The sequence below is a fragment of the Mesorhizobium sp. B2-5-7 genome (assembly GCF_006440875.1).
GTDB lineage: Bacteria > Pseudomonadota > Alphaproteobacteria > Rhizobiales > Rhizobiaceae > Mesorhizobium > Mesorhizobium australicum.
Genome location: NZ_VFUO01000001.1, coordinates 958795 through 1014146 on the forward strand (window position 1 = coordinate 958795; position 55352 = coordinate 1014146).

The following is a 55352-nucleotide window of genomic DNA, read 5'->3' on the forward strand; positions in this document are numbered from 1 at the left end:
ACGGCCGGCACTTCGATCAGCTCGGCGCCGAGTAGCCTGATCGTGTCCTTCTTTTCCTGACTCTGCGTATCCGGAATGACGATGACAGTGCGATAGCCCAGCGCCTTGGCGACGAGCGTCAGCCCGATGCCGGTGTTGCCGGCGGTTCCCTCGACGATGACACCGCCCGGCTGCAACAGGCCGCGTTGTTCGGCATCACGGATGATGAACAGGCCGGCGCGATCCTTAACCGACTGCCCCGGATTCATGAACTCGGCCTTGCCCAGGATCTCGCAGCCGGTTTCTTCGGAAGCCTTGTTGAGGCGGATCAGGGGCGTGTTGCCGATCGCGTCGATCACTGAACGGGGCATTCGGGATTCCTTGTATGCGTGCGCCGAAACCCTAGAAACCCAACGCTTCGGTTTCAAGGCAAGAATTCGTCTGGTCCAGTCGCATTTCCGGCGCTGCGGTGTATGGATGTCGCCGGGGACCGGTGGACACCGGACAGTTCATTTGCACCCGGCGTCGAGAAGCACTCTTTTCATTCGATTTCTCCACCGCTAGAGCAAGACATAACAACTCGGCAGGGCGCAGCATGACACTCTATCGGGCCGATCCGAAACACGGCGTAGCCTGGGTCACCGGCGGCAGCAGCGGCATTGGCCGCTCGCTGGCCAGGGATCTGGCGTCACAAGGCTATGCGGTGGCTGTGACAGCGCTGGACGACGATCCGATCGACACGCTCATCGTCGAGACCGCGCAGATGCCGGGCAAAGTCGTGTCCTTTCCCTGCGACGTCACCGACGAGCCGCGCATGGCAAGAACGGTGGCGGCGATCGAGAACGACCTCGGGCCGATCGTGCTCGCCATCTTCAATGCCGGAAATTACATCTCGACACCCGGAGAGTCCCTCGTCGTCAAGGATTTCCGCCGCTCCTTCGAAGTCAACTATTTCGGCATCATCAATGGGCTGGTGCCTGTCGTCGAGCATATGCGGGTGCGCGCGCGTGGGCATGTCGTTCTGGTCGGCTCGGTGACCGCCTATTTCGGCTGGCCGACCACGGCGGCCTATGGCGGTACCAAGGCGGCTATCAACATTCTGGCCGAGTCGCTGAAATATGATTTCGACAAGATGAACATCCGCGTCCAGGTGATTAACCCCGGTTTTGTCGACACGCCATTGACCGAAAAGAACATGCTGCCGATGCCTGGCCTGATGCCGGTCGGCCGCGCGACGCGCCGCATGGTGCGGGGAATCAAATCCGGCGGCTTCGAAGTGACGTTCCCGTACAGAACGAGCTGGCCGTTGAAAATTCTCGGCATGCTGCCAAGGCCGCTATGCCGATGGGTGATCAGCCTGACGACCAGCTGGAAAGCGCGCCCGCTGCATTATGAGCGCAAACCGCCCAACAAATAATGCCCACAGGATTGGTGGCTTGGCCGCCTGAACGGCCGTTGCCTGTTCATGGCCACCACCATAGTTTGAATGTTGTTGCGTGGAGTCTGCGATGGGGCGACGGATCGTGCTTGCTGTGCTGGGCCTGATCGCCGTCCTTGCACTGACCTTCCTACTGGGTCCACGCGTACCCTTCGACACCACGATCCATTTCGATCCTTCCGCCATCGGCGACGACCCACAGGCCTATGTGGCAAAAGTGGAGGCTGCCGTACCCGGTATCCGCGACGGGCTGGAGAAGGAGATCGTCTGGGCCAACCCAATGGTGCACGCAAAGACACCGCTGTCGATCGTCTACATCCACGGCTTTTCCGCATCGAAGGGCGAGATCCGACCCTTGCCCGACGACGTGGCCGACCAGCTCGACGCCAACCTGTTCTACACCCGCCTCACCGGCCACGGGCAGGACGGCGCGGCGATGACGCAAGGCAGCGTCAACGCCTGGATCAACGACTATGAGGAGGCGCTCGCCATCGGCCGGGCAATCGGCGACAAGGTGATCGTCATCTCAACGTCGACCGGCGGCGCGCTGGCGGCCTGGGCAGCGACGCAGCCCGGGGCATCCGAGGGTGTGGCGGCCATTGCATTCATCTCGCCCAATTTCGGCGTGAAAGCATCCGGCGCCGAGATCCTGACCATGCCCTGGGGCAAGCAGATCGCCGAACTCGTCGCCGGCAAGGAACGCAGCTTCGCGCCGCGCAACGCGCTGCATGAGAAATTCTGGACCACCAGATATCCGATCGCCGCGACGATGCCGATGCAGGCGCTGACCGACCTTGCCTATGGCGCGCCGGTGGAGAAGGCGACCATTCCCGCCCTGTTCATCTTCTCGGATATAGACAAGGTCGTGCGACCCGACCGCACGCGTGAGATCGCCGCGCGCTGGGGTGCCGCGCATGAGCTGGTGCCCATCGAAAGCACTGGCGATCCAGACAACCATGTCATTGCCGGCGACGCGCTATCGCCATCCACCACCGCATTCCTGGCGCAACGGATTGCCGTCTGGATCGAAGCGGTGGCGAAGTGAGGTTCGAAGACAAAACGGCGGCTGAAGCAATGTTCAGCCGCCGTTTCATTCGTAGTCGGCACCAGGCAACCGTTAGGAACTGGCCGGTTGCCGCGAGGTTTCGTTAGGCAGCCCGTGCGGCCGGACGCTTGCCGCCGAAGCGGCGCTTGTTGTTGCCCTTGAAGGGTTTTGCACCTTCCGGCTTGCGCTCACCGGCAAAGGCCGGCTTGTCGCCGAAACGCTTCTTGCCGAAGCCGTTGTTCGGCTTCTTCTCACCGCCCGGCCGCCTGCCGTCGCGACGGCCATTGCGGTCGCGATCGTTGGCGGGTTCGAAGCGCTCGTTCTTTTCCGCAGGATTGCGTGCGGGATCGGGGCTGCCGAGATGGTCGGCAACGATTGGCAGCTTCGTGCGGATGATGCGCTCGACCTGACGCAGCTTGCTGTTCTCCGAAGGATCGCAGAGCGTGATCGCGATGCCATCCATACCGTTGCGGCCGGTGCGGCCGATACGGTGGACATAGCTTTCGGCTTCGTCCGGCAGGTCGAAATTCACGACATGGCTGATGCCGGGCACGTCGATGCCGCGCGCGGCGATGTCGGTCGCGACCAGAATGCGCACCGATCCATCACGGAAATCATTCAGTGCCTTCTGACGGGCATTCTGCGACTTGTTGCCATGAATGACGGCGGCCTTGAAGCCGTCGCGTTCCAGGTCCTTGGTCACCCGGTCCGCGCCATGCTTGGTGCGCGAGAAGATGATGACGGACTTCATCGCTTCGTCGGCGAGCATCGTCGACAGCACCTGGCGCTTCTGCTTGGTGCGGGCGAAGACGACGCCCTGGACGATCTCTGCCGCCGCGGTGCTTTGCGGCGAGACCTCGATGCGGACCGGGTTCTTCAGGAGGCCCTTGGCGAGTTCGGCGATCTCGTCCGGCATGGTGGCCGAGAACAGCGCCGTCTGACGATCGGGCGCGGTCGCCTTGGCGATGCGCTTGACATCGTTGATGAAGCCCATGTCGAGCATGCGGTCGCCCTCGTCCAGCACCAGCCATTTGGTGTCGGAGAGGATGAGGTCGCCCTCGCGCACCAGGTCGGTCAACCGGCCGGGCGTGGCGATGAGGATATCGACGCCGGGAGCAACCTTCTTCACCTGGCTGAAGCGCGAGACACCGCCCAGCACGAGTGCCGTCGAGACATGCGCGCCCTTGGCGAGGATCTTGATGGTGTCCTCGATCTGCACCGCGAGTTCGCGGGTCGGCGCCAGGATGAGCGCGCGGGTCGTCTTGGCGCGCCGCTTGGTGCCGAGTGCGATGATCTTCGACAGGATCGGCAGCGCGAAGGCAGCGGTCTTGCCGGAGCCGGTCTGGGCGATGCCGAAAATATCACGGCCTTCCAGCTGCGGCGGGATCGCCTGCATCTGGATCGGCTTCGGTTCGGCGAAGCCGGCATTGTGGGTGGCCTTGAGCAGCGCACCGGTAATTCCCAGCGCCGCGAAACCGGAGAGTTCCGCGGTGTCGTTGCCGGGCAATGTGTTTTCGTTGGTCAAAATAATCTTCTTTCACGCGGCCTCTGGCCGCAAACGTCAATGGCGGCAGGGCGCAACCTGCCGTCGAAAATTTTATATGAAACGACAAGGCGGGCGGACGCGTGCGTCCACTCGGCTGCGCTGCCGTGCCCGCAGGCATCATGCCACGGGGCTTTTTCGCCACTTTGTGATGTATCGGAAGAGGGCCGATATACCGGAAAGAGGGAAAACAGACGCAACCAGTCTCATTTGTCGAGAAGGCCGGAATCTCCCGGCCCAAGCGCCTATGGGCTGCATATGGCTGAGTTCGCCCCGGAATGCAAGGGGCGCGATATTGCGGTGCAGCAAAAACCAGCCAAAAGCCGACGCTTGCACTCCCCGACTGGCATCATTACCACAAACGAAGCTTCCGATTTTGGGGACCAAGCGATGAAGGACGTGCTGAAGGAACTCGAGCGGCGGCGCGACATCGCCCGCATGGGTGGGGGCCAGGCCCGCATCGATGCGCAGCACAAGAAGGGCAAGCTCACCGCGCGCGAACGCATCGAAGTGTTTCTCGACGAAGGCTCATTCGAGGAATTCGACATGTATGTCGAGCACCGCTCGACCGATTTCGGCATGGAGAAGACAAAGATCGCCGGCGATGGCGTCGTCACCGGCTGGGGCACGGTCAATGGCCGTCCCGTTTACCTCTTCGCCAAGGATTTCACCGTCTTCGGCGGTTCGCTGTCGGAAGCCCATGCCGAGAAGGTCATCAAGGTGCAGGAGATGGCGCTGCGCAACCATGCGCCAATCATCGGCCTCTACGACGCCGGCGGGGCGCGTATCCAGGAGGGCGTGGCAGCCCTCGGCGGCTATGCCGAGATCTTTCAGCGCAACGTGCTTGCGTCCGGCGTCATTCCGCAGATTTCGGTCATCATGGGCCCATGCGCCGGCGGTGACGTCTATTCGCCCGCCATGACCGACTTCATCTTCATGGTGCGCGACACCTCCTACATGTTCGTCACCGGACCGGACGTGGTGAAGACCGTAACCAATGAGACGGTGACCGCCGAGAGCCTCGGCGGCGCGTCGGTGCACACGACGAAGTCCTCGATCGCCGACGGCGCCTATGACAATGACGTCGAGGCGCTCTTGCAGATGCGGCGGCTGATCGACCTGTTGCCAGCTTCCAACACGTCGGAGATCCCCGAGATCGAATGCTACCAGTCGGTCACCGACCATGACATGTCGCTCGACCGGCTGATCCCCGACAACGCCAACAAGCCTTACGACATCAAGGAATTGATCCTGAAGGTCGCCGACGAAGGTGACTTCTTCGAAATCCAGCAGAGTTTTGCCAAGAACATCGTCACCGGTTTCGGCCGGGTCGAAGGCCGTACCGTTGGCTTTGTCGCCAACCAGCCGATGGTGCTGGCCGGCGTGCTCGATTCCGACGCCAGCCGCAAGGCGGCGCGCTTCGTGCGCTTCTGCGACTGTTTTTCTATTCCCATCGTCACCTTTGTCGATGTTCCAGGCTTTTTGCCGGGCACGGCGCAGGAATATGGCGGGCTGATCAAGCACGGCGCCAAGCTGCTTTTCGCCTATGCCGAGGCGACCGTGCCGAAGATCACCGTCATCACCCGCAAGGCCTATGGCGGCGCCTATGATGTGATGGCGTCAAAACATCTGCGCGGCGACATGAACTATGCCTGGCCGACGGCGCAGATCGCCGTCATGGGGGCGAGAGGCGCGGTCGAGATCATCTACCGCAAGGACATCGGCGATGCCGAAAAGATCGCGGCCCATACAAAGGCATACGAAGACCGCTTCCTGTCGCCTTTCGTGGCCGCCGAGCGCGGCTATGTCGATGAGGTGATCATGCCGCATTCGACCCGCCGCCGCGTAGCGCGCGCGCTACGCATGCTGCGCAACAAGGATATGCAGAACCCCTGGAAGAAGCACGACAACATCCCACTGTGAACGGCATCGAGGTCATCGCTCAAGTGCGGTTGATCAGCGCCCTCCTCTGGCAGCCACCAGTTCGCGCAGCACCGGCACCATCGCCAGCGGCAAATCCTCGGCGATCAACCCCGGCCCGAACCGACTGCCGGCCTCGGCATGGATCCAGACCGCCGCGCAGGCCGCTTCGAAAGCCGGCATGCCTTGGGCAAGCAGGCCGGCCGTGATGCCGGACAACACATCGCCCGATCCTGCGGTGGCAAGCCAGGCCGCGCCATTGGAATTGATCGCCGCTCTGCCATCGGGAGCGGCGATCACCGTGTCGGCGCCCTTGTAGACGATGACGGCATTGGCGCGCGCGGCCGCCACGCGTGCCTTGTCCAGCTTGGACGAGACATTGTCATCGGCGATGTCCGCGAACAGCCTGGCGAACTCGCCTTCGTGCGGCGTCATCACCAGCGCGGGCGCGTCCGGCCTGCGGGCGGCTTCGAACAAGACATCCGGCGCCTCACGAAACGAGGTGATCGCGTCGGCGTCGAAGACCAGGCCGTCAATTCCGGTGGACGCGGCCGGCTTGCCCGACGCGAGTAGCGCAAGTGCGAACGCCCGGGTTTTTTCGCCAATGCCAAAGCCGGGCCCGAGAACAAAGGCCGATGGCCGGCGCTCCCCGACGAATGCTTCAATGTCGGCAGCTTCGTCGGCCTTGCGCAGCATGATCGAGGTCAGGTGCGCGGCATTGACCTGCATGGCGTTGCCCGGCGACAGCACCGTCACCGCCCCTGCCCCGCTTCGGGCAGCGGCAAGGGCTGAGAGCCGCGCGGCGCCGGTGGCGCTCGGCCCGCCGGAAAAGACGCCGACATGACCGCGCTTGTATTTGTGGGCATCGATGGCCGGCACCGGTAAATCGCGCAACCAAAGCGCTGGTCCGTTCTCGAACGTGCGGGGCTGCAGCGTTGCGATGATCTCCGCCCCGATGCCGATATCGGCAAGCACGATCTCGCCGCATCTTTCCCGGCCCGGCAGCAGCAGATGGCCGGGCTTCTTGCGCGCGAAGGTCACGGTGAGCTCTGCTGAAAACGATGTGCCGAGCACTTTGCCGCTGTCACCGGAAATGCCGGAAGGCAGGTCGACCGCGACAACCCGCAAGTTCAGCTTGGCCGCCAGATCGACCGCCCTGGCGGCTTCGCCGGACAGCGGCTTGGACAGCCCTGCCCCATAAAGCGCATCGACCACGATCGAGCAGGGACCGGCATCAAAGTCCGATAGCGGCCAGGGCTTGATGGGGCATTCCGCAGCGGCGAGTGCCGCGTCGCTACCCAGCCTCGGCGGGCCAGACGTCCAGACCGTGGTGGCGACACCGCTGCCGGCCAGAATGCGAGCGACGACATAACCGTCGCCGCCATTGTTGCCCGGGCCGCATAACACATGGACATGCGCTGCCGAGGGATAGCGGCTGAGCACTTCGGTCGCGACGGCCCGCCCGGCACGGCGCATCAATCCAACGCCGTCGGTTGGACCTGCTGCAATTGTCAGCCGATCCGCCTCGCCCATCTCGGCGGAGGTAAGAAGTTCGTGGCTCATGGATTGCCGATCCGCATTCGATCAAGCATTGTCCAGTTTTCGGCTCGACGCAAACGGGGAGGAGTTGGCGCTGTCATGAGCACGTCGATCGGCGCGAGGATTGCAGGCACCGATCTGCCCGCAGGATGAGCAATTTGCCCGAATATTGGGCAGACATGCACAGTCGTGCCGGGTAGGCTGCAGCCATCTATGCCGCTTCCGATGCAGCGAATGACGCGGATTTGCATATGGGCGTGACATGACTTTGAAATCGTATGACACCGCTTCTGTTCCCTCCGACTGGCACAGTTCGTGCTTGATTGAGGCGCAAGCGGGGGCTCACAACCCGTTTTTTTGGCAGTGGAGGCCACTTTTTACATGAAAAAGATCGAAGCGATCATCAAGCCATTCAAGCTGGACGAAGTGAAGGAAGCGCTTCAGGAGGCCGGACTGCAAGGCATTACGGTGACCGAGGCCAAAGGCTTCGGCCGCCAGAAGGGTCATACCGAACTCTACCGCGGCGCTGAATATGTCGTCGATTTCCTGCCCAAGGTGAAAATCGAGGTCGTCCTTGGCGACGATGCCGTGGAAGGCGCGATCGAGGCAATCCGCAAGGCGGCCCAGACCGGCCGCATCGGCGACGGCAAGATCTTCGTCTCCAACATCGAGGAAGTGGTGCGCATCCGCACCGGCGAAACCGGAATGGACGCGGTTTGATCCGAGCCGGCCATCCTCTAAGAAACGTCATCTATCAAAAAACGTCAGCACACAGGGATTACATGACATGACGACAGCCAAAGACATCATGAAGCAGATCAAGGACAACGACGTGAAATTCGTCGACCTGCGCTTCACCGACCCGAAGGGCAAGCTGCAGCACGTCACCATGGATGTCGTCGAGGTCGAGGAAGACATGTTCGCCGACGGTGTCATGTTCGACGGCTCCTCGATCGCCGGCTGGAAGGCCATCAACGAATCCGACATGGTGCTGATGCCCGATCCGGACACCGTCCACATGGATCCGTTCTTCGCGCAGTCGACCATGGTCATCCTGTGCGACATTCTCGATCCGGTCTCGGGCGAATCCTACAACCGCGACCCGCGCGGCACCGCCAAGAAGGCCGAGGCCTACATGAAGTCGGAAGGCATCGGCGACACCATCTATGTCGGCCCGGAAGCCGAGTTCTTCGTGTTCGACGACGTGAAATACAAGGCCGATCCGTATAACACCGGCTTCAAGCTCGATTCGACGGAACTGCCGTCGAACGACGACACCGATTACGAGACCGGCAACCTCGGCCACCGCCCGCGCATCAAGGGCGGCTATTTCCCGGTGCCGCCGATCGATTCGGCGCAGGACATGCGCTCCGAAATGCTGACCGTACTCGCCGAAATGGGCGTGCGCGTCGAAAAGCACCACCACGAGGTGGCAGCCGCCCAGCACGAGCTCGGCATCAAGTTCGACACGCTTGTCCGCAACGCCGACAAGATGCTGATCTACAAGTACGTCGTGCACCAGGTCGCCAATGCCTATGGTAAGACGGCCACCTTCATGCCGAAGCCGATCTTCGGCGATAACGGCTCGGGCATGCACGTTCACCAGTCGATCTGGAAAGGCGGCAAGCCGACTTTCGCCGGCAATGAATATGCCGGTCTTTCGGAGAGCTGCCTGTTCTACATCGGCGGCATCATCAAGCATGCCAAGGCGATCAACGCCTTCACCAACCCGCTGACCAACTCCTACAAGCGCCTGGTGCCGGGCTACGAGGCGCCGGTGCTGCTCGCCTATTCGGCGCGCAACCGTTCGGCTTCCTGCCGCATCCCGTTCGGCAGCTCACCAAAGGCCAAGCGCGTCGAAGTCCGCTTCCCCGATCCGGGCGCGAACCCCTACCTCGCTTTCGCCGCCATGCTGATGGCAGGTCTCGACGGCATCAAGAACAAGATCCATCCGGGACAGCCGATGGACAAGGATCTCTACGACCTGCCGCCGAAGGAACTGAAGAAGATCCCGACCGTCTGCGGTTCGCTGCGCGAAGCGCTCCAGAGCCTCGACAAGGACCGCGGCTTCCTGAAGGCCGGCGGCGTCTTCGACGACGACCAGATCGATAGCTATATCGAGCTCAAGATGGCCGAAGTGATGCGCTTCGAAATGACCCCGCATCCGGTCGAGTACGACATGTACTATTCGGTCTAGGATTCCGCTCGAATAATGTTTCAAGGCCCTTGAAGGTTTTCCCCCTTCAAGGGCTTTTTGCTGATCCAAAAGGCTCATCGATGGATTGCGTGCGGCCAGCCACGCAACGATGGTCAACTTGCTTTTTTGGGGGACGCAATCAATCGCCAGGAGCGAGCGGCACACTGCCTCAGGCTGCAATGCCCGCTCGTCCGGCGCCCCCGCCAATGCCGTCGTTCACGAAACCCCCGCCCCGTTCGAACAGCATCGCTTGGCGTAACCCCAAGGCCACGAATACGCATGCCGCGGCGTAGCCTGTCAACGCCGCCACACGGAGGCATAAATCGCCGATTTCAATGTATGAACAGTGGCTTATATTAAGGACCGCCGCGTACGAACCGAGCTGAAACAGGCTGTTTTCCGGGCTTTTTCAATGAAAACTTGGAACCGCACGAGACGAGTAGCGGCAAGGAGCGTCAGCCAAAGCCGCTCGTTTTGATGAAACCGCTCGTTGTTTTTCAACCTGACTTTTTTTGGGGGAATTCGCCGCTCCGGGGCAGTCGGTGACGACGCTGACCGCGCGTGGCGTCATGTCGGGTCGGTAAAAAGAAAGGCCCGGGCGCTTCCGCCCAGGCCTGTATTGCAAGAATATCCATCTGCCGCGCATTGAAGCGCGCCATAAAACGGATCAGGCGGCGGCCGAAATCTCTGCGCTCGCCGGCACCGAAGCGATCGTCTTCAGGATCTGCGAGGCGATCTGGTAGGGGTCGCCCTGCGAGTTCGGACGGCGGTCTTCCAGATAGCCCTTGTAATCGTTCTTGACGAACGAATGCGGGACGCGGATCGAGGCGCCGCGATCGGCGATGCCATAGCTGAACCTGTTCCACGGCGCGGTCTCGTGCTTGCCGGTCAGACGTTTGTCGTTGTCCGGGCCGTAGACGGCGATGTGGTCCATCAGGTTCTTGTCGAAAGCCGCCATCAGCGCTTCGAAATAGGCCTTGCCGCCGACTTCACGCATATAGGTGGTCGAGAAATTGGCATGCATGCCCGAGCCGTTCCAGTCGGTGTCGCCGAGGGGCTTGCAGTGGTATTCGATGTCGATGCCGTACTTTTCGGTCAAGCGCTGCATCAGATAGCGGGCCATCCACATCTGGTCGGCGGCCTTTTTGGAACCCTTGCCGAATATCTGGAATTCCCACTGCCCCTTCGCCACTTCGGCGTTGATGCCTTCATGGTTGATGCCGGCCGCGAGGCAGAGATCAAGATGTTCCTCGACGATCTGGCGCGCAACGGAGCCGACATTCGAGTAGCCGACTCCGGTATAGTACGGCCCCTGCGGTGCGGGATAGCCGCTCTCGGGGAAGCCGAGCGGACGGCCGTCCTTGTAGAAGAAATACTCCTGCTCGAAGCCGAACCAGGCGCCTTCGTCGTCGAGGATAGTGGCGCGCTTGTTGGATGCATGCGGCGTAACACCGTCGGGCATCATGACTTCGCACATGACGAGCACGCCGTTGGTGCGGGCCGGATCGGGATAGACCGCGACCGGCTTCAGCACGCAATCGGAGCTGTGGCCCTCGGCCTGCTGCGTCGAGGATCCGTCGAAACCCCACAGCGGCAACTGCTCGAGCGTCGGGAACTCAGCGAATTCCTTGATCTGCGTCTTGCCGCGAAGATTCGGGACCGGGGTGTATCCATCGAGCCAGATATACTCGAGCTTGTATTTGGTCATTCTAGAGCCTCTCGTTGCTTGGACACCGCAAGCAGGCGGATGTCGATGCATGGCCGAAACAGGCCGGCCTGCCGATGGATAAAAAGCAATTCGTGTGCCACTCGGCTCTCGCAGGGTGCGGCAAAATGATCGTGCCCAGGCGATTATTTTAATGAGCCGCCTCAGCAATGCTTGCGGATGATCCAGGCAGCAATATTGCTTAAATCATAGGCAAATCATGATCTTTTCATAGGCATATTGCCTAAATGAATCGCAGGACCTATTTTGGTGAAAGCTGAATCAACGAGCGCCTGAAAAAGCGGGGAGACCGGCAATGCAAGTCACGCAATCGCGTCCGTCGGCGAAAATCCTGATGTTCCCGCTGGCAGCGCGCAGGTCTGCCTTAAATTTAGGCGCCAAGGCCAAATTCGCGGCAGAGCTTGCCGCGCTTCGCGGCGAGCACGCCGATTTCGATGGCTGGTACCACGAGGCCGCCGTCGAGGATGAAGACCCGCAGCGGAAGAGCTGAGCCCTTCCACGTCGATCTTGAATAAAAGAGTCCGGCGCGATCGCTCGCGCCGGACTTTTCGTTCTGGCCTACCGGCTATTCCTTGGCATGCAGGTCGGTGCCGAGCGTGTCCTTGACGAAGATCATGCCGATGATCAGCGTCATCGCCGCGATGACCACCGGATACCAAAGACCGTAGTAGATGTCGCCCTTGTAGGCGCTGAGCGCGAACACCGTCGCCGGCAGCAGGCCGCCGAACCAGCCGTTGCCGATGTGGTAGGGCAATGACATGCCCGTGTACCGAATGCGAGTCGGGAACATCTCGACAAGGATCGCCGCGATCGGCCCATAGACCATGGTCACGAACAGGACCAGGATGAACAGGATGCCGATCGTCATCGGCCAGTTAACCGCCGCCGGATCGGCGAACATGGCAAAGGCACCGCCGCCCGGTATGTTGTAGACGGTGACCTCGGGGGCGCCCGCTGCCTCATCGGCGGTCAAGAGCTTGTCCTTAACCGCCTGGTCGGTCGGCACCGCTGCCTTTTCACCGCCGCGGATGGCGGCCGCGTCGAGCTTAAGTTCAGGATTGGCTGCGATGAAGGCATCGAGTTTCTGGTCCGCGACCTTGATCGGCGCTCGCTTCAGCGGATAGCCGCCGTCCTGCAAGGACATGTTGACTGCCTTGACGAAGGCGGCGTCCTTAGCCTTGGCCTGATCGCCGGCGGCGACCGCATCGTAGGACGCCACTGTCTCTGTACCGATCTTGACTGACGCAGGCGTCCCGGCCGCAGCCGTCGACACCACTTCATAGGGAACCGAGTTCTTGGTCAGGAACGAAGTCGCGATGTCGCAGGACGTCGTGAACTTCGCCGTGCCGACCGGATTGAACTGGAACTTGCAGTCGCCGGGAGCTGCCGTCACCGTTGCCCGAGTGCTCTGCTGAGCCTTGGCGAGCGCCGGATTAGCGGCCCAGGTCAACGCCTTGAACAGCGGGAAGGTACAGACAATGGCCAGCGCAAGGCCAGCCATGATGATCGGCTTGCGGCCGATCTTGTCGGAGAGCCAGCCGAAGACGACGAAGAAGATCGAGCCGATAGCCAGCGCGATGGCGATCATGATGTTGACCGACTGCGCGTCGACCTTCAGCACATTCTGCAGGAAGAACAGCGCGTAGAACTGGCCGTTGTACCAAACCACGGCCTGACCGGCTGTGAGGCCGAGCAGCGCCAGGAGCGCGATCTTGGCGTTCTTCCACTGACCAAAGGCTTCCGAGAGCGGCGCCTTTGAGCCCTTGCCTTCGTCCTTCATCTTCTGGAAGGTCGGAGACTCCGAGAGTGACAACCGGATCCAGATCGAAACGGCGAGCAGCAGGAAAGAGACGATGAACGGAATGCGCCAGCCCCAGGCGGCGTAGGTCTCCTTGCTCAGCGATCCCTGTACGATCAGGATGACGATCAGCGACAGGAACAGGCCGAGCGTCGCTGTTGTCTGGATCCATGAGGTGTAGAAGCCACGGCGGTCATCGGGTGCATGTTCGGCGACATAGGTCGCAGCGCCGCCATATTCGCCGCCCAGCGCCAAACCCTGCAGCATGCGCAGGACGATAAGGATCACCGGAGCCGCGATGCCCAAGGTTGCATAGCCGGGCAGCAGACCGACCAGGAAGGTCGACAGGCCCATGATCGTCATTGTGACCAGGAACGTGTATTTGCGGCCGACGAGGTCGCCGATGCGACCGAACAGCAGCGCGCCGAACGGGCGAACCAGGAAGCCTGCGGCAAAGGCCAGCAGCGCGAAGATGTTGCGCGTTGCCTCGGGAATGGTCGGACTGAAAAAGGTCGAGCCGATGAAAGCCGCCAGTGAGCCGTAGAGATAGAAATCGTACCATTCGAAAACAGTGCCGAGCGAGGAAGCGAAGATGACTTTCTTCTCCTCCCGCGTCATGCCGCGGCTCGTTCCGCCGGCGGTCGATGCCATTGCCATAGAGCTATCCTCCCGTGAGACTTCGATGCTGTGCGCCGACGTCCGCGTTCTCCTCCGAACGCGGACTCAAAGACGCAGCCAACACAGGAAAAATGGCAGAAAGGGCGGGGAAAGGGCACCGCGACGATGGGATTATGACTTTCGTATTAGGTGCGGTGCGAAGGCGGAGCGAAGCCCTCAGGCCCGCAGCGCTTCGAGCAAGCTGACGGCGGCCATCATGTCCCGTTTGCGAGCGGCGCGGCGCGCGACGGCTTCGGCGTCCTGTCCCCACTGTGCGATCTGCCAGTCCTCATCGACATGGCCGGCGGCCCAGGCCTCCTCGCCGTCGAGCTCGCCGAAATCGACCGCCAACGCCAGCAATGCCGAGCCGGTCAACGATGTCATGACATGGATGGCGGCAAGGCGCAGCGGTTCGGCGCGTTGCGCCAGATGGCTGCCCAGCACGGCAATGGTTTCGCGTGGCTGCTCGATATGGATGATGCCCTCGGCAAGGTTGAAACGGGCCCCAAGTGCTGCGCGGGCCCAGTCGATGACGGGATCCCACCGCTCGTTCTGGCGCTCGACCAGCTCTTGCGGTGCATCGGCGCGATAACAGAGCAGATCCGACGACGCAAAACGCAGAATGTCTTCCAGCACCGCCTGCGGATCGCTGGCCACGCCATCGATTGCGGTGTTGACCAGCCGCATCACCGGCATCGTCATCGGATTGATCGTCTCGCCCTGTTCCGCGAACTCGCCGGCAACCAGCGTCGCGGCCGCCTCGGTCGGCAGCGCCAGCATTGCCTTGCCCGGCGTGCGCACCGGCTTGCCGTCGAGATGGACGGCAAAGCCATCTTCCGCCGACGCGACCGAGACCTCCTTATAGAAGCGCTTGGGCAGCGGCGTCTTCATCTGGATCTGGGCGCGACGCACCGGATCCGGATCGGAAAGATACTTGCCCGCTTCGAGGTCGTTGAGCATATCACGCATGAAGTGCCTTTCTTACACCGGTATCAGCTTGCGTGCCGGCCGGTTGACGATGATCAGGCCGGCCGCAATCAAGCCAAGTGCGAGAAAAATGCGAATGGTCAGCGGCTCGTTCAAGATGATCGCACCGCACAGGACACCGAAGACCGGCGACAGGAAGGTGAAGCTGGACAAGCCTGAAGCCGGATAGCGGCGCAGCAGCCAGAACCAGAGCACATAGGTGAAAGCGACGATATAGACCGCCTGGAAAAGCAGCGCCAATGTCGGCAACAGGGACGGATCGCGCACCGGTGGGCCGGCAAGAGGCAGCACCATCATGCCAACGATCGCCGCGCCGGCGAGTTGATAGAGCAGCAGTTTTTCCGCACTCGCCTCGACCAATTTCGATCGTTTGATAAGGATATTGGTCAGGGCCCAGAAAAACCCCGAACCGAGGCTCAGGAGATCACCGAACAGCATGTCTCCGCTACCGCCGAGCTTGTCGGAAAAGACCGTGGCAAGACCGGCGAAGGCCAACAGCAGGCCGAGAAACTTGCGCATGGTGATCTGTTCGCCGAGCAGGAAATGGCCGCCGATCAGCATCCAGAACGGCATTGAGTTGACCAGCAGCGTATTGCGCGCCACGGTCGTATGCTCCAGGCCAACGTAGAGACAAAGGAACTCGACGCCGAAAAGCACGCCGACCGCAATGCCCGCCGGCAATGTCCCATCTCTGCTGAACAGCGCAATGCCGCGCCAGCGGCACCAGAGAAAGACGCAGAAACCACCGATGACCGAACGCGCGATCGATAGGAAGACGGGATCATAGCCTGCATAGGAGATCTTGGCGGCGACGTAGTTCAGCCCCCAGGAAAAGGTCAGGCCGACCATGATGGCGGCTGCGGCCATGTCGACCGCGTCGCGCCGATCGAGCGCATCGGTGGCGCCGCTCACGGTTAGTCCTCCGCGCTGGCGTCGTCGAAGCCGATCAGGTTCCAGCTCTGGCGCATATGCGGCGGCATCGGAGCGGTGACGTCGATGACGCCCTTGTCCGGGTGCGGGATAATGATGCGGCGCGCGTGCAGATGCAGGCGGTTTTGAATGCCGCCAGGAAAATCCCAGTTGGTGTCGGCCTCGAAGTATTTCGGGTCGCCGATGATCGGGCAGCCGATATGGGCGGCATGGACGCGAAGCTGGTGTGTGCGGCCGGTATAAGGTTCCATCTCCAGCCAGGTCATGGTCTGCGCCGCCTGCTCGATAATGCGATAATAGGACACGGCATGGTCGGCGCCTTTTTCGCCATGCGCGGCAATGCGCACGCGGTCGCCGTCCGGCGTAGCCTCCTTGATCAGCCAGGTCGAGATCTTGTCCTCGCGCTTGGGCGGCACGCCCTTGACCAGCGCCCAGTAGGTCTTCTTGGTTTCCCGCGCCCGGAACGCCTCTGAAAGCTTCATCGCGGCCAGCCTGGTGCGGGCCACCACCAGCACGCCCGACGTGTCGCGGTCGAGCCGGTGCACCAGCCGCGGCTTCTCGCCTTTCTGGCTGCGCCAGGCTTCCAGCATGTCGTCGACATTGCGGGTAACGCCGGAGCCGCCCTGAACGGCGAGGCCCGCCGGCTTGTTGAAGACGAAGACCTTTGGGTCCTCGTGGATCAGCATCTTGGCGAGCACATCGGCGTCGCCCTGGTTGCGGATCGAGTGGCCGGTGAGCGCGCTCTCGCCCTTCTTGTCCACCTCGAGCGGCGGAACGCGGACCATCTGCCCCGGCTCGACGCGGGTGTCGGCCTTGACCCGGCCGCCATCGACGCGGATCTGGCCGGAGCGCAGCAGCTTCTGTAGATGGCCGAAGCCAAGGCCCGGGAAATGCGTCTTGAACCAGCGATCGAGCCGCATGCCCGCCTCGCCGGCCTCCACAGTGATCTGTTCAACGCCTGCCATGTCTTCTTCGCTTATCCGTTTCCCGAGCAGGGCTCTTGGCCTGCGCTTGGCGCGGCAATAACATTATGAAACGGTTCTTGCGAGCCAAAGTCCCAGAAACAGGGCAATGATCGCGCCAACGACGCTGGCAAGCGCATATCCGAATGCCGGCAGTGTCGAGCCTCGTTCCCACAGGGCGGCGAAGTCGAGCGAAAAGGCGGAGAAGGTGGTGAAGCCTCCGAGAATGCCGGTAGCAACGAACAGCCTGACCTCATCGGACCCGCCGCGACGCGCAAGGATGGCGATGAACAGCCCCATCGCAAACGAGCCGACGATGTTGATCGCCATCGTGCCCCAGGGATAGTTGGGACCGACGAGGCGCAGCGCGCCCATGCTGGTCAGATGGCGGATGCCGGCGCCGATGCCGCCGCCGACGGCTACGAGAAGCAGATTGAACATAGAACGTTACTGCCCCCGCGAGGACGCCGGCGTCAATCCCTTGAGCGAGGTCACGCAGCTTCGGGGATGGCAGAGATAGTCGACCTATCAAGAACCGGGCTTCCAACTCACGTAGCGCAATCACTGCCATGACGCATTCAGGATACTGCCGGCTCCGCCGGCAGTATCGACAGATCTTCAACTTAGGTGGTTTCGACCTTCTTTGGCTTTGTGGAGCCGATCATCTTCCAGTTCTTGTAGAACATCGAGTTGATGCGCTCGACGCTCACCGAGACGACCGCAAGCATGCCGGCGATAAGCCTGGGCACCGGGGACGGCCTGATAATATCCATGAACACGCAGTAGCGGCGGCCATCATACTCGTTGACCGAGCGATGCAGCAGCGTGTCGTCGAAAATGAACTGCGGATTGTCGTACCAGTAGTTCTTGACGTTGCCGCATTCGACGAAAATCTCCGCTTTCACCGGGATCAGATTGTAGAGGATACGCAGGCTGAGCCGCAGCGGTCCGAAATGCCAGGAGGTCGATTCGCGCTTGCTGAAGACGGAAACGGCAATCGTCTTGATGTATTTGAAATCCTTGTTGAATTCCTCGACGTTGTCGATCCTGTGCTTGCCGTACCACTGGTAGACATACATGCCGCGCCGGCCGGCGCCGAAATTGGCGTCGATGTCGGCGATGATCTCATCCTTGCGCGCCTTGAAGACATCAAGGACCTCATTGACCTCGCGCTGATAGTCGGCGGGAAACTGCTCCAGCTTCCACACGCCCGGATTTCTGTAGCACAGGAGATCGACCAGCAGGTTGAAGGGCGACAGCAACCAGGTGAAGAGCCCGTTGCCAAGGAAGTAGCCGCTGAACAGCGCCAAATCCTTCCTGTCGTTGCGCAACACGTCGATCAGACCACAGACGATGAAGATCGTCGTCAGGATCGGGATGAAATAGAAGCCAAGGGCGAGAAGCGGGATGGCAATGGCGAATTTGCGAAGGGATTTGCGAAGGGTTTTTGTCATTTTTCCACGCGCGAAGCGCGATCCTGTTGCGAATGAGGTGCCCAATCATGGCAACGGCCACCGCCCGACCGTGCGCCTTGATAAGGTTTTTTGGGTCACCGCACAACGGCCATGGTATCTGGCCGAGCTGGTTGCCTGGTAGAGTTTGCCGGGCCGTCAATGCACTGCCGGCAAGCCAAGCTCGTCCCATTTATCTTTGGCCACGGGATCGCCGACCTGGAATTCAAAGCCAATGACGCTTTCGCCGTCCTTGGCGAGCTGGCATTTGAACTTCAGACTGTACCAGTTTTTACGGCTGCGAAAGGCCGCACCATTAGCGGCGATCGTCGTGCCGGTGATCTTCTCCTCCGCGGTCGCGTAGGGCACCACCCGCTCCGGCTGGAAATCCGCATGCCATTGGCGGATTTGGTCCATGGCCTCCAGATTGCAAAGCTGCACCATGCGCTCATCGGATGCGAAGGTCTTGAGATCGGCGCGGGCCTGCTTGCTGCGCGGATCGGCGAGGGTCTTGGCCGACAGCATCCGCGTTGGGCGGATCATGGCGGGCGTGGCGGGAAATCGAGGAGCGCTTGGAGCAGGCGCCGGTGCCTCGGGCATGGGTGCGCGGGGTGCCTCCTCGATGGGAGGTGCGGGCGGCCTTGTCGAAACCTCGAATTGCTGTGGCGTCAGGATGGCGACCGACACGCGCTCCTCCTCTGGCCGGCTCGGGCGTTTCGGCGATGGTATCAACATGACGCTGGCGGCGAGCAGCCCATGCAGGAGAACCGAAGTGGAAATCCCCCAGGGCGAGGCCTCGTTTCGCACCGACAAGACCACCGCGCTCCGCAAGTCGGCTATTCCCGCTCTTTGCGCAGCTTTGCCCAGTAGTCGAGCCGCTTCCTGATGTCGCGCTCGAAACCACGCTCGGGCGGATCGTAGAAGGTCTGGCGGCCCATCTTTTCCGGAAAATAATCCTGGCCTGAAAAGGCATCTGGCTCATCATGGTCGTAGCGGTAGCCGGCGCCGTAATCCTCTTCCTTCATCAGCTTGGTCGGCGCGTTGAGAATGTGCTTCGGCGGCAGCAGCGAGCCATGTTCCTTGGCGGCCCGCGTGGCAGCCTTGAAGGCAGTGTAAACGGCATTGGATTTGGGCGCGGTGGCGAGATAGACGGTGGCCTCGGCAAAGGCGAGTTCGCCCTCCGGAGAGCCGAGATAGTCATAGGCATCCTTGGCCGCGTTGGCGACGACCAGGGCCTGCGGATCGGCCAGACCAATGTCCTCCATCGCCATGCGAACCAGCCGGCGGCCGAGATAGAGCGGATCCTCCCCGGCATCGAACATGCGCGCGAGATAGTAAAGGGCGGCATCGGGATCCGAGCCGCGCACCGACTTGTGCAGGGCCGAGATCAGGTTGTAATGGCCGTCCTGGCCCTTGTCGTAGATCGGCGCACGGCGCTGGACGATGCGCTGAAGCCCTTCGGGATCGAATATCTCGCCAGCCTTGGCCGCGCGCCAGACCTCTTCCGCCAGGGTCAGCGATGCGCGTCCGTCGCCATCGCTCATACGAATGAGCATCGTGCGTGCTTCATCATCAAGCGGCAGCGCCCTGCCCTCCGCCTCCTCCGCCCGCGTCATCAGCTTGGCGATGCTGTCCTCACCCAGCGAATGAAAGACCATGACCCGCGCGCGCGACAACAAGGCCGCGTTGAGTTCGAAGGACGGGTTTTCGGTGGTGGCACCCACCAGCACGACCGTCCCATCCTCCATGACGGGGAGGAATGAATCCTGCTGGGCGCGGTTGAAACGATGAATCTCGTCGACGAAGAGCAAAGTCTGGCGGCCGTTGGCACGGCGCAGCTTGGCCGCCTCGAACACTTTCTTCAGGTCGGCGACGCCGGAAAAGACCGCCGATATCTGCTCGAAGGCAAGGCTGGTCTCTCCGGCAAGCAGCCTCGCCACCGTGGTCTTGCCGGTGCCTGGCGGCCCCCAGAAGATCATCGATCCCAGCGAACCGGAGCCGATCAACCGGGTCAGCGCGCCATCGGGTCCCGTCAGATGTTCCTGGCCAACGACCTCCCCAAGATTCTTCGGACGCAGCCTGTCGGCCAGCGGCCGTCCGGGCGGCACCTTTTCCGGTTCGTCAACGCTGAACAGATCGGCCATGCACTTCCTCAGAGCAATTCCAGGAAAAGTGTGAAGCGGTTTTCCGTCCGGGATTGCGTCAAAACAAGGATATAGGGCAGGTCGGCGTTTTGGTGAAACGCCGACCTGCTCCAAGTTTGGAGCGCGATCCCTTCAGGGTCGAACTCAGTAACGCAAAACCTGGCGCAGTATCTGCCCGCCGCGCTCGACGGTAAAGCGCCACCAGCGCGTATCCTGCTGGGCTACCTGCGCCAGCACTGCGGCGGTGTCGATGGTGGTGCCGTTGACCTCGCGCACGATGTCGCCTGGCTGAAAGCCGAAATCGGCGGCCGGCGAATCGCGATTGATATCGATCACCGTCACACCCTTGAGGTCGGTACGCAAGCCAAGCTTCTGGGCAAGCCGCGGCGACAGTTCCGAGACCTTCGCGCCCGAGAACGGGCTGCGGCCATGCAGCGTCACTTCCGAGGCTTTTGCCCCCTCCGGCGCGCGCTCCAGCGCAATGTCCATCGCCGCTTGCTGACCCTTGGTCAGGATCGCGAAATTCGCCTTGGTGCCGATCGACAGTGTCGCCATGCGGTAGTCGAGCGCCTCGATGCTCTCGACCGGCTTGCCATTGATCTGCAGCACGACATCGCCCGGCTTCAGCCCTGCCTTGCCGGCGGGACCGGTCGCGTCGACCGAGGAGACCAGCGCCCCGGTCGGCTTTTCCATGCCCAGCGATTCAGCGATCTGCGGCGTCACCGCTTCGAATTCGGCGCCGATATAGGGCCGTTCGAAGAAATCGAGACCGGCCTTGGCGGCATCGGCGAAAGCCCGCACCATGTTGGCGGGGATGGCGAACCCGATGCCGATCGAGCCGCCGCTGCGGCTGTAGATGGCGGTGTTGATGCCGACCAGCTGGCCGCCCATGTTGATCAGCGCGCCGCCGGAATTGCCGGGATTGATGGCGGCGTCTGTCTGGATGAAATAACCCGAATCCGAAACGCCGATATGGCTGCGGGCAAGCGCGGAAACGATGCCGCTGGTGGTGGTCTGGCCAACACCGAACGGGTTGCCGATGGCCAGCACCAGGTCGCCGACCTCGAGCGCGTCGGAATCCCCGATCGCGATGACCGGGAACGGCTTGTCGGACTCGATCTTGAGCACGGCGAGATCTAGCGTCTCGTCCTTCAGCATCACCTTGCTGGTGAATTCGCGGCCGTCGGCGGTCGCCACCTTGACCTCGTCGGCATCCTTGATGACGTGGAAATTGGTGACGATGACACCGCTCGGATCGACGAGCACACCCGAGCCGAGCGAAGACTGCGCACGCGGCTGGGCACGGCCGAAGAATTCCTCGAAGAACGGATCGCCTTCGAAAGGCGATGTCACCTTGGCGGTCTGCGAGGCATAGACATTGACCACCGCGGGTGCCGTCTGCTTGACCAGCGGCGCGAACGAAAGCTGGACCTCCTCGCGGCCGAAAGGCACGCGCTTGTCCGGACCTGAAGTGGCATTCTCGCCTTCGACGCCATGCAGCAAGTCCGTCAACACATCGGAGAGGCCTGGATCGGCGGGCTTGGCGGCGTCTTCGGCCTGCGCCTGCCGAACTGCCGGTGCGGCTGCGAACACCATGAAGGCGCAGAGCAGAACAAGGGACAGTCTTTTGGCGCGCATTGCGAATCCTCCAAGCGAGTTCGGGCGCATTCTCCCGACGAATGTGCAAAATGAAAGGCTAAGCCGCTGAAATCCGATTATTTTCGCGGCAGTCAATCGTTTTTGGCACGCCTTGGGCGCACGCAGTTATGAAAAAGGGGCCCGCAGGCCCCTCTAATTCACTCCGAAAAGGCGAAGCCTTATGCGGCCGCGGCTTCGTCCGCGCCTTCGGCTTCGATGCGGGCGCGATCGCCGGCGCCCTTGGCCGAGGTGTCGCGATCGACGAACTCGATGACCGCCATCGCGGCATTGTCGCCGTGACGGAAGCCGGCCTTCATGATGCGCAGATAGCCGCCGTTGCGGGTGGCATAGCGCGGGGCGATGGTGTCGAACAGGCGCTTGACGACGCCCTCATTGCCGATCTGCGCGATCACCTGGCGGCGCGCGTGCAGGTCGCCGCGCTTGCCGAGCGTCACCAGCTTCTCGACGATCGGACGCAGGTCCTTCGCCTTCGGCAAGGTGGTGACGATCTGCTCGTGCTCGAGCAGCGACACCGCCAGGTTGGCGAACATCGACTTGCGGTGGCTTATGCTGCGGGCGAAGCGGCGGCCTTTGAAACCGTGGCGCATGGCTCTTTTCCTTCTTCAGTTGTTCAAGAGGCCACGGCCTCCGAGGGTTTTCCGCATGACCGTCGGATCGAGCGGCTCACGCCGCCAATCCTTGGAATTCATGCTCAATATTGGTCTTCGTAACGCTTGGCGAGGTCTTCGATGTTTTCCGGCGGCCAGTCCGGCACTTCCATGCCGAGGTGCAGGCCCATCGCCGCCAGCACTTCCTTGATCTCGTTCAGCGACTTGCGGCCGAAGTTCGGGGTGCGCAGCATCTCGGCTTCGGTCTTCTGGATGAGATCGCCGATATAGACGATGTTGTCGTTCTTCAGGCAGTTGGCCGAACGCACCGAAAGCTCGAGTTCGTCGACTTTCTTGAGCAGCGCCGGGTTGAAGGCGAGCTCGGTGACGGCTTCGGCGGCGACTTCCTTCTGCGGCTCGTCGAAGTTGACGAACAGGCCAAGCTGGTCCTGCAGGATGCGGGCGGCGAAAGCCACCGCGTCCTCGCCCGAGATCGAACCGTCGGTCTCGATGGTCATGGTCAGCTTGTCATAGTCGAGAACCTGGCCCTCGCGGGTGTTCTCGACCTTGTAGGAGACCTTCTTCACCGGCGAATAGAGGCTGTCGACCGGGATCAGGCCGATCGGCGCGTCCTCGGCGCGGTTGCGCTCGGCAGGCACGTAGCCCTTGCCGGTGTCGACGGTGAATTCCATGCGGATTTCCGCGCCTTCGTCCAGCGTGCAGATGACGTGGTCGGGGTTGAGGATCTCGACGTCGCCAACCGTCTGGATGTCGCCGGCAAGAACCGCACCCGGGCCCTGCTTGCGAACGACCATGCGCTTGGGGCCATCGCCTTCCATGCGGATTGCGATTTCCTTGATGTTCAGGACGATGTCGGTCACGTCCTCGCGCACGCCGGCGATGGACGAGAATTCATGCAGAACACCGTCGATCTGCACGGCGGTGACGGCCGCCCCGCGCAGCGAAGACAGAAGCACGCGGCGCAGCGCGTTGCCAAGCGTCAGGCCAAAGCCACGCTCGAGCGGCTCGGCGACCAGCGTGGTCAGCGTCTTCTTCTTCGACGAGAACTCGATCTTGTTCGGCTTGATCAGTTCCTGCCAATTTTTCTGGATCATGATGCTTTCCTTCCGTTGACCCGCCACCATCCAATCGTGGCGGGCGACCTGGAATACCGTGGAGGAACGCCCTTGGGCGCTCACGCGGCGTTCGATAAATTGCTTAGACGCGGCGCTTCTTGCGCGGGCGGCAGCCATTGTGCGGGATTGGCGTCACATCACGGATCGAGGTGATGGTGAAGCCGGCCGCCTGCAGGGCGCGCAGCGCCGATTCACGACCGGAGCCCGGTCCGCAGACCTCGACTTCGAGCATGCGCATGCCGTGTTCCTGGGCCTTCTTGGCAACGTCCTCGGCAGCCATCTGGGCGGCGAACGGGGTCGACTTGCGCGAACCCTTGAAGCCCTGGGCACCGGCCGACGACCAGGCAATCGAATTGCCCTGCGCGTCGGTGATGGTGATCATCGTGTTGTTGAAGGTCGAATTGACGTGGGCAACGCCCGACGAAATGTTCTTGCGTTCGCGACGGCGAACACGAGCGGCTTCCTTGGCCATGATAGTCCTTTCAGTTGATCTCTACACCGCCGTAATGCCAGCGGCTCCACCTGGAAAAGTGAATAGTGAATTAGTGAGTAGCGATGACGTCCTCACCACCCACTACCAACCACTCACTCTTATTACTTCTTCTTGCCGGCGATCGACTTGGCCGGGCCCTTGCGGGTACGTGCATTGGTGTGCGTGCGCTGGCCGCGAACCGGCAGCGAGCGGCGGTGACGCAGGCCGCGGTAGCAGCCAAGGTCCATGAGCCGCTTGATGTTCATCGACACTTCGCGGCGCAGGTCGCCTTCGACCTGATAGTCGCGGTCGATGGTCTCGCGGATCTGCAGCACCTCCGCATCGGTCAGCTGGTTGACGCGGCGCTCGGCCGGGATGCCGACCTTGTCGACGATCTCCTGGGCGAACTTCTTGCCAATGCCGTGAATGTACTGAAGCGCGATGACGACGCGCTTGTTGGTCGGAATGTTGACGCCGGCTATACGAGCCATGTTCTTCTCTTCTCCATGTGGGCCGGACAAGCCGGCATTATTCAGATTGCCCCGCGTCCGGTGGAGGCCGGCCCTTGCGGGAGTTTCCAGTTCAAAGCGACTGCCCTGCCCTTGCGGACAGGCAAAGCGCGCATCTGATAGGAAGACGGGCCGCCATACCGCAGCAAGCCGTCTCCGTCAAGCTTAATCTTTAAATTCCCTTACCGCGCCTTATCCGCCGCGGCGAGCACGGCTTCAATCTCGGCCGTTACGGCGTCGATGCTGGCCATGCCGTCCACAGTCTTGAGCTTGCCTTTGGCGTAATAGTAGCCGGTCAGCGGAGCGGTCTTCTTGTAGTACTCCCGCAGCCGCTCTTCGAACACGGCGGGATTGTCGTCCTTGCGCACCGGCTGGCCGGCGGCCTTTGCATCATCGGCGCGCTTGACGATTCGACCAACCAGGGCCCTGTCGTCGACAACCAGTTCGATGACGGTGTCGAGACCAATGCCACGCTCTGAAAGCATCGATTCAACCGCATCCGCCTGCACCAGGGTGCGCGGATAGCCGTCGAGGATAAAACCCTTGGCGCAGTCAGCCTGATCGATACGCTCGGCGACGATGGCGTTGACGATGGCGTCGGACACCAGCTCGCCGGCATCCATCACCGCCTTGGCACGCTTGCCGACCTCGGTACCGGCCTGAACGGCGGCACGCAGCATATCACCCGTCGAGAGCTGGGGTATGCCGTGTTTTTCTACCAGTCTTTGTGCTTGTGTCCCCTTGCCCGCTCCTGGCGGCCCAAGCAAAATCAACCTCATCTGGCTTTCTTCCCCCCGCGCAGCTTCGACTTCTTGATCAGGCCTTCATACTGGTGCGCGATCAGGTGACCCTGAATCTGCGCAACCGTATCGAGCGTGACACTGACCACGATCAGAAGCGATGTGCCACCGAGGTAGAATGGTACGCCAGTCGCCGAGATCAGGAACTCCGGCAGCAGGCACACCAGCACCAGATAGATGGCGCCGACGACGGTGATGCGGGTAAGGACGTAATCGATATAGTCGGCGGTGCGCTCGCCCGGACGATAGCCAGGGATGAAGCCCGAATGCTTCTTGAGCTGGTCGGCGGTGTCCTTCGGGTTGAACACGATCGCTGTGTAGAAGAAGGCGAAGAACACGATCATCGCCGCATAGAATGCCATGTAGAGCGGCTGGCCGTGGCCAAGCGAGGCCAGGATGGTGCTGGCCCAGGCCGGCATGTTGGTCGTCTGCGAGAAGCCGGCGACGGTGGCCGGCAGCAGAAGCAGCGACGACGCGAAGATCGGCGGGATGACGCCCGAGGTGTTGAGCTTAAGCGGCAGATGCGAGGTATCGCCCTGGAACATGCGGTTGCCGACCTGGCGCTTCGGATACTGGATCAGCAGGCGGCGCTGGGCGCGCTCGAAGAACACGATAAGCGCTATGACGACGATGGCCAGCACGATGATCGCCAGGATCAGGCCGGTCGACAGGGCGCCGGTACGGCCGAGTTCCAGCGTGCCGGAAATGGCATGCGGCAAGCCGGCGACGATGCCGGAGAAGATGATCAGCGAAATGCCGTTGCCGATGCCGCGCGCTGTGATCTGCTCGCCCAGCCACATCAGGAACATGGTGCCGCCGACCAGCGTGACGACGGTGGAGATGCGGAAGAACATGCCGGGATCGCTGACGATGCCGTTGCCGTTCTCCAGTCCCACCGAAATGCCATAGGCCTGTACCAGCGCCAGGAGCACGGTGCCGTAGCGCGTGTACTGGTTGATGACCTTGCGGCCCTGCTCGCCTTCCTTCTTCAGCGCTTCCAGCGAGGGAATGACCGAGGTCATCAGCTGCATGATGATGGAAGCGGAGATGTAGGGCATGATGCCGAGTGCAAAGATCGCCATGCGCTGCACGGCACCGCCGGCGAACATGTTGAACATGCCGAGCACGCCCTTGCTCTGCGAGGAGAAGGCCTGGGCGAAAGCGTCGGGATTGATGCCGGGAAGCGGGATGTAGGTGCCGAGACGATAGACGAGCAACGCGCCGATGGTGAACCAGATGCGTTTCTTAAGGTCCTCCGCCTTGGCGAAGGCCGAGAAATTCAGATTCGAGGCTAGTTGTTCAGCAGCCGAAGCCATGCCTGATTCTCCGCTTGGTAACGCTTGATGGCCCGTGAGGTCAGGCGGTGCGTTTCACCGAAGCTCACGAGATAAGCTCCGGGCTGTAAACATGCAAGCGGCCGCGTCGACGCGGCCGCTAAATTGAGCAGGTCAAAGCGCGATCTCAAGCAAAAACGGATACCACTCTTGCCGACCGCTCTTCAAATTGCCGTTACTCGGCGGCTGCCTTTTCCGGCAGCTTGACCGAACCGCCGGCCTTTTCGATCTTCTCGATCGCGGCCTTGGAGGCGCCGGCGACGTCGAAGGCGAGCTTGGCCTTGAGTTCGCCATCGGACAGCACGCGCACGCCATCCTTGACGCGACGGATGACGCCGGCGGCGACAAGCGCCTCGGCCGTCACGGTCGCCTTGACGTCAAGCTTCTTGGCATCAACGGCTTCCTGGATACGGGCCAGCGAGACGACGGTGAAGCTCTTGGCGAAGATGTTGTTGAAGCCACGCTTCGGCAGACGCCTGTAGAGCGGCATCTGGCCACCCTCGAAGCCGTTGACGGCGACGCCGGAGCGCGCCTTCTGGCCCTTGACGCCGCGACCGGCGGTCTTGCCCGAGCCGGAGCCGATACCGCGGCCGAGACGCTTCTTGGAGTGCGTCGCGCCGTCCTTGTCACGCAGATCATTGAGTTTCATCTGGGTTCTCCTGCGCTCTTGCTCAGCCCTCGTCCACGACGCGGACGAGATGCTGGACGGCAGCGATCATGCCGCGCACGGAAGGCGTATCTTCCAGCGTGCGCTGCTTGTGCATCTTGTTGAGGCCGAGGCCGACCAGCGTTGCGCGCTGTTCCTTCGGGCGGCGGATCGGCGAACCGATCTGCTCAACGGTGATGGTCTTGGTTGCTTTCTTGGCCATGGTCAAAATCCCTGGTCAGATCGACTATTCTTCAGCCGCAACGGCGGTGCCGCGGCGGGCCTGAAGGGTCGAATACTTGATGCCACGCGCGGCAGCCACATCCTTGGGATGCATCTGGCTCTTCAGCGCGTCGAAGGTGGCGCGAACCATGTTGTACGGGTTCGACGAACCCATCGACTTGGCAACCACGTCGTGCATGCCGAGCGTCTCGAAGACGGCGCGCATCGGGCCGCCGGCGATGATGCCAGTACCCTGCTTGGCAGCGCGCAGCAGAACACGGCCAGCGCCCCAACGTCCCTCGACGTCATGGTGCAGCGTGCGGCCCGAGCGCAACGGCACGAAGATCATGTCGCGCTTTGCGGATTCGGTTGCCTTGCGGATAGCTTCCGGCACTTCGCGCGCCTTGCCGTGACCAAAGCCAACGCGGCCCTTCTGGTCGCCGACGACGACGAGCGCGGCAAAGCCAAAGCGACGGCCGCCCTTGACGACCTTGGCGACGCGGTTGATGTGGACAAGCTTGTCCACCATGCCGTCATCGCGTTCTTCACGATCGCGGCCGCGGCCGCCATCCCTACGTTCCTGTGCCATATCCTGTTCCTTGTTCTTTTCCGGAAGCACGGGTTGCTGATTGCCGGCGCCGCTTTGGGTCGCCGACGGTGAAAACTATTTCTTCCTTTGCATGATCTTATCCGAAAAGTCTGCAACTTTTCGGGGTCATGCTTAGAAGCTGAGACCGCCTTCGCGGGCCGCTTCAGCCAGCGCCTTGACGCGGCCGTGATAGATGTAGGCGCCGCGATCGAAGACGACTTCCTTGACGCCAGCCTTGGTGGCGCGCTCGGCGATCAGCTTGCCGATCGCAGCGGCGGCAGCAGTGTCAGCGCCGGTCTTGAGCGAACCCTTGAGATCCTTCTCGAGCGTCGAGGCGGCGGCAATGGTGTGGCCCTTGGCGTCGTCGATGACCTGAACGTAGATGTTCTTAGACGTGCGATGAACCGACAGACGCGGACGCTCGCCGGCGACTTTCTTGATCTGACGGCGCACGCGCTGCGCGCGGCGCTGGATGGATTCCTTGATAGCCATGATAGTTCCTTGCCTTCAAAAAACGGGGGCCGCCATATGCGGTAGGCGAAGCGCCTCCCGCGACCGCTCCCCGCGGCGTTAACTTCCGTGGCTTGGTCCCTGTCCGAAAAGTCTGCAACTTTTCAGGGCCAAGCCGATTACTTCTTCTTGCCTTCCTTGCGGACGATCTTCTCGCCAGCGTAGCGGACGCCCTTGCCCTTGTAGGGCTCGGGACCGCGGTATTCGCGGATCTCCGCCGCGACCTGGCCGACCTGCTGCTTGTCGATGCCGGCCACGGTGATTTCGGTCGGCTTCGGCACGGTGATCGTGATGCCGGCCGGCGTCTCGTAGACGACATCATGGCTGAAGCCAAGGGCCAGTTGCAGGTTCTTGCCCTGCAAGGCGGCGCGATAGCCGACGCCGGTGATCTCGAGCTTCTTCTCGAAACCGTCCTTCACCCCCTGCAGGATGTTGACGATCTGCGTGCGCGACATGCCCCACTTGGAGCGGGCGGTCTTGGTCTGGTCGCGCGGCTGGACAGCGATTTCGCTGCCTTCCATCTTGACCAGGACTTCGTCGTTCACCACGAACTTCAGCTCGCCCTTGGGGCCCTTCGCCGTCACGGTCTGGCCATTGACGGTCGCGGTCACGCCCTGCGGCAGCGAAACGGGTTTCTTTCCAATACGAGACATCAGGTTGTCCTCGTCACTTCTCTTGTTTCAGGTCTCTGTCTTCGGGAACGATCCGAAGACCGAATTCCACGTGCGGTAAGCTGCCGGATCAGAAGATCTGGCAGAGGATCTCGCCGCCGACGTTCTGTTCGCGTGCTTCATGGTCGGCCATCACGCCCTTCGGTGTCGAAAGGATGGCAATGCCGAGGCCGTTGGCAACGTGCGGGATCGACTTGGCCGAGACGTAAACGCGGCGGCCGGGCTTCGAAACGCGGGCGATTTCGCGCACGACCGGGGCACCGTCGAAATACTTCAGCTCGATTTCGATCTCGGACTTGCCGTTGTCGAAATCGGTCTGGCTGTAGTCGCGGATATAGCCTTCAGCCTTCAGCACGTCGAGGACGCGGGTGCGCAGACGCGAGGCCGGCGTCGAGACACTCGACTTCTTGCGGCCATAGGCGTTGCGGATGCGGGTCAGCATATCGCCGAGAGGATCGCTCAATGACATGTTATGTCCTCCTTACCAGCTCGACTTGACCAGGCCCGGGATCTGGCCGTTATTGCCGAGGTCCCGAAGCGCGATGCGCGATACTTTGAGCTTGCGATAGTAGGCACGCGGGCGGCCGGTGACTTCGCAGCGGTTGCGGATGCGGATTTTGGCCGAGTTGCGCGGCATGGCGGCAAGCTTGAGCTGAGCGCGGAAGCGCTCTTCCATCGGCTTGGATTGATCCATGATGATCGCCTTGAGCGCAGCGCGCTTGGGACCGTACTGGTCGGCAAGCTTGCGGCGCCTGTTGTTCTTCTCGACTGAGCTGGTCTTTGCCATTTCAGATTTTTCCTTTTCTCGCTGCCGTTACTGGCGGAAGGGGAAGTTGAAAGCCTTGAGCAAAGCCCTGGCTTCGTCGTCCGTCTTCGCAGTCGTACAAACGATGACGTCCATGCCCCAGATCTGATCAACCTTGTCGTAGTTGATCTCCGGGAACACGATGTGCTCCTTGATGCCCATGGCGTAGTTGCCACGGCCATCGAAGCTCTTGGGGTTCAGTCCGCGGAAGTCGCGGACGCGCGGCAGCGCGATGTTCACGAGGCGGTCGAGGAACTCGTACATGCGTTCCTTGCGCAGCGTGACCTTGGCGCCGATCGGCATCTTCTCGCGAACCTTGAAGCCCGCGATCGAATTGCGGGCGCGGGTGACGACGGCCTTCTGGCCGGCGATCATCGCCAGGTCCTCGGCCGCGACCGAAGGCTTCTTCGAATCGGCGGTCGCTTCGCCCACACCCATGTTCAGCACGATCTTGTCGAGGCGCGGAACCTGCATCTCGTTGTCGTAGCCGAACTGCTCCTGCAGCGCCTTGCGGATGGTCTCGTTGTAGACCTGCTTGAGACGCGGCGTGTTGTTGGCAGTCGCCTGCTTGGTTTGAGCCTTAGCCATTGATGACTTCTCCCGAGCGCTTGGCGACGCGCACCTTCTTGCCGTCCTTCTGGAAGACGAAACCGACGCGGGTCGGCTTGCCATCCTTCGGGTCGGCCAGCGCGATGTTCGACAGCTGGATCGGCGCTTCCTTGGTGATGATCCCGCCCTCTTGGGACTGGGACTGCTTCTGGTGACGACGGATCATGTTGACGCCGCGCACCAGCGCGGTGTCATCCTTCGGCTGAACCGAGAGGACTTCGCCCGAACGGCCCTTGTCCTTGCCAGCCAGCACGACGACCTTGTCGCCTTTTCTAATCTTTTGCATTGGTCCGGCTCCTTACAGCACTTCAGGCGCGAGCGAGATGATCTTCATGTGGTTCTTGGCGCGAAGTTCGCGCGGAACCGGTCCGAAGATACGCGTGCCGATCGGCTCTTTCTTGTTGTCGACGAGAACGGCCGCGTTCTTGTCGAAACGGATCACGCTGCCGTCCGGGCGGCGGATGTCCTTGGCCGTGCGAACCACGACCGCCTTCATCACATCGCCCTTCTTAACGCGGCCGCGCGGAATGGCTTCCTTGATCGACACCACGATGATGTCGCCCACGGAAGCGTATTTCCGCTTCGAGCCGCCCAGCACCTTGATGCACATGACACGACGCGCGCCGGAATTATCCGCCACGTCGAGGTTTGTTTGCATCTGAATCATGACTGGCCGCCTTCTTCTTTTCTAACGGGATGGGCTCGAAGCCCCTCCCCGGTCTGTCCAAAATTCGTTTGTTTACGCCTGATCCGAGGATACGACGATCCAGCGCTTATCCTTGGAAATCGGCTTCGATTCCTGGATGAACACCTGATCGCCGACCTTGTGGGCGTTGTTCTCGTCGTGCGCCTTGTACTTCTTGGTCATGCGCACGGTCTTCTTCATCACGGGATGCGTGAAGCGCCGTTCGACCTTGACGACAACCGTCTTCTCGTTCTTGTCGCTGACGACGGTGCCCTGCAGAATGCGCTTTGGCATGGTTTTCGTCCTTAAGCCTTCTTGGCCGCGGACTTTTCCGCAGCGATGGTCTTGATACGCGCAATGTCCTTGCGAACCTGCCTCACGCGCGCGGTCTTCTCGAGCTGGCCGATGGCCTTCTGGAAGCGCAGGTTGAACTGCTCCTTCTTCAGGCTGGCCAGGTCGTCGGTCAGCTGGTCCTGGGTCTTGGTCCGGATGTCTTCGGCTTTCATGATCAGCCCGTCCTTATTCTGCGATGCGCTGTACGAAGCGCGTCCTGACCGAGAGCTTGGCCGCGCCGAGACGCAGCGCCTCACGGGCGGTTTCTTCATTGACGCCGTCGATCTCGAACATGATGCGGCCCGGCTTGACGCGCGCCGCCCAGTAATCGACCGCGCCCTTGCCCTTGCCCATGCGGACTTCGGTCGGCTTCGAAGTGACCGGCACGTCCGGGAAAATGCGGATCCAGACGCGGCCGGCACGCTTCATTTCGCGAGTGATCGCGCGGCGGGCCGCCTCGATCTCACGCGCGGTGACGCGGTTCGGCTCAAGCGCCTTCAGCCCGAAACCACCGAAATCCAGGTTGGTGCCGCCCTTTGCGGTACCATGGATACGGCCCTTGAACTGCTTGCGGAACTTTGTGCGCTTTGGCTGCAGCATCGTTCTAACTCCAAATTCCTAAATGTCTCAGGCGTTTTCGCGACGACGACCGCGTTCGCGATCACCACCACCGCCATGCGCGGCATCACCCTCGGTCGCGCGGCGTTCCGAAGCCATCGGATCGTGCTCGAGGATCTCGCCCTTGAATACCCAGACCTTGACGCCGCAGATGCCATACGCCGTGTTCGCCTCGGCCGTGCCGTAGTCGACATCGGCGCGCAGCGTATGCAGCGGCACGCGACCTTCACGGTACCATTCCATGCGCGCGATCTCGGCGCCGCCAAGACGGCCGGCGCAGTTGATGCGGATGCCTTCGGCACCGAGGCGCATGGCCGACTGCACGGCACGCTTCATGGCGCGGCGGAACGCGATACGGCGCTCGAGCTGCTGGGCAATCGACTGGGCGACCAGGGTCGCGTCGATTTCCGGCTTGCGCACTTCAACGATGTTGAGGTGCGTCTCGGACTTCGTCATCTCCATCAGCTTCTTGCGAAGCTTCTCGATGTCGGCGCCCTTCTTGCCGATGATCAGACCCGGGCGCGCGGCATGGATGGTGACGCGGCACTTCTTGTGCGGACGCTCGATCACGACCTTCGAGATCGCGGCCTGCTTGAGTTCCTTCTCAAGATACTTGCGGATCTTGATGTCCTCATGCAGCAGCTTGCCGTACTCGCCGGTGTTCGCGAACCAGCGCGAATCCCAGGTGCGGTTGATGCCGAGGCGAAGACCGATCGGATTGACTTTCTGGCCCATTATGCGGCCTCCCCTTTTTCTTCGACTTCACGAACGACGATCGTGAGGTGCGAGAACGGCTTCTCGATACGGCTGGCGCGACCACGGCCACGAGCGTGGAACCGCTTCATGACGATCGACTTGCCGACATAGGCTTCCGCCACCACCAGCGCATCGACATCGAGGTCGTGGTTGTTTTCCGCGTTGGCGATTGCCGATTCCAGCGTCTTCTTGACCGTGCCGGAAATCCGCTTGGCCGAGAATTCGAGATCGGAAAGCGCTGTCGCGACCTTCTTGCCGCGGATCAGCGCGGCAACCAGGTTCAGCTTCTGCGGGCTGATACGGATCGTGCGCAACACGGCGCGCGCTTCGTTGTCAGCAAGCCTGCGCGGAGCTTTGGCCTTGCCCATGATTATTTCCTCTTCGCCTTCTTATCCGCGCCGTGACCGTAATAGGTCCGGGTCGGAGCGAATTCACCGAACTTGTGACCGACCATGTCCTCGTTCACCGAAACGGGAACATGCTTCTGGCCGTTGTAGACACCGAAGGTGAGGCCGACGAACTGCGGCAGGATGGTGGAGCGACGGCTCCACATCTTGATCACCTCATTGCGACCGCCTTCACGAACCTTGTCCACCTTCTTGAGAAGGTAGCCGTCGATGAAGGGGCCTTTCCAAATAGAACGAGTCACTTGGCGTTACCTCTTCTTAGCTCTTGCGCTGATGGCGCGAGCGCAGGATGAACTTGTCGGTCGCCTTGTTGGACCGCGTCTTCTTGCCCTTGGTCGGCTTGCCCCACGGGCTGACCGGATGACGGCCACCGGAGGTGCGGCCTTCACCACCGCCATGCGGGTGGTCGACCGGGTTCATGGTCACGCCGCGATTGTGCGGACGCTTGCCACGCCAAACCGTGCGGCCGGCCTTGCCGTCGTTGATGTTGCCGTGGTCCGGATTGGACACGGCACCGACGGTGGCCATGCAGGAGCCGTGAACGACACGCTGCTCGCCCGAGTTGAGGCGCAGGATCGCCATGCCCTGGTCACGGCCGACCAACTGGCCGTAACCACCTGCCGACCGGGCGACCTGGGCGCCCTTGCCCGGCTTCAGCTCGATGTTGTGGACGATGGTGCCGACCGGCATCGAGGCCAGCGGCATCGCATTGCCCGGCTTAACGTCGACCGCTTCGCCAGCCACGATCTTGTCGCCGGGAGCCAGACGCTGCGGAGCGATGATGTAGGACAGCTCACCATCATCATACTTGATCAGTGCGATGAAGGCGGTGCGGTTCGGATCGTATTCAATGCGCTCGACCGTGCCGACAACGTCGAACTTGCGACGCTTGAAGTCGATGATGCGGTACGAACGCTTGTGGCCACCACCAATGAAGCGGGCGGTGATACGGCCGTGATTGTTGCGGCCGCCCGACTTGGTCAGACCCTCGGTCAGGCCCTTGACGGGCTTGCCCTTGTAGAGGCCCGAGCGGTCGACGATGACCAGCTGGCGGGTGCTCGGCGTTACCGGGTTGAATTTTTTCAGTGCCATTGTTGTTGTCCTCGCGGCCTTGCTCAGAGACCCGTCGCGACGTCGATCGACTGGCCGTCGGCCAGCGTCACGATCGCCTTCTTGACGTCGCTCTGGCGGCCGATCGTGCCGCGGAAGCGCTTGATCTTGCCCTTGCGGACAAGCGTGTTCACGGCCATCACCTTGACGCCGAACAGCGCTTCGACGGCGGCCTTGATTTCGGGCTTCGACGCCTTCTTGGCGACGTTGAAGACGACCTGGTTCTGCTCGGAGGCCATGGTCGACTTTTCAGTGATCGCCGGCGAGACGATCACGTCGTAGTGACGAAGGTCGGTCATTTAAAGCGCTCCTCGAGAGCCTCGACGGCGGCCTTCGAAAGGACCAGCGTGCCGCGGCGCAGAATGTCGTAGACGTTGATGCCCTGGATGGGCAGCACGTCGATGTTGGGGATGTTGGTGGCTGCCAGCTTGAAGTTCTTGTCAAGCTCGGCGCCGCCAATCACCAGGGCGTTGGTCAGGCCCAGCGTCGCGAAATTCGCGATCAGCGCCTTGGTCTTGGCCTCGGTCAGCTTCAGCTCGTCGATGATGATGATCGACGCGCTCTTGGCCTTGGCCGAAAGGGCATGCTTGAGGCCGAGCGCACGAACCTTCTTGGGCAGTTCATGCTCATGGCTGCGAACGACCGGGCCGTGGGCCTTGCCGCCGCCGCGGAACTGCGGAGCGCGTGCGGAGTGGTGACGGGCGCGGCCCGTGCCCTTCTGCTTGTACATCTTGGCACCGGTGCGCGCGATTTCGGCGCGGCCCTTGGCCTTGTGCGTGCCCTGCTGCTTCTTGGCAAGCTGCCAGCGCACGACGCGCTGCAGGATGTCCTCGCGCGGATCAAGGCCGAAAATTCCGTCGGAAAGTTCCACCTTGCCGGCGTCTTTGCCGCCGAGCGTTGTGATCTTGAGATCCATTATTCCGCTCCCTCTGTGGCCGGAGCCTCGTTCTTAGCAGCTGCCGCAACGGCGCGGATCGCGGCGGGCTTCGGCGCATTGGCCGGTAGTGCCACCTTGGCCGCGTCGCGGACCAGGATCCAGGCGCCCTTCGATCCGGGAACCGCACCGCGGATCAGGATAAGGCCGCGGTCGGCATCGGTCGAAACGACCTCGACATTCTGTGTCGTCACGCGGGTGTCGCCCATGTGACCAGCCATATGCTTGCCCTTGAACACCTTGCCCGGGTCCTGGCGCTGACCGGTCGAGCCGTGTGTACGGTGCGAGACCGAGTTACCGTGGGTCGCGCGGCCACCACCCATGTGGTGGCGCTTGATGACGCCCTGGAAACCCTTGCCGATCGTCGTGCCCGTCACATCGACCTTCTGGCCGGCGACAAAATGGTCGACGGTGATCTCGGCGCCGACGTCGATCATGTTGTCGGCAGAGACGCGGAACTCGGCGACCTTCGCCTTCGGCTCGACGGAGGCGGTCGCGAAATGGCCGCGCATCGCCTTCGACGTGTTCTTCACCTTGGCGAGGCCAACGCCGAGCTGAACGGCGGTGTAGCCATTCTTCTCCTGCGTGCGCTGTGCCACGACCTGGCAGTTCTCCATCTGGAGAACGGTGACGGGAACATGTTCCCCGGCATCATTATAGATGCGGGTCATTCCCACCTTCTTTGCAATCACACCTGAACGCATCGGTTCAATTCCTTTAGAGTTCCGGGCCAGGGGCACCGCCCCTTACCGCGCTCTCATTCCCTTAGAGCTTGATCTCGACGTCGACGCCGGCGGCCAGATCGAGCTTCATCAAAGCATCGACCGTCTGCGGGGTCGGATCGACGATGTCGAGCAGACGCTTGTGCGTGCGCATCTCGAACTGCTCGCGGCTCTTCTTGTCGACGTGGGGCGACCGGTTGACCGTGAACTTTTCGATCCGCGTCGGCAGCGGAATGGGGCCGCGGACGTTTGCCCCGGTGCGCTTGGCCGTCGACACGATTTCCTTCGTCGAGGCGTCAAGCACGCGGTGATCAAACGCCTTCAGGCGGATGCGGATATTCTGTCCGTTCATGCGTCACTTCCTTGTTCTGGCGCGGCGCGGGCAACTCCGGCGCCCGCGACAGATCGGTTTAAGTCCAAATTACTCTTTGATGGTGACGACGATGCCGGCACCGACGGTGCGGCCGCCTTCACGGATGGCGAAGCGCAGCTTCTCTTCCATGGCGATCGGCACGATCAGCTCGACATCGACCGTGATGTTGTCGCCGGGCATCACCATCTCGGTGCCTTCCGGCAGCGACACGATGCCGGTCACGTCGGTCGTGCGGAAGTAGAACTGCGGACGGTAGTTGGTGAAGAACGGCGTGTGACGGCCACCTTCGTCCTTGGTCAGGATGTAGGCTTCGGCCACGAACTTCTTGTGCGGCTTCACCGTGCCCGGCTTGGCCAGAACCTGGCCGCGCTCGACACCTTCACGATCAACGCCGCGCAGCAGCGCGCCGATGTTGTCGCCAGCCTGGCCCTGGTCGAGCAGCTTGCGGAACATTTCCACGCCCGTGCAGGTCGTCTTGGTCGTCGGACGGATGCCGATGATCTCCAGTTCCTCGCCGACCTTGACCACGCCGCGCTCGACGCGGCCGGTGACGACCGTGCCGCGGCCCGAGATCGAGAACACGTCCTCGATCGGCATCAGGAACGGCTTGTCCAGCGGACGAACCGGCGTCGGGATGTAGGCGTCGACCGCAGCCATCAGCTCGCGGATCGCGTCCTCGCCGATCTTCTTGTCCGAATCTTCGAGTGCAGCCAGCGCCGAACCCTTGACGATCGGAATGTCGTCGCCGGGGAATTCGTTCTTCGACAGCAGTTCGCGAACCTCGAGCTCGACCAGTTCGAGCAGCTCGGCGTCGTCGACCTGGTCGACCTTGTTCAGGAACACAACGATCGACGGCACGCCGACCTGACGGGCAAGCAGGATATGCTCGCGGGTCTGCGGCATCGGGCCGTCGGCGGCCGACACGACCAGGATCGCGCCGTCCATCTGCGCGGCACCGGTGATCATGTTCTTCACATAGTCGGCGTGGCCGGGGCAGTCGACGTGGGCATAGTGGCGGTTGGCGGTCTCGTATTCGACGTGAGCCGTCGAGATCGTGATGCCGCGCGCCTTCTCTTCAGGCGCCGCGTCGATCTGGTCGTAGCGCTTGTATTCGCCAAAATACTTGGTGATCGCCGCCGTCAGCGACGTCTTGCCATGGTCGACGTGACCAATCGTGCCGATGTTCACATGAGGCTTGGTGCGCTCGAATTTACCTTTTGCCATGTGATGTCTCCAATCCTGCTCGCCCGTGAGGGCCTTGATTTAAGTTACTGCTGCAACCCGTCGGGGCTACGCGTATTTCTTCTGGACTTCCTGGGCGACCGCGGTCGGCACAGGCTCGTAGTGATCGAACTGCATCGTGTAGGCCGCGCGGCCCTGGCTCATCGAGCGCAGGTTGTCGACATACTTGAACATGTTGGCGAGCGGCACCATCGCGTTGATAACCACCGCGACGCCACGTGCTTCCTGGCCCTGGATCTGACCGCGACGGCCGTTCAGGTCACCGATGACGCTGCCGACGTAATCTTCCGGCGTGACGACCTCGACCTTCATGATCGGCTCGAGCAGCTGTACGCCGAGCTTGGGCGCGGCTTCACGGAAGCAGGCACGGCCGGCGATTTCGAAGGCGAGCACCGAGGAGTCGACGTCGTGGTATGCGCCGTCGATGAGCGTCGCCTTGACGCCGATCATCGGGAAGCCCGCGAACGGACCCGACGACATGACGCTGTTGATGCCCTTTTCGACACCCGGGATGTATTCCTTCGGAACAGCACCGCCAACGATCTTGGTATCGAATTCGAACTCGGGGCTTTCCGGGTTCGGCTCGAACAGGATCTTGACGCGGGCGAACTGACCGGTACCGCCGGTCTGCTTCTTATGCGTGTAGTCCTGCTCGTGCTTGCGAGTGATCGTTTCACGGTAAGCCACCTGCGGCGCACCGACGTTGGCTTCAACCTTGAACTCGCGGCGCATGCGGTCGACGATGATGTCGAGGTGAAGCTCGCCCATGCCAGAAATGATGGTCTGGCCTGATTCCTCGTCGGTCTTGACGCGGAAGGAGGGGTCCTCGGCGGCCAGGCGATGAAGGGCCAGGCCCATCTTTTCCTGGTCGTTCTTGGTCTTCGGCTCGATGGCGATCTGGATGACCGGATCGGGGAATTCCATGCGCTCGAGGATGACCGGGTGCAGCGGATCGCTCAGCGTATCGCCGGTGGTGGTGTCCTTGAGGCCGGCCAGGGCGACGATGTCGCCGGCAAAAGCCTCTTCGACGTCGGCGCGCGAGTTCGCATGCATCTGAAGCATGCGGCCAATGCGCTCCTTCTTGCCCTTCACGGTGTTGTCAACCGAGATGCCCTTGGTGAGCTTGCCCGAGTAGATACGGGCAAAGGTCAACGAACCGACGAACGGGTCGTTCATGATCTTGAAGGCGAGCATCGAAAGCGGCTCGTTGTCGTCGGCGTGACGCTCGATCTCGGCATCGGTCTTGGCATCGACGCCCTTGATGGCCGGAACATCGGCCGGCGACGGCAGGTATTCGACGACGGCGTCGAGCAGCGGCTGCACGCCCTTGTTCTTGAAGGCCGAGCCGCAGAACATCGGGTAGAACTTCACCGCGATGGTGCCCTTGCGGATCAGCGCGCGGATCTCGTCATTCGACGGCATCTTGCCTTCGAGGTAATTCTCAAGCGCCGTCTCGTCCATTTCGACGGCGGCTTCGATCATCTTCTCGCGATATTCTTCCGCACGAGCCTGAAGGTCGGCCGGGATCTCGACGACGTCCCAGGCAGCGCCCAGCGTCTCGTCGCGCCAGACCAGTGCATTCATCTCGACCAGGTCGACGACGCCCTTGAATTCGGTCTCGGCGCCGATCGGCAGCTGCATGACGACGGCATGTGCGCCGAGGCGCGAACCGATCATTTCGACCGAGCGATAGAAGTCGGCGCCAATCTTGTCCATCTTGTTGCAGAAGATCATGCGCGGAACGCGGTACTTGTCCGCCTGGCGCCAGACGGTTTCCGTCTGCGGCTCGACACCGGCATTGGCATCGAGCAGCGCAATGGCGCCGTCGAGCACGCGCAGCGAACGCTCGACTTCGATGGTGAAGTCGACGTGTCCGGGGGTGTCGATGATGTTGAAGCGGTGCATCTTGCCGTCACGAGCCTTCCAGAAGGTCGTGGTCGCGGCGGACGTGATGGTGATGCCGCGCTCCTGCTCCTGCTCCATCCAATCCATGGTGGCAGCGCCGTCGTGCACTTCGCCGATCTTGTGCGACTTGCCCGTGTAATAGAGGACGCGCTCGGTGGTCGTCGTCTTGCCGGCGTCAATATGCGCCATGATACCGAAATTGCGGTAGTCTTCGATTTTGTATTCGCGGGCCATCGTAGCTGCCTCTCAGTCTCGTTCGCGCTTTACCAGCGGTAGTGCGCGAAAGCGCGGTTGGCTTCTGCCATCTTGTGGGTGTCTTCACGCTTCTTCACGGCGGTGCCGCGGTTGTTGGCCGCGTCCATCAGCTCGCCGGAGAGGCGGTCGACCATGGTGGTCTCGTTGCGGTTGCGGGCCGCGGCGATCAGCCAACGGATCGCCAGCGCCTGGCGGCGCTCGGGGCGCACGTCGACCGGAACCTGGTAGGTGGCGCCGCCGACGCGACGCGAACGCACTTCCACATGCGGCGCGACATTGTCGAGCGCCTGATGGAAGACGGTGACCGGCTCCTGCTTGGTCTTCGACTGGACCTGGTCCAGCGCGCCGTAGACGATGGTCTCGGCAACCGACTTCTTGCCGTCATACATGACGGCATTCATGAACTTGGTGACGATCAGATCGCCGAACTTGGGATCCGGGTTGATCTCACGCTTTTCTGCACTGTGACGACGCGACATGGCTTTTGTCTCTCAATCTCGTAGCCCGGCGCATTCAAGCAGCACCAAGGCCGAAAAATCTTACTTCGGACGCCTTACTTCGGACGCTTGGCGCCGTACTTCGAACGGCGCTGCTTGCGGTTCTTCACACCCTGCGTGTCGAGCACGCCGCGGATGATGTGGTAGCGCACGCCCGGAAGATCCTTGACGCGGCCGCCGCGGATCATGACCACGGAGTGCTCCTGAAGGTTGTGACCTTCGCCGGGGATGTAACCGATCACTTCAAAACCATTGGTCAGGCGGATCTTGGCCACCTTGCGCAGCGCCGAGTTCGGCTTCTTCGGCGTCGTTGTATAGACGCGCGTGCAGACGCCCCGCTTCTGCGGGTTCTGCTGCATGGCCGGGACCTTGTTGCGCTTCACCGGCGCAATGCGCGGCTTGCGGATCAGCTGGTTGACGGTAGGCATTAAACCCTCTTGTCTCTCAATTCCGTGTCTCGTGCCGGTCAAGGCTCGCTCAAAGCGTCATTTCCATACGCAAATTCGGGCCACAAACCGCGCCTCGCGGTCTTGCCCGAACAAATCGCAGAGGAAGCGGAAACCGCTTCGTGCACGCCGGAAATGTCTTTTCGCTCGTAAAACGAACCCTGTTTGAGGCAAACTCCAAAGCGTGTCGCTTCGGAAGGGAGAGCCTCACATCGGTTCTGACTGGGCGGCTTCTACTCGTAAGCCCGCGAACCGTCAAGCCCGCAGTGGCAAATATTGCATCGAAGCCGGGACTTGGCAGCCATGCGAAAACCGCATGTAATTTTCTTTCGCGATTTTGCAATGCCGAGGAAGAAAGTGACCGGCTTTTGGCTTTTGCGCGCCCTTTCTCTATGCGAAAAGGCGGCCTGAGCACTCAACATCCCCTCGCCCGCCCTTGCCAGGAGGAATCAGCCGTGAACGACAATGAAGAACGCCCGGTCACCATCATCACCGGCCGGGTGTGGAAGCGCAAAGGCGGCAAGGTGGAAGGCGTGCATGTCATGCTGGTCGCTCCTGACGACGATTCGGCGGTGCGACGCGCCCTCGAATCGCTGGCGGCGGAAGGTTACGCCGAGGCCGAGCTGGACCAGATCGGCGATATGGACGGGGTGCCCGACGACGAGCCGCATCTGTCGGCCTACCAGGGCGCGCTCGAAGGCGAAGTGTCGATCGTCACCTTCGACGCGCCGATCTGATCATGGGCGTGTCATGGGCGCGGTGTCCTTCCTTGCCGTGCTTGCCGTGACGCGATTCGTTTGGATAGCCGGCACGGCCGACGCTTGCCCGTCATGGCCGATCTGCTAAGAGACGCGCAGTCGTCCAATCCCGGCGGAGCCTCATGTCCTCATCCATCTCGCCCATCAGAATCGGCATTGTCGGCGTCGGCAAGATCGTCCGCGACCAACACCTTCCCGCCCTGGCCAAGGATCGGGATTACCAGCTGATCGCGGCGGCCAGCCGGCACGGCAAGGTCGATGGCATTGTGAATTTCCCCGACATCGAGACGATGCTTGGCGTGGTCCCCGAACTCGATGCAGTGTCGCTGTGCATGCCGCCGCAGTTCCGCTATGAAGCCGCGCGCAAGGCGCTCGAGGCTGGAAAGCACGTTTTCCTGGAAAAGCCGCCCGGTGCCACGGTCAGCGAGGTCGAGGACCTGAAGGCGCTCGCGGCGAAACAAGGCGTCTCACTGTTCGCAAGCTGGCATTCGCGCTACGCGCCGGCGGTCGAAGCGGCGCGGACATTCCTCGCTTCGACCAAAATCAAATCGGCGGCGATCGTCTGGAAGGAAGATGTGCGCCGCTGGCACCCAAACCAGGACTGGATCTGGCAGCCTGGCGGCTTCGGCGTCTTCGATCCCGGCATCAACGCGCTGTCGATCGCAACCTACATCCTGCCGGCAATGTACATCACTTCGGCCGTGCTCGACTTTCCGGCGAACCGTGACGCGCCGATCGCGGCCCAGGTCGCGTTCCGGGCCGCGAACGGATCGGATGTGACGATGGATCTCGACTGGTTGCAGACCGGACCGCAGAGTTGGGACATCCTGGCCGATACGGATGCCGGACAGATGGTGCTCTCGGGTGGCGGCTCGAAGCTCGCCGTCGATGGCAATATCGTACACGAGGAGCCGGAAGCGGAATATCCGATGCTCTACCGGCGCTTTGCCGAAATCGTGCACGCCGGGACGTCGGATGTGGACCTTGCGCCGCTCCAGCACGTCGCCGACGCCTTCATGCTGGGCAAGCGCAACGTGGTCGAGGCGTTTTTCGACTGATGTCGCTGGGCCGCCCTGGTATCAGTCGACAATCGCAATCGCAAACCCGTCATAGCCCTTGGCGCCCACCGTCTGGATGGCGGTGCCGTCCAGACGGTGGGCTCCACCGATGAATGAAAATGCCGCGCGGGCGCCCTCGACATTGGCATCGCGTCCATCTTCATCCAGAACGGCACCATCGCGGATGACGTTGTCGCAGACGATGACCGCTCCTGACCGCGACAACCGCAAGGCCCAGGCCAGATAGTTCGGGTTGTTCGGCTTGTCCGCGTCGATGAAGATGAGATCGAACGGGCCGGCATTCTCGCCGCCCAGTTCTGTGAGCGACTGGAGCGCCGAACCGACACGCAGTTCCACACGGTCCGCAACCCCTGCCCGCTCGAAATTCGAACGCGCGACCTTGGCATGGTGCGGATCGAGTTCGAGTGTCACGACCTTGCCGTCAGCAGGCAATCCCCGCGCCATCCAGATGGTCGAATAGCCACCCAGCGTGCCGATCTCGAGCACCTTCTTCGCGCCGCTGATGCGCACCAGCAGCGAGAGCAGCTTTCCTTGCGCCGCCGAGACGTCGATCGCCGGCAGGCCCTGCCCGCGGTTGGCCGCCAGAACCGCGTCGAGAACGGGATCCGCCTCGAAAAGAGAAGAAACGATGTAGTCATCGACAGCCGTCCAGGTCTTCGTGTTCATCCGCTTTCCTCCGATCGCAAAAATGAAAAAGCCGCCGGGTTGCCCCGACGGCTTCTGTTGCCTGAGATTTTTGCCGCCGCGCCTACTGCGCGGCCGTTGTCATGTCCGCCAGCATCGGCTCGGCGACTTCCACACCGGAGGCCTTGCGGCGCTCGTCGATGATCAGTTCGTCGCGCGAGGTGGCGATGCGCCGGATCTGGCTCATCGTGCCGCCGGTACCGGCGGGGATCAGCCGGCCGACGATGACGTTTTCCTTCAAGCCCTGCAGCATGTCGGTCTTGCCGGCAACCGCGGCTTCCGTCAGCACCCTGGTCGTCTCCTGGAAGGAGGCGGCCGAGATGAAGGACGGCGTCTGCAGCGATGCCTTGGTGATGCCCAAGAGCACCGGCTGGCCTTCGGCCGGCTTCTTGCCGTCCTCGACCAGGCGCTCGTTGACCTCTTCCAGTTCGATCACGTCGACGTGGTCGCCCGGGATATAGGTCGAGTCGCCCTGCACCGTGATCTCGACCTTCTGCAGCATCTGGCGAACGATCACCTCGATGTGCTTGTCGTTGATCGAGACGCCCTGCAGGCGGTAGACTTCCTGGATCTCGTTGACGAGGTAGGAAGCAAGTGCCTCCACGCCCTTGATCGCCAGAATGTCGTGCGGCGCCGGATTGCCGTCGAGGATGTAGTCGCCCTTCTCGATGACGTCGCCGTCCTGGAGATGGAACGGCTTGCCCTTCGGGATCAGGTACTCGACCGGCTCGAGCGTCGAGTCATGCGGCTCGATGATAATACGGCGCTTGTTCTTGTAGTCGCGGCCGAAGCGGATCGTGCCATCGATCTCGGCGATGATGGCGTGATCCTTCGGACGACGTGCCTCGAACAGTTCGGCAACACGCGGCAGACCGCCGGTGATGTCCTTAGTCTTGGCGCTTTCCATCGGGATACGCGCCAGCACGTCGCCGGGGCGAACCTGAGCACCCGGCTCGACCGAGAGAATGGCCTCGACCGAGAGCAGGAAGCGGGCCTCGCCACCCTTCGACAGCTTGCCGACCTTGCCCTTGGTGTCCAGGATGGCAATCGCGGGCTTGAGGTCGTTGCCACGCGGCGTCGAACGCCAGTCGATGACCTCACGCTTGGTGATGCCGGTCGATTCGTCGGCCGTTTCCTGAACGGAAATGCCGTCGACCAGATCCTCATACGACACCTTGCCCTCGATTTCAGTGAGGACAGGACGGGTATAGGGATCCCACTCGGCGATACGCTGACCGCGCTTCACCTTGTCGCCATCGTCCACGAAGATGCGCGAACCATAGGTGACACGGTGCGTGGCGCGCTCCTTGCCGGCTTCGTCGAGGATCAGAACCGCCATGTTGCGGCCCATGACCATCTGCTGGCCGTCCGAGTTGCGCACCACGTTGCGGTTGCGGATCTCGACCTTGCCCTCATAGGAGGCTTCAAGGAACGAGCTATCCACCACCTGCGCCGTACCGCCCATGTGGAAGGTACGCATGGTGAGCTGCGTGCCCGGCTCGCCGATCGACTGCGCCGCGATGACGCCGACGGCTTCGCCCTGGTTGACCGGGGTGCCGCGGGCCAGATCGCGTCCGTAGCAGACCGCGCAGACGCCGATCCTGACTTCGCAGGTCAGGGCCGAGCGGATGCGGACCGACTGCACGCCGGCTTTTTCGATCTGCTCGACGTCACGCTCGTCCATCAGCGTTCCGGCCTTGACCAGAACCTCGCCCGACACCGGATGGGTGATGTCGTCGAGCGATGTACGGCCCAGTACGCGCTGGCCGACCGAAGCGACGACCTGACCAGCATCGACGATCGGCTGCATGGTGAGGCCCTTGTCGGTGCCGCAATCCACGGAGTTGACGATGCAGTCCTGCGCCACGTCGACCAGACGACGGGTGAGGTAACCCGAGTTCGCCGTCTTCAAGGCGGTATCGGCCAGACCCTTGCGGGCGCCGTGGGTCGAGTTGAAGTACTCGAGCACGGTCAGGCCTTCCTTGAAGTTCGAGATGATCGGCGTCTCGATGATTTCACCCGACGGCTTGGCCATCAGGCCGCGCATGCCAGCGAGCTGGCGCATCTGGGTGGGCGAGCCGCGCGCACCGGAGTGCGACATCATGTAGATCGAGTTCATCGGCTTCTGACGGCCGTTGTCCTCGAACTCGACCGCCTTGATGCGGGCCATCATTTCGTCGGCGACCTTTTCCGAGCACTTGGCCCAGGCGTCGACGACCTTGTTGTACTTCTCGCCCTGCGTGATCAGGCCGTCATTGTACTGCTGCTCGTACTCCTTGGCCAAAGCCTCGGTGTCCGACACCAGCTTGATCTTGGTGTCCGGGATCAGCATATCGTCCTTGCCGAACGAAATGCCGGCACGGCAGGCATGGGCAAAGCCGAGCGCCATGATGCGGTCGCAGAAAATGACCGTCTCCTTCTGACCGCAATGGCGGTAGACGGTGTCGATCATCTTGGAGATGTTCTTCTTGGTCATCTCCTGGTTGGCGGTCTCATAGGGCACATTGACGTTCTTCGGCAGAAGCTCGCCAATGATCATGCGGCCAGGCGTGGTGTCATGGATCTTCGACACGACCTTGCCTTCGGCGTCGACCGTGCGGAAGCGGCCCTTGATCTTGGCGTGCAGGGTCACGGCCTTGGTCTCGAGCGCGTGCTGGAGTTCGCCCATGTCGGCAAACACCATGCCCTCGCCCGGCTCGTTCTGGTTGACGATCGAGAGGTAGTAGAGACCCAGGACCATGTCCTGCGACGGCACGATGATCGGCGCGCCGGAAGCCGGGTGCAGGATGTTGTTGGTCGACATCATCAGCACGCGGGCTTCCAACTGCGCTTCCAGCGACAGCGGCACGTGAACGGCCATCTGGTCGCCGTCGAAGTCGGCGTTGAAGGCCGTGCAGACCAGCGGGTGAAGCTGGATCGCCTTGCCTTCGATCAGGATCGGCTCGAACGCCTGGATGCCGAGGCGGTGCAGCGTCGGAGCGCGATTCAAGAGAACCGGATGCTCGCGGATGACCTCATCGAGGATATCCCAGACTTCCGGACGCTCCTTCTCGACCAGCTTCTTGGCCTGCTTGACGGTCGAGGAGTAACCCTTGGCGTCGAGACGGGCGTAGATGAAGGGCTTGAACAGTTCGAGCGCCATCTTCTTCGGCAGGCCGCACTGGTGCAGCTTGAGCTCCGGACCGGTGACGATGACCGAGCGTCCGGAATAGTCGACGCGCTTGCCGAGCAGGTTCTGACGGAACCGGCCCTGCTTGCCCTTGAGCATGTCGGACAGCGACTTCAGCGGACGCTTGTTGGCGCCGGTGATGACGCGGCCGCGACGGCCGTTGTCGAACAGCGCATCGACGGCTTCCTGCAGCATGCGCTTTTCATTGCGCACGATGATGCCCGGCGCCCGCAGCTCGATCAGCCGCTTCAGGCGGTTGTTGCGGTTGATGACGCGGCGGTAGAGATCGTTCAGATCGGACGTCGCGAAACGACCGCCGTCCAGCGGGACGAGCGGGCGCAGGTCCGGCGGGATCACCGGAACCACCTTCATGATCATCCATTCCGGACGGTTGCCGGATTCCATGAAGTTCTCGACGACCTTGAGCCGCTTCAGATACTTCTTCTGCTTCAGCTCGGACGTGGTCGACGCCAGTTCCGAACGCAGGTCGCCGGCGATCTTCTCCAGGTCCATGCCGGCCAGAAGGTCATGAATGGCCTCGGCGCCGATCATGGCGGTGAAACTGTCCTCGCCATATTCGTCGACGGCGATCATGTACTCTTCCTCGCTGAGCAGCTGGTGCTCCTTCAGCGCGGTGAGGCCAGGCTCGGTGACGATGTAGTTCTCGAAGTAGAGGACGCGCTCGATATCCTTCAGCGTCATGTCGAGCAGGGTGCCGATGCGCGAGGGCAGCGACTTCAGGAACCAGATGTGAGCGACGGGAGCCGCCAGCTCGATATGGCCCATGCGCTCGCGGCGGACGCGCGACAGCGTGACTTCGACGCCGCACTTCTCGCAGATGACGCCCTTGTACTTCATGCGCTTGTACTTGCCGCACAGGCATTCATAGTCCTTGATCGGGCCAAAAATGCGCGCGCAGAACAGACCGTCACGCTCCGGCTTGAAGGTGCGGTAGTTGATGGTCTCCGGCTTCTTGATCTCGCCGAACGACCAGGACAGAATCTTCTCAGGGCTGGCAAGCGAAATCCGGATGGAATCGAACACCTGCGCAGGCGCCTGCGGATTGAAGAGATTCATGACCTCTTGGTTCATGCCGTTCTCCTTTTCGGGGTCCTCGAAAACCCCTTGCATCTAACGCGGGCCGAATGCCCGCTGAGTGGTCGGCCCACCGGCCGAAGAATTGGTGCATCCGGTCGCGAGAGCCCTCTCCCGCGCCCGGATGTCTTGTTTACTCGGCCGCGCCCCTATTCGGCAGCATCGGGCAGCCGGATCGGGTTGTCGTCGAGCTTGGTGTTCTCGAGCTCGACATTGAGGCCGAGAGACCGCATTTCCTTGACGAGCACGTTGAAGCTCTCGGGAATGCCTGCCTCGAACGTGTCGTCGCCACGCACGATCGCCTCGTAGACCTTGGTGCGGCCGGCGACGTCGTCCGACTTCACCGTCAGCATTTCCTGCAGCGTGTAAGCGGCCCCGTAGGCTTCCAGTGCCCAGACCTCCATCTCGCCGAAGCGCTGGCCGCCGAACTGCGCCTTGCCGCCCAGCGGCTGCTGGGTGACGAGCGAGTACGGACCGATCGAACGCGCGTGGATCTTGTCGTCCACGAGGTGGTGAAGCTTGAGCATGTAGATATAGCCCATCGTCACCTTGCGATCGAACGGCTCGCCGGTGCGTCCGTCATAGAGCTGCGACTGACCGCTGGTGTGCAGGCCCGCCTGCTCCAGCATGATGTTGATGTCAGCCTCATGCGCGCCGTCGAACACCGGGGTCGCAATGGAGACGCCGCGGCGCATCTGCTCGCTCAGGCGAACGATGCTCTCGTCGTCATATTCGCGAACCGGCTCGTTGCGGTCGTTGGCCGGCATGAAGCTCTCGAGCGTCTTGCGCAGCGGCTTGATGTCGCCGGCTGTCTTGTACGCATCGATAAGCTCGCCGATCTTCCTGCCCATGCCAGCGCAGGCCCAGCCCAGATGCGTTTCCAGGATCTGGCCGACATTCATGCGGCTCGGCACACCCAGCGGGTTGAGCACGATATCGGCATGCGTGCCGTCCTCGAGGAAAGGCATGTCCTCGACCGGAACGATACGCGACACGACACCCTTGTTGCCGTGACGGCCGGCCATCTTGTCGCCGGGCTGCATCTTGCGCTTCACCGCCACGAAGACCTTGACCATCTTCATGACGCCCGGAGGCATTTCGTCGCCGCGCTGCACCTTCTCGACCTTGTCCATGAAGCGCTGTTCGAGCGCCTTCTTGGAATCGTCGTACTGGCCACGCAGGGCTTCCAGTTCGCTCTGGAGCTTTTCGTTCTCCACCGCAAACTGCCACCACTGCGAACGCGGATACTCGTCGAGCGTGTCCTTGGACAGCGTCGAGCCCTTCTTGAAGCCCTTCGGTCCAGCGATCGCTTCCTTGCCGACGAGAACGTCGGAAAGACGCGCATAGACGTTACGGTCCAGAATGGCCTGCTCGTCGTCGCGATCCTTGGCGAGGCGTTCGATCTCCTCGCGCTCGATCGCCATGGCGCGCTCGTCCTTCTCCACACCGTGGCGATTGAACACGCGCACCTCGACGACGGTGCCGAAAGTGCCCGGAGGCATGCGCATCGAAGTGTCGCGCACGTCGGAAGCCTTTTCGCCGAAGATGGCGCGCAGAAGCTTCTCTTCCGGCGTCATCGGGCTCTCGCCCTTCGGCGTGATCTTGCCGACCAGGATGTCGCCTGGCTGCACTTCCGCACCGATATAGACGATGCCGGCTTCGTCGAGGTTCTTCAGCGCTTCTTCCGAGACGTTTGGAATATCGCGCGTGATTTCCTCCGGACCGAGCTTGGTATCGCGCGCCATGACCTCGAACTCCTCGATGTGGATCGAGGTGAAGACGTCGTCGGCCACGATACGCTCGGAGAGCAGGATCGAGTCCTCGTAGTTGTAGCCATTCCACGGCATGAACGCGACCAGCACGTTGCGGCCGAGTGCCAGATCACCGAGTTCGGTCGAGGGACCGTCGGCGATGATGTCGCCCTTGTTGACCCGGTCACCCATGCGCACCAGCGGACGCTGGTTGATGCAGGTGTTCTGGTTCGAACGCTGGAACTTCATCAGCCGGTAGATGTCGACGCCGGACTTGCCCGGATCGAGATCCTCGGTGGCGCGGATAACGATACGCGTGGCGTCCACCTGGTCGACGATGCCGCCACGACGCGCGCCGATGGCGGCGCCCGAGTCACGGGCGACGATCGGCTCCATGCCGGTACCGACGAACGGCGCCTCCGCGCGCACCAGCGGCACGGCCTGGCGCTGCATGTTCGAGCCCATCAGAGCGCGGTTGGCGTCGTCGTTCTCGAGGAACGGGATGAGCGCCGCGGCAACAGACACCATCTGCTTGGGCGACACGTCCATCAGGTCGACGTTTTCGCGCGGCGCCATCATCACTTCGCCGGCGCTGCGGCAAATGACGAATTCGTCGACGAAGCCGCCATTCTTGTCGAGCTCGGCGTTGGCCTGCGCGACATGGTGCTTGGCCTCTTCCATCGCCGAAAGATAGACGACGTCATTGGTCAGCTTGCCGTCGACGATCTTGCGGTACGGGCTTTCGATGAAGCCGTACTTGTTGACGCGCGCGAAGGTCGCCAGCGAGTTGATCAGACCGATATTCGGGCCTTCCGGCGTCTCGATCGGGCAGATACGGCCGTAATGCGTCGGGTGCACGTCGCGCACTTCGAAGCCGGCACGCTCGCGGGTCAGACCGCCCGGTCCAAGCGCCGAGAGACGACGCTTGTGGGTGATCTCCGACAGCGGGTTGGTCTGGTCCATGAACTGCGACAGCTGCGAGGAACCGAAGAACTCGCGCACGGCGGCGGCCGCCGGCTTGGCGTTGATCAGGTCCTGCGGCATGACCGTGTCGATCTCGATCGAGGACATGCGTTCCTTGATCGCGCGCTCCATGCGCAGCAGGCCGACGCGGTACTGGTTCTCCATCAGCTCGCCGACCGAACGCACGCGGCGGTTGCCGAGATTGTCGATGTCGTCGATCTCGCCCTTGCCATCACGCAGTTCGACCAGCGTCCTGACCACGGCCAGGATGTCGTCCTTGCGCAGAACGCGCACGGTGTCCTCGGCCTTGAGCTCGAGGCGCATGTTCATCTTGACGCGGCCGACCGCGGACAGGTCGTAGCGCTCGCTGTCGAAGAACAGCGAGTTGAACATGGCTTCGGCGGTCTCGAGCGTCGGCGGCTCGCCCGGGCGCATGACACGGTAGATGTCGAACAGCGCGTCCTGGCGGCTCTCGTTCTTGTCGACGGCGAGCGTGTTGCGGATATAGGCGCCGACATTGACATGGTCGATGTCGAGGACCTGGATCTCCTGCTCGCCGGTGCCGAGCAGCACCTTGAGCGTCTTGTCGTCGATCTCGTCGCCGGCCTCGAGGAAAATCTCGCCGGTGGCGTAGTTGACGATGTCCTCGGCCAGGTAGTTGCCAAGCAGATCCTCGTCGGTCGCCTTGATCGCCTTGAGACCCTTTTCGCCGAGCTGGCGTGCCTGGCGAGCGGTGATCTTCTTGCCCGCCTCGACGACGATCTCGCCGGTGTCGGCATCGACCAGGTCGCCGACGGCCTTGAGGCCGCGGAAACGCTCGACGTTGAAGGGGATGCGCCAATGGTCGCCGGCGCGCTTGTAGGTGATCTTGTTGTAGAAGGTCGACAGGATCTCCTCGCCGTCCATGCCGAGCGCCATCAGCAACGACGTCACCGGAATCTTGCGGCGACGGTCGATGCGGGCGTGCACGACGTCCTTGGAATCGAACTCGATGTCGAGCCACGAGCCACGATAGGGGATCACGCGGGCGGCAAACAGAAGCTTGCCCGACGAGTGCGACTTGCCCTTGTCGTGGTCGAAGAAGACGCCCGGCGAGCGGTGCATCTGCGAGACGATGACGCGCTCGGTGCCATTGACGATAAAGGTGCCGTTCAAGGTCATGAGCGGCATGTCGCCCATGTAGACGTCCTGCTCCTTGATGTCCTTGATCGACTTGGCACCGGTATCCTCGTCGATATCGAACACGATGAGGCGCAGCGTCACCTTCAGCGGCGCGGCATAGGTCAGGTCGCGCTGACGGCATTCGTCAACGTCGAATTTCGGTCCTTCGAACTCGTACTTCACGAACTCCAGCATGGAGGAGCCGGAAAAATCGGAGATCGGGAAGACCGACTTGAAAACAGCCTGCAGTCCTTCGTCGGGACGTCCGCCCTTGGGCTCGTCCACCATCAGGAACTGGTCATAGGATGCCTTCTGAACCTCGATAAGGTTCGGCATCTCCGCAACTTCCGGGATCTTCCCGAAGAACTTGCGTACGCGTCTGCGGCCATTGAAAGTCTGGGTCTGGGCCATCGTCGCTCCTTAGCTCTAAACTCGGGACGAACCTCGCCGCGGTTCGTCTTGCATACTGAGCCACCTGGGCGGCGGCTCTCTGTCTGTTCTCCGGCCGCCTCTCCAATTGCTTGGCGGTTACCGGCTAAAACGGGAGAAAACCCGTTTCCTGAAGGCCGGGTTACGGCCCTCAGGAAAGAGGTTCTCGTACATCTCGCGTCACGCAGCCTCCCCTGATCACCCAAGGGAGTGGCGGACGGCGCGAGGCCGCCCGCCGCTTTTTACGCTTACTTCAGGTCGACCTTGGCGCCGGCTGCTTCCAGCTGGGCCTTGAACTTGTCAGCGTCGGCCTTGGAAACGCCTTCCTTGACCGGCTTCGGAGCCGCTTCGACCAGGTCCTTGGCTTCCTTGAGGCCAAGACCGGTGATGGCGCGGACTTCCTTGATGACGTTGATCTTCTGAGCGCCGGCCTCGGTGAGAACGACGTCGAATTCCGTCTTTTCCTCGACCGGGGCAGCAGCAGCGGCAGCACCGCCAGCAGCGGCAACCGCCACCGGAGCAGCAGCCGAAACGCCCCACTTTTCTTCCAGAAGCTTCGACAGCTCAGCCGCCTCGAGGACGGTCAGCTTCGAAAGGTCGTCTACGATCTTTGCCAGATCAGCCATTGTTGTGTTCCTTCGTTAGGTTCGAACGTGTGTTTTTGATAGCGAGGAACGGCCTCATGCCGCCTCGTCCTTCCGGGCGTAAGCGCCGATGACGCGCGCGACCGAGGCCGCTGGCGCATTGACGATCTGGGCGATCCGGGTTGCCGGCGTGGCGATCATGCCAACCAGCCTGGCGCGCAGCTCATCGAGCGACGGAAGTGTGGCGAGTGCCTTCACACCGTCGGCGTTGAGCGAGGTGGTGCCCATTGCGCCGCCGAGAATGACGAGCTTGTCATTCCCCTTGGCGAAATCGGACGCGACCTTCGGCGCCGCAATCGGATCCTCCGAATAGGCGATCAGCGTCTGTCCCTTGAACAGCTCGATGATCGATGCGGAGTCCGTGCCCTGAAGAGCGATTTTGGCGAGACGGTTCTTCGCGACTTTAACGGTGCCACCGGCAGCGCGCATCTTCGACCGAAGGTCGTTCATTTGCGCGACGGTGATACCGGCATAGTGGGCCACGACGACTGAACCCGCGCCCGAAAACGCATCATTCAGGCCCGTGACGAGTTCGCGTTTTTCCGCTCTGTCCACTGCCTATCTCCAGTTGACCCCAGTCCTGCCAATGGGAACATTCCCATTTCGAGGACAGGCGTCGGGTTGCCTTTTGCCGGCCGGGCCATCCAGTAACGGATCTCCCGAACGACGCTCGAGGATCCTGCCCCCTTTCGCCACATCGACGGCAAAGCCGGCGATGCGCAGACAAAAGGCAAACACGGTTCGAACCTTTCATTGGAGCTTGCTGCCCCGTTGTCCGGTTTTCACCCGTCTCATGCAGGCCCACATGAATTAAGGCCCTCCTCTTGAATCAAGGTTCGGGCCGCCCGCAATCTCGGACAGGATGTCCGGAAGCCTTCCGGCTTCCGGTACCGGGCCCAGGATAAATCCAAGGCCCGGAATTCAGTCACGGATCAGCCTTCGAAAGGCCAATCCAAATCCAATCAGGACGCGGCGAGCGTCGAGACGTCGAGCTTGAGGCCCGGGCCCATCGTCGAGGTGACGGACACCTTCTTGACGTAGTTGCCCTTGGCGCCAGCCGGCTTTGCCTTGGTCACCGCATCGGCGAAGGCACGGACGTTCTCTTCCAGCGCCTTGACGTCGAAAGAGACCTTGCCGACACCGGCATGAACGATGCCGGCCTTCTCGACACGGAACTCGACCGCGCCGCCCTTCGAAGCCTTGACGGCCGCGGCGACATCGGTGGTGACGGTGCCGACCTTCGGGTTCGGCATCATGCCGCGCGGGCCGAGCACCTTACCGAGACGGCCGACGAGCGGCATCATGTCCGGCGTGGCGATGCAGCGATCGAAATCGATCGTGCCCTTCTGGACGATGTCGACCAGATCCTCGGCACCGACGATGTCGGCACCGGCGGCCTTGGCCTCTTCGGCCTTGTCGCCACGGGCGAACACGGCGACACGGACCGAGCGGCCGGTGCCGTTCGGCAGGTTGACCACGCCGCGAACCATCTGGTCGGCATGACGCGGGTCGACGCCGAGGTTCATGGCCACTTCGATGGTCTCGTCGAACTTGACCGAGGAACGATCCTTGAGCAGCTTCAGCGCATCACCGAGCGCATAAGCCTTGTTGGGATCGATGCCTTCACGGGTCTTCGATACACGCTTTGCAATCTTTGCCATGATCTTAGCCCACCACTTCCAGACCCATCGAGCGGGCGGAGCCCTCGACCATGCGCATGGCCGCTTCGACGTCGTTCGCGTTCAGATCCTTCATCTTGGCGGTCGCGATTTCGCGAACCTTGTCGCGCGAAACCGTGCCAGCCTTGACCTTGCCCGGCTCCTTCGAGCCCGACTTCAGGTTCGCGGCCTTCTTCAGGAAGTAGCTCACCGGGGGCGTCTTCATGACGAAGGTGAACGACTTGTCCTGGTAATAGGTGATGACGACCGGAACCGGCGATCCCTTTTCCATTTCCTGGGTCTGCGCGTTGAACGCCTTGCAGAATTCCATGATGTTGATGCCACGCTGACCAAGTGCCGGGCCGATCGGGGGAGACGGCGTGGCCGATCCCGCGGAGACCTGGAGCTTGAGCTGGCCTGCAATTTTCTTAGCCATCTCTTTTCCTGCCTTTGTCTATGCCGGCTCCACGATCTGGGAAACACCGGCGGTTGCAGTCTGGTGGTGCGGTTCTTGCGGCCGGCTAAAGCCGCCTTCGCCTCCCACCGTTCTCAAGCCGCGCGTTGCCGCGCCGCCTCCCCTGATCGCCGGACCGGCATCAGGGATTTCGGATCAGCCCTTTTCGACCTGTCCGAATTCCAGATCGACGGGCACAGCGCGCCCGAAGATCGAAACTTCCACCTTGAGCCGCGCCCGCTCCTCGTCCACTTCCTGGACGAAACCGTTGAACGACGCGAAGGGACCATCCGAAACGCGGATCGCCTCGCCGATCTCGAAAGTGACCGAGGGCTTCGGCCGCTCGACGCCTTCCTGCA

Annotated in this window: 60 protein-coding genes (2 of these 60 only partly in view); 8 read left to right on the forward strand and 52 right to left on the reverse strand. The window is 62.0% G+C overall.

The window, feature by feature from the left end; all coding sequences use genetic code 11:
* Positions 1-350: the 5' end (the start) of a cysteine synthase A gene (locus FJ543_RS04685; RefSeq protein WP_140717259.1), read on the reverse strand. Its footprint begins 685 nt before the window's first position; only the first 350 of its 1035 coding nucleotides appear in the window; it begins with the start codon at positions 348-350; its stop codon lies beyond the left edge, outside the window.
* Positions 351-574: 224 nt separating this feature from the next.
* Here FJ543_RS04685 and FJ543_RS04690 point away from each other — a divergent pair, with 224 nt between their 5' ends.
* Together FJ543_RS04690 and FJ543_RS04695 are read left to right on the forward strand one after the other, a co-directional pair.
* Positions 575-1396 (forward strand): SDR family oxidoreductase, encoded by an 822-nt coding sequence (locus tag FJ543_RS04690; RefSeq protein ID WP_140619562.1) that lies wholly within the window; start codon positions 575-577, stop codon positions 1394-1396.
* 91 nt (positions 1397-1487) lie between these two features.
* Positions 1488-2462: an alpha/beta fold hydrolase gene (locus FJ543_RS04695; protein WP_140873983.1), complete on the forward strand. Its 975-nt coding sequence runs from the start codon at positions 1488-1490 to the stop codon at positions 2460-2462.
* 103 nt (positions 2463-2565) lie between these two features.
* On the opposite strand, the gene FJ543_RS04700 is transcribed toward FJ543_RS04695, so the two are convergent.
* The gene (locus tag FJ543_RS04700; RefSeq protein WP_015317958.1) at positions 2566-3987 is read right to left on the reverse strand and encodes a DEAD/DEAH box helicase; all 1422 of its coding nucleotides are present in this window, start codon (positions 3985-3987) and stop codon (positions 2566-2568) included.
* A 408-nt stretch (positions 3988-4395) separates the two neighbouring features.
* Between FJ543_RS04700 and FJ543_RS04705 the strand changes: the two genes are divergently transcribed.
* Entirely contained in the window at positions 4396-5928 is a 1533-nt protein-coding gene (locus tag FJ543_RS04705) for an acyl-CoA carboxylase subunit beta (RefSeq protein ID WP_140873985.1), read from the forward strand.
* A gap of 33 nt (positions 5929-5961) precedes the next feature.
* On the opposite strand, the gene FJ543_RS04710 is transcribed toward FJ543_RS04705, so the two are convergent.
* The gene (locus FJ543_RS04710) at positions 5962-7488 is read right to left on the reverse strand and encodes an NAD(P)H-hydrate dehydratase (RefSeq protein WP_140873986.1); all 1527 of its coding nucleotides are present in this window, start codon (positions 7486-7488) and stop codon (positions 5962-5964) included.
* Between the two features lie 357 nt (positions 7489-7845).
* Here FJ543_RS04710 and FJ543_RS04715 point away from each other — a divergent pair, with 357 nt between their 5' ends.
* Together FJ543_RS04715 and glnA are read left to right on the forward strand one after the other, a co-directional pair.
* Entirely contained in the window at positions 7846-8184 is a 339-nt protein-coding gene (locus tag FJ543_RS04715; protein WP_006205430.1) for a P-II family nitrogen regulator, read from the forward strand.
* 67 nt (positions 8185-8251) lie between these two features.
* Complete coding sequence (glnA, locus tag FJ543_RS04720; protein WP_015317961.1) at positions 8252-9661, forward strand: type I glutamate--ammonia ligase; 1410 nt, start codon at positions 8252-8254, stop codon at positions 9659-9661.
* Positions 9662-10328: 667 nt separating this feature from the next.
* Here glnA and FJ543_RS04725 read toward each other — a convergent pair.
* Positions 10329-11369 carry a glutamine synthetase beta-grasp domain-containing protein gene (locus FJ543_RS04725; protein WP_015317962.1) on the reverse strand — a complete coding sequence of 347 codons (1041 nt, stop codon included), beginning with the start codon at positions 11367-11369 and terminating at the stop codon, positions 10329-10331.
* A 313-nt stretch (positions 11370-11682) separates the two neighbouring features.
* Here FJ543_RS04725 and FJ543_RS04730 point away from each other — a divergent pair, with 313 nt between their 5' ends.
* Positions 11683-11877, forward strand: coding sequence for a DUF2735 domain-containing protein (locus tag FJ543_RS04730; RefSeq protein ID WP_140873988.1), 195 nt, complete (start codon positions 11683-11685; stop codon positions 11875-11877).
* Between the two features lie 75 nt (positions 11878-11952).
* Here FJ543_RS04730 and FJ543_RS04735 read toward each other — a convergent pair whose 3' ends face one another.
* From FJ543_RS04735 to rpsL, 40 genes are all read right to left on the reverse strand, one after another.
* Positions 11953-13842, reverse strand: a complete 1890-nt coding sequence (locus FJ543_RS04735) for an MFS transporter (protein ID WP_140664349.1) — start codon at positions 13840-13842, stop codon at positions 11953-11955.
* A gap of 177 nt (positions 13843-14019) precedes the next feature.
* Entirely contained in the window at positions 14020-14811 is a 792-nt protein-coding gene (locus FJ543_RS04740; RefSeq protein ID WP_140873990.1) for an ATP12 family chaperone protein, read from the reverse strand.
* Positions 14812-14823: 12 nt separating this feature from the next.
* Positions 14824-15696: a DMT family transporter gene (locus FJ543_RS04745; RefSeq protein WP_051041371.1), complete on the reverse strand. Its 873-nt coding sequence runs from the start codon at positions 15694-15696 to the stop codon at positions 14824-14826.
* A 47-nt stretch (positions 15697-15743) separates the two neighbouring features.
* Positions 15744-16724 carry an RluA family pseudouridine synthase gene (locus tag FJ543_RS04750; RefSeq protein WP_015317967.1) on the reverse strand — a complete coding sequence of 327 codons (981 nt, stop codon included), beginning with the start codon at positions 16722-16724 and terminating at the stop codon, positions 15744-15746.
* Between the two features lie 63 nt (positions 16725-16787).
* Positions 16788-17162, reverse strand: a complete 375-nt coding sequence (gene crcB, locus FJ543_RS04755) for a fluoride efflux transporter CrcB (protein WP_140664338.1) — start codon at positions 17160-17162, stop codon at positions 16788-16790.
* Between the two features lie 182 nt (positions 17163-17344).
* Positions 17345-18175 (reverse strand): aspartyl/asparaginyl beta-hydroxylase domain-containing protein, encoded by an 831-nt coding sequence (locus FJ543_RS04765; protein WP_015317969.1) that lies wholly within the window; start codon positions 18173-18175, stop codon positions 17345-17347.
* Between the two features lie 156 nt (positions 18176-18331).
* Positions 18332-18859: a DUF930 domain-containing protein gene (locus tag FJ543_RS04770; protein ID WP_224622065.1), complete on the reverse strand. Its 528-nt coding sequence runs from the start codon at positions 18857-18859 to the stop codon at positions 18332-18334.
* A 149-nt stretch (positions 18860-19008) separates the two neighbouring features.
* Complete coding sequence (locus FJ543_RS04775) at positions 19009-20316, reverse strand: replication-associated recombination protein A (protein WP_140873992.1); 1308 nt, start codon at positions 20314-20316, stop codon at positions 19009-19011.
* A 144-nt stretch (positions 20317-20460) separates the two neighbouring features.
* Complete coding sequence (locus FJ543_RS04780) at positions 20461-21954, reverse strand: DegQ family serine endoprotease (protein ID WP_140720525.1); 1494 nt, start codon at positions 21952-21954, stop codon at positions 20461-20463.
* A gap of 179 nt (positions 21955-22133) precedes the next feature.
* Positions 22134-22562 carry a 50S ribosomal protein L17 gene (rplQ, locus tag FJ543_RS04785; RefSeq protein ID WP_140792844.1) on the reverse strand — a complete coding sequence of 143 codons (429 nt, stop codon included), beginning with the start codon at positions 22560-22562 and terminating at the stop codon, positions 22134-22136.
* 104 nt (positions 22563-22666) lie between these two features.
* On the reverse strand, positions 22667-23677 hold the full coding sequence (locus FJ543_RS04790; RefSeq protein WP_006205443.1) for a DNA-directed RNA polymerase subunit alpha: 1011 nt from the start codon (positions 23675-23677) through the stop codon (positions 22667-22669).
* Positions 23678-23780: 103 nt separating this feature from the next.
* On the reverse strand, positions 23781-24170 hold the full coding sequence (rpsK, locus tag FJ543_RS04795) for a 30S ribosomal protein S11 (protein ID WP_006205444.1): 390 nt from the start codon (positions 24168-24170) through the stop codon (positions 23781-23783).
* A 122-nt stretch (positions 24171-24292) separates the two neighbouring features.
* Positions 24293-24661 (reverse strand): 30S ribosomal protein S13, encoded by a 369-nt coding sequence (gene rpsM, locus FJ543_RS04800; protein ID WP_006205445.1) that lies wholly within the window; start codon positions 24659-24661, stop codon positions 24293-24295.
* 200 nt (positions 24662-24861) lie between these two features.
* Positions 24862-25458: an adenylate kinase gene (locus tag FJ543_RS04805; protein WP_140873994.1), complete on the reverse strand. Its 597-nt coding sequence runs from the start codon at positions 25456-25458 to the stop codon at positions 24862-24864.
* The gene (secY, locus tag FJ543_RS04810; RefSeq protein WP_015317976.1) at positions 25455-26795 is read right to left on the reverse strand and encodes a preprotein translocase subunit SecY; all 1341 of its coding nucleotides are present in this window, start codon (positions 26793-26795) and stop codon (positions 25455-25457) included. The genes FJ543_RS04805 and secY overlap by 4 nt, the downstream gene beginning before the upstream one ends.
* A gap of 193 nt (positions 26796-26988) precedes the next feature.
* Positions 26989-27462, reverse strand: a complete 474-nt coding sequence (rplO, locus tag FJ543_RS04815; RefSeq protein WP_015317977.1) for a 50S ribosomal protein L15 — start codon at positions 27460-27462, stop codon at positions 26989-26991.
* 22 nt (positions 27463-27484) lie between these two features.
* Positions 27485-27682: a 50S ribosomal protein L30 gene (rpmD, locus tag FJ543_RS04820; RefSeq protein WP_006205449.1), complete on the reverse strand. Its 198-nt coding sequence runs from the start codon at positions 27680-27682 to the stop codon at positions 27485-27487.
* A 24-nt stretch (positions 27683-27706) separates the two neighbouring features.
* Positions 27707-28270, reverse strand: coding sequence for a 30S ribosomal protein S5 (gene rpsE / locus FJ543_RS04825; protein WP_006333394.1), 564 nt, complete (start codon positions 28268-28270; stop codon positions 27707-27709).
* Between the two features lie 132 nt (positions 28271-28402).
* Positions 28403-28762, reverse strand: coding sequence for a 50S ribosomal protein L18 (gene rplR, locus FJ543_RS04830; protein WP_015317978.1), 360 nt, complete (start codon positions 28760-28762; stop codon positions 28403-28405).
* 137 nt (positions 28763-28899) lie between these two features.
* Positions 28900-29433, reverse strand: a complete 534-nt coding sequence (gene rplF / locus FJ543_RS04835) for a 50S ribosomal protein L6 (RefSeq protein WP_013895694.1) — start codon at positions 29431-29433, stop codon at positions 28900-28902.
* Between the two features lie 88 nt (positions 29434-29521).
* Positions 29522-29920 carry a 30S ribosomal protein S8 gene (gene rpsH / locus FJ543_RS04840; protein ID WP_006205453.1) on the reverse strand — a complete coding sequence of 133 codons (399 nt, stop codon included), beginning with the start codon at positions 29918-29920 and terminating at the stop codon, positions 29522-29524.
* A gap of 12 nt (positions 29921-29932) precedes the next feature.
* The gene (gene rpsN / locus FJ543_RS04845; RefSeq protein WP_013895695.1) at positions 29933-30238 is read right to left on the reverse strand and encodes a 30S ribosomal protein S14; all 306 of its coding nucleotides are present in this window, start codon (positions 30236-30238) and stop codon (positions 29933-29935) included.
* Between the two features lie 27 nt (positions 30239-30265).
* The gene (gene rplE, locus FJ543_RS04850) at positions 30266-30844 is read right to left on the reverse strand and encodes a 50S ribosomal protein L5 (protein ID WP_023773630.1); all 579 of its coding nucleotides are present in this window, start codon (positions 30842-30844) and stop codon (positions 30266-30268) included.
* Positions 30837-31151, reverse strand: coding sequence for a 50S ribosomal protein L24 (rplX, locus tag FJ543_RS04855; RefSeq protein WP_015317981.1), 315 nt, complete (start codon positions 31149-31151; stop codon positions 30837-30839). The genes rplE and rplX overlap by 8 nt, the downstream gene beginning before the upstream one ends.
* Before the next feature lie 12 nt (positions 31152-31163).
* On the reverse strand, positions 31164-31532 hold the full coding sequence (rplN, locus tag FJ543_RS04860) for a 50S ribosomal protein L14 (RefSeq protein WP_006205457.1): 369 nt from the start codon (positions 31530-31532) through the stop codon (positions 31164-31166).
* A 72-nt stretch (positions 31533-31604) separates the two neighbouring features.
* A complete protein-coding gene (gene rpsQ / locus FJ543_RS04865) occupies positions 31605-31844 on the reverse strand; it encodes a 30S ribosomal protein S17 (RefSeq protein ID WP_010909280.1) in 240 nt (79 codons plus the stop codon).
* A gap of 11 nt (positions 31845-31855) precedes the next feature.
* Positions 31856-32056, reverse strand: coding sequence for a 50S ribosomal protein L29 (gene rpmC / locus FJ543_RS04870; protein ID WP_140873996.1), 201 nt, complete (start codon positions 32054-32056; stop codon positions 31856-31858).
* 13 nt (positions 32057-32069) lie between these two features.
* Positions 32070-32483, reverse strand: a complete 414-nt coding sequence (rplP, locus tag FJ543_RS04875) for a 50S ribosomal protein L16 (RefSeq protein WP_006205460.1) — start codon at positions 32481-32483, stop codon at positions 32070-32072.
* Between the two features lie 27 nt (positions 32484-32510).
* Complete coding sequence (gene rpsC, locus FJ543_RS04880; protein ID WP_013895697.1) at positions 32511-33236, reverse strand: 30S ribosomal protein S3; 726 nt, start codon at positions 33234-33236, stop codon at positions 32511-32513.
* Positions 33236-33625, reverse strand: coding sequence for a 50S ribosomal protein L22 (rplV, locus tag FJ543_RS04885; RefSeq protein WP_010909277.1), 390 nt, complete (start codon positions 33623-33625; stop codon positions 33236-33238). The genes rpsC and rplV overlap by 1 nt, the downstream gene beginning before the upstream one ends.
* A gap of 2 nt (positions 33626-33627) precedes the next feature.
* Positions 33628-33906 carry a 30S ribosomal protein S19 gene (gene rpsS / locus FJ543_RS04890; protein WP_015317982.1) on the reverse strand — a complete coding sequence of 93 codons (279 nt, stop codon included), beginning with the start codon at positions 33904-33906 and terminating at the stop codon, positions 33628-33630.
* 16 nt (positions 33907-33922) lie between these two features.
* Complete coding sequence (gene rplB / locus FJ543_RS04895) at positions 33923-34756, reverse strand: 50S ribosomal protein L2 (RefSeq protein ID WP_015317983.1); 834 nt, start codon at positions 34754-34756, stop codon at positions 33923-33925.
* Positions 34757-34779: 23 nt separating this feature from the next.
* Positions 34780-35073: a 50S ribosomal protein L23 gene (locus tag FJ543_RS04900; RefSeq protein ID WP_010909275.1), complete on the reverse strand. Its 294-nt coding sequence runs from the start codon at positions 35071-35073 to the stop codon at positions 34780-34782.
* Positions 35070-35690 (reverse strand): 50S ribosomal protein L4, encoded by a 621-nt coding sequence (gene rplD, locus FJ543_RS04905; protein ID WP_015317984.1) that lies wholly within the window; start codon positions 35688-35690, stop codon positions 35070-35072. The genes FJ543_RS04900 and rplD overlap by 4 nt, the downstream gene beginning before the upstream one ends.
* Positions 35690-36412 carry a 50S ribosomal protein L3 gene (gene rplC, locus FJ543_RS04910; protein ID WP_015317985.1) on the reverse strand — a complete coding sequence of 241 codons (723 nt, stop codon included), beginning with the start codon at positions 36410-36412 and terminating at the stop codon, positions 35690-35692. The genes rplD and rplC overlap by 1 nt, the downstream gene beginning before the upstream one ends.
* A 61-nt stretch (positions 36413-36473) precedes the next feature.
* Complete coding sequence (rpsJ, locus tag FJ543_RS04915; RefSeq protein ID WP_010909272.1) at positions 36474-36782, reverse strand: 30S ribosomal protein S10; 309 nt, start codon at positions 36780-36782, stop codon at positions 36474-36476.
* 69 nt (positions 36783-36851) lie between these two features.
* On the reverse strand, positions 36852-38027 hold the full coding sequence (gene tuf / locus FJ543_RS04920) for an elongation factor Tu (RefSeq protein ID WP_015317986.1): 1176 nt from the start codon (positions 38025-38027) through the stop codon (positions 36852-36854).
* 66 nt (positions 38028-38093) lie between these two features.
* Complete coding sequence (gene fusA / locus FJ543_RS04925; protein ID WP_015317987.1) at positions 38094-40184, reverse strand: elongation factor G; 2091 nt, start codon at positions 40182-40184, stop codon at positions 38094-38096.
* Positions 40185-40213: 29 nt separating this feature from the next.
* Positions 40214-40684: a 30S ribosomal protein S7 gene (gene rpsG / locus FJ543_RS04930; RefSeq protein WP_008875664.1), complete on the reverse strand. Its 471-nt coding sequence runs from the start codon at positions 40682-40684 to the stop codon at positions 40214-40216.
* A gap of 74 nt (positions 40685-40758) precedes the next feature.
* Positions 40759-41130, reverse strand: coding sequence for a 30S ribosomal protein S12 (rpsL, locus tag FJ543_RS04935; RefSeq protein ID WP_006333356.1), 372 nt, complete (start codon positions 41128-41130; stop codon positions 40759-40761).
* Between the two features lie 473 nt (positions 41131-41603).
* On the opposite strand from rpsL, the gene FJ543_RS04940 reads away from it, so the two are divergent.
* Together FJ543_RS04940 and FJ543_RS04945 are read left to right on the forward strand one after the other, a co-directional pair.
* On the forward strand, positions 41604-41885 hold the full coding sequence (locus FJ543_RS04940; RefSeq protein ID WP_015317988.1) for a hypothetical protein: 282 nt from the start codon (positions 41604-41606) through the stop codon (positions 41883-41885).
* Between the two features lie 155 nt (positions 41886-42040).
* A complete protein-coding gene (locus tag FJ543_RS04945; protein WP_181173932.1) occupies positions 42041-42964 on the forward strand; it encodes a Gfo/Idh/MocA family oxidoreductase in 924 nt (307 codons plus the stop codon).
* A 21-nt stretch (positions 42965-42985) separates the two neighbouring features.
* Here FJ543_RS04945 and FJ543_RS04950 read toward each other — a convergent pair whose 3' ends face one another.
* From FJ543_RS04950 to nusG, 8 genes are all read right to left on the reverse strand, one after another.
* Positions 42986-43651, reverse strand: coding sequence for an O-methyltransferase (locus tag FJ543_RS04950; RefSeq protein ID WP_140873999.1), 666 nt, complete (start codon positions 43649-43651; stop codon positions 42986-42988).
* A gap of 82 nt (positions 43652-43733) precedes the next feature.
* Positions 43734-47930 carry a DNA-directed RNA polymerase subunit beta' gene (gene rpoC, locus FJ543_RS04955; RefSeq protein ID WP_140874001.1) on the reverse strand — a complete coding sequence of 1399 codons (4197 nt, stop codon included), beginning with the start codon at positions 47928-47930 and terminating at the stop codon, positions 43734-43736.
* 152 nt (positions 47931-48082) lie between these two features.
* Entirely contained in the window at positions 48083-52219 is a 4137-nt protein-coding gene (rpoB, locus tag FJ543_RS04960; RefSeq protein WP_015317992.1) for a DNA-directed RNA polymerase subunit beta, read from the reverse strand.
* A gap of 266 nt (positions 52220-52485) precedes the next feature.
* Positions 52486-52863, reverse strand: a complete 378-nt coding sequence (gene rplL / locus FJ543_RS04965; RefSeq protein ID WP_015317993.1) for a 50S ribosomal protein L7/L12 — start codon at positions 52861-52863, stop codon at positions 52486-52488.
* Between the two features lie 54 nt (positions 52864-52917).
* Positions 52918-53436 (reverse strand): 50S ribosomal protein L10, encoded by a 519-nt coding sequence (gene rplJ, locus FJ543_RS04970; RefSeq protein ID WP_015317994.1) that lies wholly within the window; start codon positions 53434-53436, stop codon positions 52918-52920.
* Between the two features lie 407 nt (positions 53437-53843).
* A complete protein-coding gene (rplA, locus tag FJ543_RS04975; protein WP_023775355.1) occupies positions 53844-54542 on the reverse strand; it encodes a 50S ribosomal protein L1 in 699 nt (232 codons plus the stop codon).
* A 4-nt stretch (positions 54543-54546) separates the two neighbouring features.
* Complete coding sequence (gene rplK / locus FJ543_RS04980) at positions 54547-54975, reverse strand: 50S ribosomal protein L11 (protein WP_010909262.1); 429 nt, start codon at positions 54973-54975, stop codon at positions 54547-54549.
* Between the two features lie 174 nt (positions 54976-55149).
* Positions 55150-55352: the final stretch of a transcription termination/antitermination protein NusG gene (gene nusG / locus FJ543_RS04985; RefSeq protein ID WP_015317996.1), read on the reverse strand. Its footprint extends 325 nt past the window's final position; only the last 203 of its 528 coding nucleotides appear in the window; its start codon lies off the right edge, out of view; it ends in the stop codon at positions 55150-55152.

Excerpts from the sequence above, each read along its gene's own strand:
- FJ543_RS04690 (WP_140619562.1), top strand. The coding sequence starts at position 575 with ATGACACTCTATCGGGCCGATCCGAAACACGGCGTAGCCTGGGTCACC.
- FJ543_RS04695 (WP_140873983.1), top strand. The coding sequence starts at position 1,488 with ATGGGGCGACGGATCGTGCTTGCTGTGCTGGGCCTGATCGCCGTCCTT.
- FJ543_RS04705 (WP_140873985.1), top strand. The coding sequence starts at position 4,396 with ATGAAGGACGTGCTGAAGGAACTCGAGCGGCGGCGCGACATCGCCCGC.
- FJ543_RS04710 (WP_140873986.1), bottom strand. The coding sequence starts at position 7,488 with ATGAGCCACGAACTTCTTACCTCCGCCGAGATGGGCGAGGCGGATCGG.
- FJ543_RS04715 (WP_006205430.1), top strand. The coding sequence starts at position 7,846 with ATGAAAAAGATCGAAGCGATCATCAAGCCATTCAAGCTGGACGAAGTG.
- glnA (WP_015317961.1), top strand. The coding sequence starts at position 8,252 with ATGACGACAGCCAAAGACATCATGAAGCAGATCAAGGACAACGACGTG.
- FJ543_RS04725 (WP_015317962.1), bottom strand. The coding sequence starts at position 11,369 with ATGACCAAATACAAGCTCGAGTATATCTGGCTCGATGGATACACCCCG.
- FJ543_RS04730 (WP_140873988.1), top strand. The coding sequence starts at position 11,683 with ATGCAAGTCACGCAATCGCGTCCGTCGGCGAAAATCCTGATGTTCCCG.
- FJ543_RS04735 (WP_140664349.1), bottom strand. The coding sequence starts at position 13,842 with ATGGCAATGGCATCGACCGCCGGCGGAACGAGCCGCGGCATGACGCGG.
- FJ543_RS04740 (WP_140873990.1), bottom strand. The coding sequence starts at position 14,811 with ATGCGTGATATGCTCAACGACCTCGAAGCGGGCAAGTATCTTTCCGAT.
- FJ543_RS04745 (WP_051041371.1), bottom strand. The coding sequence starts at position 15,696 with ATGGCCGCAGCCGCCATCATGGTCGGCCTGACCTTTTCCTGGGGGCTG.
- FJ543_RS04750 (WP_015317967.1), bottom strand. The coding sequence starts at position 16,724 with ATGGCAGGCGTTGAACAGATCACTGTGGAGGCCGGCGAGGCGGGCATG.
- crcB (WP_140664338.1), bottom strand. The coding sequence starts at position 17,162 with ATGTTCAATCTGCTTCTCGTAGCCGTCGGCGGCGGCATCGGCGCCGGC.
- FJ543_RS04765 (WP_015317969.1), bottom strand. The coding sequence starts at position 18,175 with ATGACAAAAACCCTTCGCAAATCCCTTCGCAAATTCGCCATTGCCATC.
- FJ543_RS04775 (WP_140873992.1), bottom strand. The coding sequence starts at position 20,316 with ATGGCCGATCTGTTCAGCGTTGACGAACCGGAAAAGGTGCCGCCCGGA.
- FJ543_RS04780 (WP_140720525.1), bottom strand. The coding sequence starts at position 21,954 with ATGCGCGCCAAAAGACTGTCCCTTGTTCTGCTCTGCGCCTTCATGGTG.
- rplQ (WP_140792844.1), bottom strand. The coding sequence starts at position 22,562 with ATGCGCCACGGTTTCAAAGGCCGCCGCTTCGCCCGCAGCATAAGCCAC.
- FJ543_RS04790 (WP_006205443.1), bottom strand. The coding sequence starts at position 23,677 with ATGATCCAGAAAAATTGGCAGGAACTGATCAAGCCGAACAAGATCGAG.
- rpsK (WP_006205444.1), bottom strand. The coding sequence starts at position 24,170 with ATGGCCAAGGAAGCCGCTCGTGTTCGCCGTCGCGAACGCAAGAACATT.
- rpsM (WP_006205445.1), bottom strand. The coding sequence starts at position 24,661 with ATGGCTCGTATAGCCGGCGTCAACATTCCGACCAACAAGCGCGTCGTC.
- FJ543_RS04805 (WP_140873994.1), bottom strand. The coding sequence starts at position 25,458 with ATGAGGTTGATTTTGCTTGGGCCGCCAGGAGCGGGCAAGGGGACACAA.
- secY (WP_015317976.1), bottom strand. The coding sequence starts at position 26,795 with ATGGCTTCGGCTGCTGAACAACTAGCCTCGAATCTGAATTTCTCGGCC.
- rplO (WP_015317977.1), bottom strand. The coding sequence starts at position 27,462 with ATGAAACTCAATGATCTGCGTGACAAGGACGGCGCGACGCACTCCAAG.
- rpmD (WP_006205449.1), bottom strand. The coding sequence starts at position 27,682 with ATGGCCAAGAAAGCAACCAAGACCATCACCGTTGAGCAGATCGGTTCG.
- rpsE (WP_006333394.1), bottom strand. The coding sequence starts at position 28,270 with ATGGCACAGGAACGTAGGGATGGCGGCCGCGGCCGCGATCGTGAAGAA.
- rplR (WP_015317978.1), bottom strand. The coding sequence starts at position 28,762 with ATGGCTATCAAGGAATCCATCCAGCGCCGCGCGCAGCGCGTGCGCCGT.
- rplF (WP_013895694.1), bottom strand. The coding sequence starts at position 29,433 with ATGTCTCGTATTGGAAAGAAACCCGTTTCGCTGCCGCAGGGCGTGACC.
- rpsH (WP_006205453.1), bottom strand. The coding sequence starts at position 29,920 with ATGTCATTGAGCGATCCTCTCGGCGATATGCTGACCCGCATCCGCAAC.
- rpsN (WP_013895695.1), bottom strand. The coding sequence starts at position 30,238 with ATGGCAAAGACCAGCTCAGTCGAGAAGAACAACAGGCGCCGCAAGCTT.
- rplE (WP_023773630.1), bottom strand. The coding sequence starts at position 30,844 with ATGGCTAAGGCTCAAACCAAGCAGGCGACTGCCAACAACACGCCGCGT.
- rplX (WP_015317981.1), bottom strand. The coding sequence starts at position 31,151 with ATGCAAAAGATTAGAAAAGGCGACAAGGTCGTCGTGCTGGCTGGCAAG.
- rplN (WP_006205457.1), bottom strand. The coding sequence starts at position 31,532 with ATGATTCAGATGCAAACAAACCTCGACGTGGCGGATAATTCCGGCGCG.
- rpsQ (WP_010909280.1), bottom strand. The coding sequence starts at position 31,844 with ATGCCAAAGCGCATTCTGCAGGGCACCGTCGTCAGCGACAAGAACGAG.
- rpmC (WP_140873996.1), bottom strand. The coding sequence starts at position 32,056 with ATGAAAGCCGAAGACATCCGGACCAAGACCCAGGACCAGCTGACCGAC.
- rplP (WP_006205460.1), bottom strand. The coding sequence starts at position 32,483 with ATGCTGCAGCCAAAGCGCACAAAGTTCCGCAAGCAGTTCAAGGGCCGT.
- rpsC (WP_013895697.1), bottom strand. The coding sequence starts at position 33,236 with ATGGGCCAGAAAGTCAATCCGATCGGTCTTCGCCTCGGCATCAACCGC.
- rplV (WP_010909277.1), bottom strand. The coding sequence starts at position 33,625 with ATGGGCAAGGCCAAAGCTCCGCGCAGGCTTGCTGACAACGAAGCGCGC.
- rplB (WP_015317983.1), bottom strand. The coding sequence starts at position 34,756 with ATGGCACTGAAAAAATTCAACCCGGTAACGCCGAGCACCCGCCAGCTG.
- FJ543_RS04900 (WP_010909275.1), bottom strand. The coding sequence starts at position 35,073 with ATGACCGACCTTCGTCACTACGACGTGATCGTCTCGCCGGCGATCACT.
- rplD (WP_015317984.1), bottom strand. The coding sequence starts at position 35,690 with ATGGATCTCAAGATCACAACGCTCGGCGGCAAAGACGCCGGCAAGGTG.
- rplC (WP_015317985.1), bottom strand. The coding sequence starts at position 36,412 with ATGCGTTCAGGTGTGATTGCAAAGAAGGTGGGAATGACCCGCATCTAT.
- rpsJ (WP_010909272.1), bottom strand. The coding sequence starts at position 36,782 with ATGAACGGACAGAATATCCGCATCCGCCTGAAGGCGTTTGATCACCGC.
- tuf (WP_015317986.1), bottom strand. The coding sequence starts at position 38,027 with ATGGCAAAAGGTAAATTCGAGCGCACCAAGCCTCATGTGAACATCGGC.
- fusA (WP_015317987.1), bottom strand. The coding sequence starts at position 40,184 with ATGGCCCGCGAATACAAAATCGAAGACTACCGCAATTTCGGTATCATG.
- rpsG (WP_008875664.1), bottom strand. The coding sequence starts at position 40,684 with ATGTCGCGTCGTCACAGTGCAGAAAAGCGTGAGATCAACCCGGATCCC.
- rpsL (WP_006333356.1), bottom strand. The coding sequence starts at position 41,130 with ATGCCTACCGTCAACCAGCTGATCCGCAAGCCGCGCATTGCGCCGGTG.
- FJ543_RS04950 (WP_140873999.1), bottom strand. The coding sequence starts at position 43,651 with ATGAACACGAAGACCTGGACGGCTGTCGATGACTACATCGTTTCTTCT.
- rpoC (WP_140874001.1), bottom strand. The coding sequence starts at position 47,930 with ATGAACCAAGAGGTCATGAATCTCTTCAATCCGCAGGCGCCTGCGCAG.
- rpoB (WP_015317992.1), bottom strand. The coding sequence starts at position 52,219 with ATGGCCCAGACCCAGACTTTCAATGGCCGCAGACGCGTACGCAAGTTC.
- rplL (WP_015317993.1), bottom strand. The coding sequence starts at position 52,863 with ATGGCTGATCTGGCAAAGATCGTAGACGACCTTTCGAAGCTGACCGTC.
- rplA (WP_023775355.1), bottom strand. The coding sequence starts at position 54,542 with ATGGCAAAGATTGCAAAGCGTGTATCGAAGACCCGTGAAGGCATCGAT.
- rplK (WP_010909262.1), bottom strand. The coding sequence starts at position 54,975 with ATGGCTAAGAAAATTGCAGGCCAGCTCAAGCTCCAGGTCTCCGCGGGA.